General features: G+C 35.0%; 64 protein-coding genes, 3 rRNA genes and 1 pseudogene (1 of these 68 running past the window's edge). 6 read left to right on the top strand and 62 right to left on the bottom strand.

Annotation, left to right across the window (positions count from 1 at the left end; translation table 11 throughout):
- Together ACWG0P_RS10170 and ACWG0P_RS10165 are read left to right on the top strand one after the other, a co-directional pair.
- Nucleotides 1-328: the end of a putative ABC transporter permease subunit gene (locus ACWG0P_RS10170; RefSeq protein WP_455801628.1), read on the top strand. Its footprint begins 1,325 nt before the window's first position; only the last 328 of its 1,653 coding nucleotides appear in the window; its start codon lies beyond the left edge, outside the window; its stop codon occupies nucleotides 326-328.
- Nucleotides 329-336: 8 nt separating this feature from the next.
- The gene (locus ACWG0P_RS10165; RefSeq protein WP_455801627.1) at nucleotides 337-897 is read left to right on the top strand and encodes a DUF3783 domain-containing protein; all 561 of its coding nucleotides are present in this window, start codon (nucleotides 337-339) and stop codon (nucleotides 895-897) included.
- Between the two features lie 108 nt (nucleotides 898-1,005).
- Here the strand turns inward: ACWG0P_RS10165 and ACWG0P_RS10160 are convergent, their stop codons facing one another.
- The 5 genes from ACWG0P_RS10160 to ACWG0P_RS10140 all read right to left on the bottom strand — a co-directional run bounded on the left by ACWG0P_RS10160 (nucleotide 1,006) and on the right by ACWG0P_RS10140 (nucleotide 7,246).
- Nucleotides 1,006-3,441, bottom strand: coding sequence for a leucine-rich repeat domain-containing protein (locus ACWG0P_RS10160; protein ID WP_455801626.1), 2,436 nt, complete (start codon nucleotides 3,439-3,441; stop codon nucleotides 1,006-1,008).
- The gene (locus tag ACWG0P_RS10155) at nucleotides 3,422-5,122 is read right to left on the bottom strand and encodes an InlB B-repeat-containing protein (protein ID WP_455801625.1); all 1,701 of its coding nucleotides are present in this window, start codon (nucleotides 5,120-5,122) and stop codon (nucleotides 3,422-3,424) included. The genes ACWG0P_RS10160 and ACWG0P_RS10155 overlap by 20 nt, the downstream gene beginning before the upstream one ends.
- 105 nt (nucleotides 5,123-5,227) lie before the next feature.
- Nucleotides 5,228-5,359 (bottom strand): hypothetical protein, encoded by a 132-nt coding sequence (locus ACWG0P_RS10150; protein WP_455801624.1) that lies wholly within the window; start codon nucleotides 5,357-5,359, stop codon nucleotides 5,228-5,230.
- Nucleotides 5,360-5,646: 287 nt separating this feature from the next.
- On the bottom strand, nucleotides 5,647-6,444 hold the full coding sequence (locus ACWG0P_RS10145) for a response regulator (RefSeq protein ID WP_455801623.1): 798 nt from the start codon (nucleotides 6,442-6,444) through the stop codon (nucleotides 5,647-5,649).
- A complete protein-coding gene (locus tag ACWG0P_RS10140; RefSeq protein ID WP_455801622.1) occupies nucleotides 6,422-7,246 on the bottom strand; it encodes a sensor histidine kinase in 825 nt (274 codons plus the stop codon). The genes ACWG0P_RS10145 and ACWG0P_RS10140 overlap by 23 nt, the downstream gene beginning before the upstream one ends.
- A gap of 136 nt (nucleotides 7,247-7,382) precedes the next feature.
- On the opposite strand from ACWG0P_RS10140, the gene ACWG0P_RS10135 reads away from it, so the two are divergent.
- Nucleotides 7,383-7,652: a hypothetical protein gene (locus tag ACWG0P_RS10135; RefSeq protein ID WP_455801621.1), complete on the top strand. Its 270-nt coding sequence runs from the start codon at nucleotides 7,383-7,385 to the stop codon at nucleotides 7,650-7,652.
- 568 nt (nucleotides 7,653-8,220) lie between these two features.
- Here ACWG0P_RS10135 and ACWG0P_RS10130 read toward each other — a convergent pair.
- From ACWG0P_RS10130 to ACWG0P_RS10025, 22 genes and pseudogenes are all read right to left on the bottom strand, one after another.
- Nucleotides 8,221-8,898 (bottom strand): annotated as a pseudogene (locus ACWG0P_RS10130) (DUF2461 domain-containing protein).
- A gap of 2 nt (nucleotides 8,899-8,900) precedes the next feature.
- The gene (locus tag ACWG0P_RS10125; RefSeq protein WP_455801620.1) at nucleotides 8,901-9,635 is read right to left on the bottom strand and encodes an RNA polymerase sigma factor; all 735 of its coding nucleotides are present in this window, start codon (nucleotides 9,633-9,635) and stop codon (nucleotides 8,901-8,903) included.
- Nucleotides 9,636-9,926: 291 nt separating this feature from the next.
- On the bottom strand, nucleotides 9,927-10,349 hold the full coding sequence (locus tag ACWG0P_RS10120) for a cupin domain-containing protein (RefSeq protein ID WP_455801619.1): 423 nt from the start codon (nucleotides 10,347-10,349) through the stop codon (nucleotides 9,927-9,929).
- A 13-nt stretch (nucleotides 10,350-10,362) separates the two neighbouring features.
- On the bottom strand, nucleotides 10,363-10,860 hold the full coding sequence (locus ACWG0P_RS10115; protein ID WP_455801618.1) for a flavodoxin: 498 nt from the start codon (nucleotides 10,858-10,860) through the stop codon (nucleotides 10,363-10,365).
- Between the two features lie 100 nt (nucleotides 10,861-10,960).
- A complete protein-coding gene (locus ACWG0P_RS10110) occupies nucleotides 10,961-12,829 on the bottom strand; it encodes an ABC transporter ATP-binding protein (protein WP_455801617.1) in 1,869 nt (622 codons plus the stop codon).
- Nucleotides 12,822-15,092: an ABC transporter ATP-binding protein gene (locus ACWG0P_RS10105; RefSeq protein WP_455801616.1), complete on the bottom strand. Its 2,271-nt coding sequence runs from the start codon at nucleotides 15,090-15,092 to the stop codon at nucleotides 12,822-12,824. The genes ACWG0P_RS10110 and ACWG0P_RS10105 overlap by 8 nt, the downstream gene beginning before the upstream one ends.
- A complete protein-coding gene (locus ACWG0P_RS10100; protein WP_455801615.1) occupies nucleotides 15,086-15,556 on the bottom strand; it encodes a MarR family winged helix-turn-helix transcriptional regulator in 471 nt (156 codons plus the stop codon). Before ACWG0P_RS10100 ends, ACWG0P_RS10105 begins: the two co-directional genes overlap by 7 nt.
- Before the next feature lie 188 nt (nucleotides 15,557-15,744).
- Nucleotides 15,745-17,007 carry a hypothetical protein gene (locus tag ACWG0P_RS10095; RefSeq protein ID WP_455801614.1) on the bottom strand — a complete coding sequence of 421 codons (1,263 nt, stop codon included), beginning with the start codon at nucleotides 17,005-17,007 and terminating at the stop codon, nucleotides 15,745-15,747.
- A gap of 204 nt (nucleotides 17,008-17,211) precedes the next feature.
- A complete protein-coding gene (locus ACWG0P_RS10090) occupies nucleotides 17,212-18,774 on the bottom strand; it encodes a putative ABC exporter domain-containing protein (RefSeq protein ID WP_455801613.1) in 1,563 nt (520 codons plus the stop codon).
- Between the two features lie 2 nt (nucleotides 18,775-18,776).
- Nucleotides 18,777-19,475 carry an ABC transporter ATP-binding protein gene (locus ACWG0P_RS10085; protein ID WP_455801612.1) on the bottom strand — a complete coding sequence of 233 codons (699 nt, stop codon included), beginning with the start codon at nucleotides 19,473-19,475 and terminating at the stop codon, nucleotides 18,777-18,779.
- On the bottom strand, nucleotides 19,468-20,175 hold the full coding sequence (locus ACWG0P_RS10080; protein ID WP_455801611.1) for a DUF2812 domain-containing protein: 708 nt from the start codon (nucleotides 20,173-20,175) through the stop codon (nucleotides 19,468-19,470). The genes ACWG0P_RS10085 and ACWG0P_RS10080 overlap by 8 nt, the downstream gene beginning before the upstream one ends.
- Complete coding sequence (locus ACWG0P_RS10075; protein ID WP_455790119.1) at nucleotides 20,165-20,497, bottom strand: PadR family transcriptional regulator; 333 nt, start codon at nucleotides 20,495-20,497, stop codon at nucleotides 20,165-20,167. Before ACWG0P_RS10075 ends, ACWG0P_RS10080 begins: the two co-directional genes overlap by 11 nt.
- 152 nt (nucleotides 20,498-20,649) lie before the next feature.
- Nucleotides 20,650-21,204: a serine O-acetyltransferase EpsC gene (gene epsC, locus ACWG0P_RS10070; RefSeq protein ID WP_455801610.1), complete on the bottom strand. Its 555-nt coding sequence runs from the start codon at nucleotides 21,202-21,204 to the stop codon at nucleotides 20,650-20,652.
- 1 nt (nucleotide 21,205) lies between these two features.
- Complete coding sequence (locus ACWG0P_RS10065; protein ID WP_455801609.1) at nucleotides 21,206-22,090, bottom strand: PLP-dependent cysteine synthase family protein; 885 nt, start codon at nucleotides 22,088-22,090, stop codon at nucleotides 21,206-21,208.
- A gap of 368 nt (nucleotides 22,091-22,458) precedes the next feature.
- Entirely contained in the window at nucleotides 22,459-23,088 is a 630-nt protein-coding gene (locus ACWG0P_RS10060) for a CatB-related O-acetyltransferase (protein WP_455801608.1), read from the bottom strand.
- Nucleotides 23,089-23,197: 109 nt separating this feature from the next.
- On the bottom strand, nucleotides 23,198-23,545 hold the full coding sequence (locus ACWG0P_RS10055) for a hypothetical protein (RefSeq protein ID WP_455792947.1): 348 nt from the start codon (nucleotides 23,543-23,545) through the stop codon (nucleotides 23,198-23,200).
- 56 nt (nucleotides 23,546-23,601) lie between these two features.
- Entirely contained in the window at nucleotides 23,602-24,072 is a 471-nt protein-coding gene (locus tag ACWG0P_RS10050; protein WP_455801607.1) for an N-acetyltransferase family protein, read from the bottom strand.
- 27 nt (nucleotides 24,073-24,099) lie between these two features.
- Nucleotides 24,100-24,705, bottom strand: coding sequence for an alpha/beta hydrolase (locus ACWG0P_RS10045; RefSeq protein WP_455801606.1), 606 nt, complete (start codon nucleotides 24,703-24,705; stop codon nucleotides 24,100-24,102).
- Between the two features lie 178 nt (nucleotides 24,706-24,883).
- A complete protein-coding gene (locus tag ACWG0P_RS10040) occupies nucleotides 24,884-25,045 on the bottom strand; it encodes a hypothetical protein (RefSeq protein ID WP_455792952.1) in 162 nt (53 codons plus the stop codon).
- Nucleotides 25,046-25,163: 118 nt separating this feature from the next.
- Nucleotides 25,164-25,712: a DUF3795 domain-containing protein gene (locus ACWG0P_RS10035; RefSeq protein WP_455801605.1), complete on the bottom strand. Its 549-nt coding sequence runs from the start codon at nucleotides 25,710-25,712 to the stop codon at nucleotides 25,164-25,166.
- Nucleotides 25,713-25,734: 22 nt separating this feature from the next.
- Entirely contained in the window at nucleotides 25,735-26,196 is a 462-nt protein-coding gene (locus ACWG0P_RS10030) for a helix-turn-helix transcriptional regulator (RefSeq protein ID WP_455801604.1), read from the bottom strand.
- 201 nt (nucleotides 26,197-26,397) lie between these two features.
- Nucleotides 26,398-26,730, bottom strand: a complete 333-nt coding sequence (locus ACWG0P_RS10025; protein WP_455801603.1) for a winged helix-turn-helix transcriptional regulator — start codon at nucleotides 26,728-26,730, stop codon at nucleotides 26,398-26,400.
- Nucleotides 26,731-26,855: 125 nt separating this feature from the next.
- Between ACWG0P_RS10025 and ACWG0P_RS10020 the strand changes: the two genes are divergently transcribed.
- Nucleotides 26,856-27,425, top strand: a complete 570-nt coding sequence (locus ACWG0P_RS10020; protein ID WP_455801602.1) for a flavin reductase family protein — start codon at nucleotides 26,856-26,858, stop codon at nucleotides 27,423-27,425.
- Between the two features lie 233 nt (nucleotides 27,426-27,658).
- Here the strand turns inward: ACWG0P_RS10020 and ACWG0P_RS10015 are convergent, their stop codons facing one another.
- The 27 genes from ACWG0P_RS10015 to ACWG0P_RS09885 all read right to left on the bottom strand — a co-directional run bounded on the left by ACWG0P_RS10015 (nucleotide 27,659) and on the right by ACWG0P_RS09885 (nucleotide 46,888).
- Nucleotides 27,659-27,847 carry a hypothetical protein gene (locus ACWG0P_RS10015; RefSeq protein WP_455801601.1) on the bottom strand — a complete coding sequence of 63 codons (189 nt, stop codon included), beginning with the start codon at nucleotides 27,845-27,847 and terminating at the stop codon, nucleotides 27,659-27,661.
- Between the two features lie 5 nt (nucleotides 27,848-27,852).
- A complete protein-coding gene (locus ACWG0P_RS10010; RefSeq protein WP_455801600.1) occupies nucleotides 27,853-28,215 on the bottom strand; it encodes a GNAT family N-acetyltransferase in 363 nt (120 codons plus the stop codon).
- Nucleotides 28,216-28,276: 61 nt separating this feature from the next.
- A complete protein-coding gene (locus ACWG0P_RS10005) occupies nucleotides 28,277-28,639 on the bottom strand; it encodes a VOC family protein (protein ID WP_455801599.1) in 363 nt (120 codons plus the stop codon).
- 109 nt (nucleotides 28,640-28,748) lie between these two features.
- Nucleotides 28,749-29,126 (bottom strand): hypothetical protein, encoded by a 378-nt coding sequence (locus tag ACWG0P_RS10000; RefSeq protein ID WP_455801598.1) that lies wholly within the window; start codon nucleotides 29,124-29,126, stop codon nucleotides 28,749-28,751.
- 240 nt (nucleotides 29,127-29,366) lie between these two features.
- Entirely contained in the window at nucleotides 29,367-30,128 is a 762-nt protein-coding gene (locus ACWG0P_RS09995; RefSeq protein ID WP_455801597.1) for an MBL fold metallo-hydrolase, read from the bottom strand.
- Between the two features lie 76 nt (nucleotides 30,129-30,204).
- The gene (locus tag ACWG0P_RS09990) at nucleotides 30,205-31,116 is read right to left on the bottom strand and encodes an AraC family transcriptional regulator (RefSeq protein ID WP_455801596.1); all 912 of its coding nucleotides are present in this window, start codon (nucleotides 31,114-31,116) and stop codon (nucleotides 30,205-30,207) included.
- A 448-nt stretch (nucleotides 31,117-31,564) separates the two neighbouring features.
- On the bottom strand, nucleotides 31,565-31,843 hold the full coding sequence (locus ACWG0P_RS09985) for a hypothetical protein (RefSeq protein WP_455792970.1): 279 nt from the start codon (nucleotides 31,841-31,843) through the stop codon (nucleotides 31,565-31,567).
- Between the two features lie 22 nt (nucleotides 31,844-31,865).
- Nucleotides 31,866-32,732, bottom strand: a complete 867-nt coding sequence (locus tag ACWG0P_RS09980; RefSeq protein WP_455801595.1) for an alpha/beta fold hydrolase — start codon at nucleotides 32,730-32,732, stop codon at nucleotides 31,866-31,868.
- Between the two features lie 18 nt (nucleotides 32,733-32,750).
- Nucleotides 32,751-33,116 carry an ACT domain-containing protein gene (locus ACWG0P_RS09975; RefSeq protein WP_455801594.1) on the bottom strand — a complete coding sequence of 122 codons (366 nt, stop codon included), beginning with the start codon at nucleotides 33,114-33,116 and terminating at the stop codon, nucleotides 32,751-32,753.
- Between the two features lie 39 nt (nucleotides 33,117-33,155).
- Nucleotides 33,156-33,854, bottom strand: a complete 699-nt coding sequence (locus ACWG0P_RS09970) for an aspartate/glutamate racemase family protein (protein WP_455801593.1) — start codon at nucleotides 33,852-33,854, stop codon at nucleotides 33,156-33,158.
- A gap of 53 nt (nucleotides 33,855-33,907) precedes the next feature.
- On the bottom strand, nucleotides 33,908-34,564 hold the full coding sequence (locus ACWG0P_RS09965; RefSeq protein WP_455801592.1) for a phage head-tail adapter protein: 657 nt from the start codon (nucleotides 34,562-34,564) through the stop codon (nucleotides 33,908-33,910).
- Between the two features lie 51 nt (nucleotides 34,565-34,615).
- Nucleotides 34,616-34,975, bottom strand: a complete 360-nt coding sequence (locus tag ACWG0P_RS09960; RefSeq protein ID WP_455801591.1) for a hypothetical protein — start codon at nucleotides 34,973-34,975, stop codon at nucleotides 34,616-34,618.
- Nucleotides 34,960-35,745, bottom strand: coding sequence for a CPBP family intramembrane glutamic endopeptidase (locus ACWG0P_RS09955; RefSeq protein WP_455801590.1), 786 nt, complete (start codon nucleotides 35,743-35,745; stop codon nucleotides 34,960-34,962). Before ACWG0P_RS09955 ends, ACWG0P_RS09960 begins: the two co-directional genes overlap by 16 nt.
- Before the next feature lie 205 nt (nucleotides 35,746-35,950).
- Nucleotides 35,951-36,421, bottom strand: coding sequence for an ASCH domain-containing protein (locus ACWG0P_RS09950; RefSeq protein ID WP_455801589.1), 471 nt, complete (start codon nucleotides 36,419-36,421; stop codon nucleotides 35,951-35,953).
- Nucleotides 36,422-36,682: 261 nt separating this feature from the next.
- Nucleotides 36,683-37,342 carry a CatB-related O-acetyltransferase gene (locus ACWG0P_RS09945; protein ID WP_455801588.1) on the bottom strand — a complete coding sequence of 220 codons (660 nt, stop codon included), beginning with the start codon at nucleotides 37,340-37,342 and terminating at the stop codon, nucleotides 36,683-36,685.
- Between the two features lie 192 nt (nucleotides 37,343-37,534).
- Nucleotides 37,535-38,305, bottom strand: a complete 771-nt coding sequence (locus ACWG0P_RS09940; protein ID WP_455801587.1) for a prolipoprotein diacylglyceryl transferase — start codon at nucleotides 38,303-38,305, stop codon at nucleotides 37,535-37,537.
- A 46-nt stretch (nucleotides 38,306-38,351) separates the two neighbouring features.
- Nucleotides 38,352-38,789 (bottom strand): hypothetical protein, encoded by a 438-nt coding sequence (locus ACWG0P_RS09935; RefSeq protein WP_455801586.1) that lies wholly within the window; start codon nucleotides 38,787-38,789, stop codon nucleotides 38,352-38,354.
- A gap of 104 nt (nucleotides 38,790-38,893) precedes the next feature.
- Entirely contained in the window at nucleotides 38,894-39,271 is a 378-nt protein-coding gene (locus ACWG0P_RS09930) for a VOC family protein (RefSeq protein WP_455801585.1), read from the bottom strand.
- A 28-nt stretch (nucleotides 39,272-39,299) separates the two neighbouring features.
- Nucleotides 39,300-39,554, bottom strand: a complete 255-nt coding sequence (locus tag ACWG0P_RS09925; protein WP_455801584.1) for a TfoX/Sxy family DNA transformation protein — start codon at nucleotides 39,552-39,554, stop codon at nucleotides 39,300-39,302.
- A 160-nt stretch (nucleotides 39,555-39,714) separates the two neighbouring features.
- Entirely contained in the window at nucleotides 39,715-40,818 is a 1,104-nt protein-coding gene (locus ACWG0P_RS09920; protein ID WP_455801583.1) for a WD40/YVTN/BNR-like repeat-containing protein, read from the bottom strand.
- The gene (locus tag ACWG0P_RS09915) at nucleotides 40,811-41,629 is read right to left on the bottom strand and encodes a tetratricopeptide repeat protein (protein ID WP_455801582.1); all 819 of its coding nucleotides are present in this window, start codon (nucleotides 41,627-41,629) and stop codon (nucleotides 40,811-40,813) included. The genes ACWG0P_RS09920 and ACWG0P_RS09915 overlap by 8 nt, the downstream gene beginning before the upstream one ends.
- Nucleotides 41,630-41,718: 89 nt before the next feature.
- A complete protein-coding gene (locus ACWG0P_RS09910) occupies nucleotides 41,719-42,225 on the bottom strand; it encodes a gamma carbonic anhydrase family protein (RefSeq protein ID WP_455801581.1) in 507 nt (168 codons plus the stop codon).
- Between the two features lie 56 nt (nucleotides 42,226-42,281).
- On the bottom strand, nucleotides 42,282-42,482 hold the full coding sequence (locus ACWG0P_RS09905; protein ID WP_455801580.1) for a FeoB-associated Cys-rich membrane protein: 201 nt from the start codon (nucleotides 42,480-42,482) through the stop codon (nucleotides 42,282-42,284).
- A 46-nt stretch (nucleotides 42,483-42,528) separates the two neighbouring features.
- Complete coding sequence (feoB, locus tag ACWG0P_RS09900) at nucleotides 42,529-44,613, bottom strand: ferrous iron transport protein B (protein WP_455801579.1); 2,085 nt, start codon at nucleotides 44,611-44,613, stop codon at nucleotides 42,529-42,531.
- The gene (locus tag ACWG0P_RS09895) at nucleotides 44,606-44,845 is read right to left on the bottom strand and encodes a FeoA family protein (protein ID WP_455793000.1); all 240 of its coding nucleotides are present in this window, start codon (nucleotides 44,843-44,845) and stop codon (nucleotides 44,606-44,608) included. Before ACWG0P_RS09895 ends, feoB begins: the two co-directional genes overlap by 8 nt.
- A 195-nt stretch (nucleotides 44,846-45,040) precedes the next feature.
- On the bottom strand, nucleotides 45,041-45,364 hold the full coding sequence (locus ACWG0P_RS09890; protein ID WP_455793002.1) for a hypothetical protein: 324 nt from the start codon (nucleotides 45,362-45,364) through the stop codon (nucleotides 45,041-45,043).
- A 153-nt stretch (nucleotides 45,365-45,517) separates the two neighbouring features.
- Nucleotides 45,518-46,888 carry an aldehyde dehydrogenase gene (locus ACWG0P_RS09885; RefSeq protein ID WP_455801578.1) on the bottom strand — a complete coding sequence of 457 codons (1,371 nt, stop codon included), beginning with the start codon at nucleotides 46,886-46,888 and terminating at the stop codon, nucleotides 45,518-45,520.
- Nucleotides 46,889-47,012: 124 nt separating this feature from the next.
- Between ACWG0P_RS09885 and ACWG0P_RS09880 the strand changes: the two genes are divergently transcribed.
- A complete protein-coding gene (locus tag ACWG0P_RS09880) occupies nucleotides 47,013-48,527 on the top strand; it encodes a 4Fe-4S dicluster domain-containing protein (RefSeq protein WP_455801577.1) in 1,515 nt (504 codons plus the stop codon).
- Between the two features lie 89 nt (nucleotides 48,528-48,616).
- Nucleotides 48,617-49,018, top strand: a complete 402-nt coding sequence (locus tag ACWG0P_RS09875) for a C-GCAxxG-C-C family (seleno)protein (RefSeq protein ID WP_455801576.1) — start codon at nucleotides 48,617-48,619, stop codon at nucleotides 49,016-49,018.
- Between the two features lie 37 nt (nucleotides 49,019-49,055).
- Here the strand turns inward: ACWG0P_RS09875 and ACWG0P_RS09870 are convergent, their stop codons facing one another.
- The 8 genes from ACWG0P_RS09870 to ACWG0P_RS09835 form a co-directional block, all read right to left on the bottom strand.
- Nucleotides 49,056-50,168 (bottom strand): diguanylate cyclase, encoded by a 1,113-nt coding sequence (locus ACWG0P_RS09870; RefSeq protein ID WP_455801575.1) that lies wholly within the window; start codon nucleotides 50,166-50,168, stop codon nucleotides 49,056-49,058.
- 99 nt (nucleotides 50,169-50,267) lie between these two features.
- Complete coding sequence (locus ACWG0P_RS09865; RefSeq protein ID WP_455801574.1) at nucleotides 50,268-51,005, bottom strand: ABC transporter permease; 738 nt, start codon at nucleotides 51,003-51,005, stop codon at nucleotides 50,268-50,270.
- 1 nt (nucleotide 51,006) lies between these two features.
- A complete protein-coding gene (locus ACWG0P_RS09860) occupies nucleotides 51,007-51,609 on the bottom strand; it encodes an SOS response-associated peptidase (RefSeq protein WP_455801573.1) in 603 nt (200 codons plus the stop codon).
- A 15-nt stretch (nucleotides 51,610-51,624) separates the two neighbouring features.
- Nucleotides 51,625-53,124 (bottom strand): tetratricopeptide repeat protein, encoded by a 1,500-nt coding sequence (locus tag ACWG0P_RS09855; RefSeq protein ID WP_455801572.1) that lies wholly within the window; start codon nucleotides 53,122-53,124, stop codon nucleotides 51,625-51,627.
- An 88-nt stretch (nucleotides 53,125-53,212) separates the two neighbouring features.
- The gene (locus ACWG0P_RS09850; RefSeq protein WP_455793298.1) at nucleotides 53,213-54,058 is read right to left on the bottom strand and encodes a putative manganese transporter; all 846 of its coding nucleotides are present in this window, start codon (nucleotides 54,056-54,058) and stop codon (nucleotides 53,213-53,215) included.
- A gap of 149 nt (nucleotides 54,059-54,207) precedes the next feature.
- Nucleotides 54,208-54,321, bottom strand: a 5S ribosomal RNA gene (gene rrf, locus ACWG0P_RS09845).
- 54 nt (nucleotides 54,322-54,375) lie between these two features.
- Nucleotides 54,376-57,280: ribosomal RNA gene (locus ACWG0P_RS09840) — 23S ribosomal RNA — on the bottom strand.
- Between the two features lie 288 nt (nucleotides 57,281-57,568).
- Nucleotides 57,569-57,671 (bottom strand): 16S ribosomal RNA (locus ACWG0P_RS09835); the annotation flags it as partial.

The following is a 57,671-nucleotide window of genomic DNA, read 5'->3' as shown; positions in this document are numbered from 1 at the left end:
TCTTCCATTCTATTTTGTTTTATTAATCTTTCTAACAAGCATAGTAGGTATCATTCTTGGAAACTATATTGGAATCTACATTGATATCTTCCATCCAAAACTTGTTTGGGAACAAGAAGCAGCTGCAGTCAAACAAAACATGGCAGGCTTTATCTCCATGTTAGGTGGTATGGCGATTGCAGTTGGAATGGGTGTTGTCCTCTTCTTTATTCCACATGAGTTTATACTATATGCTTCCCTTGGCATATTGCTTCTCATGATCCTATTCACTGTGTTATTATACAGAGGAATTGGGAAATTTGCCCTAGCAGCATTTGCGAAATATTAGGAGATTATATGAACAAAAAAATAGTTATATACTTTGGAAACCAAGAACATAAACGTCCCTTTGTAGAACGTATCCTACAAGATATGAAGATACCCTATGCCATTATCTATGATGAGCAACTGTTAGATACTACAGGCTATCTTATGGAACTAGAAGGATTTCAACCACATGAAGAGGGAGTCATTCCCCATTATGATAGTGACCTCATGATTTTAAATTCCATCGATGATGAAGAAATCAAAACCTTCAACACCTTACTAAAAGCATTTGATTTACAAATGCCACGCAAAGCTATGTTAACCCAACATAACCAACATTGGAAAGTAGCTGATTTGTTACAAGAGATTGAAAAAGAACATCGCTACTTTCAACAAGTAGAACAAATCAAAACTATTCTATCGCATAGTAAGGATCTTATCATAGAAGAATATACCCCTACTTCTTGGAACGCCTATGAACAAGCATTCTACAAAGCATATGACTGCATTAGCAAGGAGTGTACTCCAGAAGAAATGCAAGAGGCATACCAACAATTAACAACTGCCTTACAACAACTTAAAAAAAAGTAACCCTAATACAAAACAGCAGCTCCTACCACAATGGTAAGAACTGCTGTTTTTTTCATTTCAAACTAAGATTTTATATGTATCTCTCTTCTAAGACAGTATCCCTATAAATTATTTTCCTAAAGCTTTTTTCTTCTTTAATCCCATAACAGCTAGACTACCAGAAACTACGATCCATCCAAAATATAACATTCCATTTGATGTATCTCCTGTTTGAGGAGAACTTGGTTTCGATGGTGTTTCTGGTTGTATTTGCCCAGTTGATTTTTCTTTTCCAATTACCCCATAGTAACTAAAGTGGTCTGTTACAAACACTAATTGCCCATTAACAAGTTGACTTGGAATAATGGTTACCTTCCCATTTTCATCAATGTAAACAACCTGTAATTCAGACATTGCTTTCATTGCATCCGTCAATGTTAAGCTAATCTTTAATTTACCATCTGGCTGAATTTCCACACCATTTTTTAGAAGTTTAATATCATAAACTCCTGCAATCGTTTTTCCAGGAACAACTTTATTTACATTATTTTGGAATCCTTTCATTTCTTCTTTAGATTTAGGCGTTACTACTAAGGTAATATCATCTTCAAAAGCAGAGCCATCTTCATATGCAATCTCTATACCTGTTGTTTTATCTACAATAGTAGTTTTAGATGAAAGCTTATCAATAACTTTATCCACAGCAATTTCTATCGATTTACTACCACTTGTTAATATAATAGTTCCAGTAATAGAACCTTCTTTATCTTTTGTTGCCTTTGTGATGATTGGTGAACTATCTTCCCATGATGCTGTTACATCATCTACAGAAGAAATTCTAGTTTTTACTTTGTCAAGGATGTTTCCTGCAGTTGTATCATTCGTAGCTGAAATATCAGTGATTGCTTTTTCAGCTAATGGTTTCGCCTTAGTTAATTTTTCATCATCAGTGACAGATAATTTGTTAATGACTTTATTAACGTCAATTTCTATTGTTTTGTCATCACTTGTTAATATAATTTTTCCTGTAATAGAACCATCTTTATAATTAGTTGCCTTTGTAATGATTGGTGAACCAGATTTCCATGATACTGTTACACCAGTTATAGAAGTGATACTATTCTTAACTCTATCAAGAAAATCTTTATCTGTAGTAGTATTTGACACTTTCATATCTTTAATCGCAGTTTCAACTAATGATTTTGCTTCCTCTAGTTTGCTAGTATCTGCTTTCTCAGTAAACGTTAATGTAACATCCATAAGCATTCCATTACTTCTCAAAGGCTCAAAATATCCAGTGTCATAATTGTATGTAATAGGTGTATCCGATGTAACTCCAGTTAGTGTTCCATCATCTTCCATTATAGCACCTACAAATTCAGTTGCTTTACTCTTATCAAATCCTGCATCGTAAGCACTTAATGAATACCCTTTACTTTCATCATATGCAATAGTTCTTGTCTGTGCAGAACAATCTAAATATGTTAAAGAATCATTCTTACTCAGATCTAAGCTTATGAGTTGATTAGAATAACATTCCAAGGATTCTAAATCACTATTATTACTCACATCTAGATTTTTGAGTTGATTATCTCCACAAATCAATTCACTTAAAGCTAGATTCTCACTCACATCTAGGTTAGTAAGATTATTCTCATAACATACCAAGGATTCTAAATCTTTATTTTGACTTACATCTAAGATTGTAAGTTGATTAGAATAACATTCCAAGGATTCTAAATCACTATTTTTACTCACATCTAGATTTTTGAGTTGATTATCTCCACAAGCCAAAGTTGTTAAATCTTTATTTTGACTTACATCTAATATTGTGAGTTGATTCCCTGTACAATCCAACAATGTTAAATCTTTATTCTGACTTACATCAAATCTTGTGAGTTGATTAGACCAACACTTCAAAGATTCTAACTTAATGTTCTTACTTACATCTATGCTTTCAACTTGACAATTTTCAAAATTCAAATATGTTAAAGCAGTATTCTTACTGATGTTCAAGTCCTTAAGATTTACATTCCAACCACAATCTAAATAAGTTAAAGCAGTATTTGCGCTTAAATCTAAACTTGTGATTGGATTAGTTTTATATATTAACTTTTTTAAATTTATATTCGCACTTAAATCTAAATCTGTGATTTTACTCTCGGAAATAGAAAGACTTGTTAAAGCAATATTTTGACTCAAGTCTATACTTTTTAAAAATGGGACTTTTTCAATCGACAACTCAGTTAAAGCAGTAAAATGTTCTATTCCTTTAAAGCTAGTAACATTTCTTATATTAGCTATTTCCTTTGGTGCATCTATTTTTGTTATATTATTTATTTCTTCTTGTGATAATGAATAATTCTTATCTGTATCAACAACCTTTTTTACATAATCTTGAAAAACTGAATCTGGAAAATTTGTGTAGTCGATCGAAATATTTCCCGCTCTAGTGTTATCTGCTATATTGCTTTCTTGCGCAAATACATTTGCCGGCATAACAGAAAATGCCATTGTTAATATCATCGTTGATGATAATAGTACTTTACCTACTTTCTTTTCCAATTACTCCATAGTAACTAAAGTGATCCGTGATAAATACTAATTTCCCATCAATAAGTTGACTTGGAATAATGGTTAGCTCTTCATTGTCATCAATATAAACAACCTGTAATTCAGACATTGCTTTCATTGCATCCGTCAATATTAAGCTAATCTTTAATTTACCATCTGGCTGAATTTCCACACCATTTTTTAGAAGTTTAATATCATAAACTCCTGCAATCGTTTTTCCAGTAACAACTTTATTTACATTATTTTGGAATTCTTTCATTTCTTCTTTAGATTTAGGAGTCACCACTAAGGTAATATCATCAGCGAAAACAGAACCATCTTCATATTCCACCTTTGTTCCAGTTGTGTTATCTACAATGATTTCTTTTGAAGGTAACTTAGGTACTAGTTCATAACCGCATACTATACATATTTGCGCATGTTCGATAGTTGCTGCAACACCAGGCGTGTGCGCTACCATATCGGATTTTTCACCGTCATTTGCAGTACATTCATGCCAGTGATTTGTTGCGTCAAATTTCCAATTCGTATCATATGTATGTGCATGCCATTGAGCTTTAAGTGTAGTGTTTTCTGTAATAATTGTTTTTTCAAAATCAAATGTTGTGATTCCGTTGTTCCATCCCCTGAATACGTATCCTTCTCTCGTTGGATTTTCTGGTTTAATCACCTGGTGTTTTGGATAAACTTCTTGGGTAAAATTATCTCCACTTCCACCATTTTTATCAAAGGTAACAGTATATGGGGAAAGTATTTTTACTTTGATTAGGTTGTTTATCGTATCTAGTTCAAATCCAATTTTCATTTCTTTACAGGAAAGTTGATCTAAGTCTTTTTGCGTTAGGGAATACCCACCGCTCCCCACCGCTACAACAGTGCCTTCGAGACCAGTTGTGTTTCGAACACCTTCAAATACAATCGGATTTTTTACAGCTGATGTTATTAACACATTAGCCATCTTATTCAGAAAGATGCCATCAGAAGTCTTCCAATCTCCTGAAAGTTTCCACAACTTATGTCCATTTGAATAGATATCATTTCCCCTACCTGTAGTAGGATCTGTCAATCCGTGCGCTGTATTTCCACTAATTGCACCTCCAGTAAAAACTACAGCTTTAGCAGATGTGTTAATAAATAAGCCTCCTCCATAAAAAGATGCAGTATTGTCAGCTATATTACCACCCAACAAATTCATCGAACCATTCATGTAAATCCCAGCACCTGTTTGAGCCGAATTGCCAGTAACTGATGCGCTGTCCTTAATTGTGACTGTTGAATTAGTTCCAGCAGCCATAATACCTCCCCCAACAGTTGTAGAACGAGTATTTCGTATGCTTGCGTTTCCTTGCATAATTAGGCTAGCATTATCAATCAAACGAATTCCAGCACCCTCATTGTTTGTATAATTATTCTCAACAATGCTTCCCATATCCATTATAAGTGTTCCTGAGTCTTGTACATTAATCAGAGCTGATAAAGACTTTCTGTTTGAATCAACTGAACCGTCCTCTTTTCTCAATGTTCCATCAAACACTATATTTTTAATCGTTAGTGAACCAGTTCCCATCACTGTTGCCAACATTTCATCTTTTCCTAATGCACTCTTTACCGTAACTCCTGGTTTGTTTGTCAAATCCCAGACTTGAGTATCATATATCATTGCTGTAGACATGCACCAAATCGTTCCTCCGCTAGCTACCAGTTCTTGTGCTCTGGCAAAGTTTACAACAGGCTCTTCTGTTGATGATCCACTGTTACTATCATCACCATTATACCATTAACTCCCATCTAAATAGACATCATTCAAGCCACCTTCTGCTATAATTGCAGGTGTTGAAAATATGGTGCAAATTATCATCGCTGCTAGTACACAGAACATTAACTTTACACTCGATTTTTTGTTCCTCATAGTTTTATCTCTCCTTTTCGCTTTCGCTCAATCAAATACATTTGTAACCCGATTTAAAACTGTTGCATTATATTATTCACTACACTTCCATCCTAATAATGCGAGTACACCCTGACCTTTTTACTTTTTGTTTTCATTCTAAATTTCACCTGCTACTACACCTCCCAGAAGAATGGATTGCTATTAAGTAGTTCATCCTAATATATCCCTCTTCTTATATTTACTATATAAGTATACAATACTGTGTGTCGACAAAAAAACCATTAAATGGATTTTCAATGGTTTTTTTATTTACTAGAAATTACTTCTAAGCCTCCGCGCGTAAATTCGCTCCAACTAAATTGGGACATATACTCTCCATGATACGCATTGATTCCAAGGTTATCTCCTTGTAACCAATCATAATAATCACAGGCAACATTGCTTGTTGCTATTGCCATGACACCACGACTTTTATAGATAATATTCTCTACACCAAACTTAGAAAGAGTTTTGATTAAATCAGAACGTAAATCGCGTAAATAAGAACTTTTTTTATAATTACTTGCATCATCCTCCCATAAATTTGCTATGATTTCGCCATTTGTACAAAACGATCCTTTTCGATCTACTAAAAATGCAAGTAATTCTTTAGTTTTTTTATACATAAATTTGACAGGTTGTCCTTCTATAAATATTTCAAAATTACCAAAACATTGAATCCAAACATCATGAGTCTTAAAAATTGATATAGAATATCGCAAATTATCTAATTCATTTTTTATCTTTTCTTTCGTAACTGGTTTCATAACATATCCGCTACTATGAATGTTAAGTGCCTGTATAGCATATTCTTTGTACGCAGTTACAAAAATAATATTTATTCTTGGATTTGTTATTTTTAATTGTTTAGCAAGCGAAATTCCATCAAGCTCTGCCATATCAATATCTAGAAAGGCTATTTCACATGCCTCTTTGGCATGGAAATCCAAGGCTTCCTCTCCTGTATTGAATCCGAACACCTTTTCTTTTGGTAATGATTCTTTTATGGAATTAACCAACAGATTTAAAGCTATTCTTTCATCATCTACTGCAATAATATTCATTGTGTGATTTCTCCTTTGGTATACGCATGGATACGATTGTACCTTTATGAACTGTACTTTCAATGTGAATGGTTCCTTTGCACATCGCAAATAATCTCTCTTGTACATTTTTCAAGCCTATATGTGTTCTATCATCTGTTGGCTGTGATTCTGTATCGAATCCAACACCATCATCAGAAATTACGATTTCAAAACATTCTATTTTTTCTCGTGATGAAATTGTAATTGTTCCTCCATTTCTTTTTTTGAGGATACCATGCTTTACTGCATTTTCTACGATTGGTTGTACTGTGAGAGAAGGTATTAAGAAATCCTGTGCTTGAATGTCAAATGAAGTTCTCAATTTTTCTTCAAAACGTACTTTCTCAATATTAAGATATAGTTTGATGTGTTGAAGTTCATCTTTAAAAGGGATAAGATTTGTTTTGGTTAAAGCGTCTAAATTATGTCGTAGATAATCTGCGAATTCTGCAGTAACCTTTTTTGCTTCCTTTGGATTTTCATCACACAAACCACAAATTGTGGTTAAAGTATTATATAAAAAATGGGGCTGTATCTGACTTAATAAAACAGCAATTTTGCTTTGGATAAGTTGATTTTCTTGTTTTTCCAACCGCGCTTGTTGGTCTCGTTGCAATACTACATAAATCCAAATTAACGCTAGGGATACAGAAAGGAAAATCTGTGGCCCATCCCAAAAAAAGCGTAAGATAAGTGCAATTAATGGGAAGATGCAATAACTAAGTAATGCCCATAATTCACTTATACTTAGTAATTTACGACAACGTAATAAAACAAACATCCAAAAGAGGCAACCCACCCCCCAAATGAGATGTCCAAGCCAATATACTTTATGAAAATTTAAAGACTCATGACTGGTTTGTAAATTTATTGCACTTGAAACCCCATTTGTACAAATAAGAATAGTCCATACCACAATGGCCAACAAAGTAAAAAAATATAAAATATATATATATTTTCGTGAGATGGTTTCTCTTTGGGAAAGAATTGAGAAGATAAAGAAACAAAAAACAGCATTTCCAATTAAGGATAAAATAGTGGGGATAACGGATAGAAAAATCAATAGCAGAGGAAAGTTTGTGTATTGGCAGAAGAACCAACGCATTGCATCTAAAACCAATACCAAAGCATGGCATATAATGATAAAGGTAAGCCTTTTTTCAAAAATAGACTTAGTGCTTGTTTGATGCATGCCCACATATAGTATTAGAATTATCATTGCTGCAAATATTTCAAGACATCCGTTTGCAAGTTCCAAAATCATCACCATTTCGGCAGTTGCCGCCCCTTCAATAGGTAGTATACTATATTTTGATAGTAAATTTTAAATTATCTAAATATTTAGTTACATTTTAAAAGGCTTTCTTATATTGTAATATTATATATGAATACACATTTTCTTTCAATGTTTCTAGAGTATAAAGAGCGCATTCTAGAGTTAGAATTTCTTTTTACATTTTCGCAGAGGACTGTTCAAGTATAAAACAAAAAGGAATGGACATCACCTATTGGTATTTCCATTCCTTTTTAAGGTTTCATATCTTTAAACTGCTCCATCCGTGTTGTTTCTAGTTCTTGTAATTCTGTAAACATATCTGTTAAACCTTTTGTATCATAATTCGACATTTATTAACAATCGGTCTGTTCTTCCTTTTCCATCTTCAAATGGATGGACATGCTCAAACATAATATCAAGTTATATTTTGTCAATGAACCGAGTTACATACAGAGTATATCAGTAGTTCTTTCCTGTTTCTATCTTGTTGGCATTTTAAATTCTACAAGTGCTTTGTTCAAAAAGTCATTAAACCCTTGCATCGCTTTGAACTTTTCCACTGCAAGATTTAAAAACGTTTCACTATCCATAAGTAAATTATCTTCCACATAGTACTCTAAGTAAAAACTCTTATACTTCAAATAGGAGGCCATAGGATGTTCCTTATCATATCCTCTTGGTACATTTTTAAGTGATGTCCCTTTCAATGTAAAATGTTCACAAAAGGATGGATTTGAAATAATCTTTAGAAACTCATCCCCATGATTACCTATATAATCTCGAATCATTGTTGTTGCATTTGTAAACATATCTGTAAATAAACCACCACCTAAAAAGCTCATATCTTCAGGACTGATAGAAATATAATACCCTACTGGAATTGGGTATTTACCCTTTGATGAAATATGTGCACGAAAGGTTGGATTATAGGGCGATTTATCATTGCTAAAACGAGTATCTCTTACCATTTTAAAAGTAAGGTCTTAAGGATTATGAAATAGTACACTTTCATCAAACTCACCGATTCTTATAATGAATTCTTGTAGAAAGGCTTCAAATTCCTTCTCTGCCATCTTACGCTCTTCTTTATGTGCCGCATACCATTCACGACAATTGTTTCTTCTTAGTTCTAACAAATAATCTAATATGATGTTCATGTTCATTGCATAGGTTCTCCATTCTCAAAATGAAGCATCTTCTCCATAGGCTTTGATTGTAATAGTTGTTTTAAAAGTTCTTTTGATTGTATCGTAGATTTATACTTTGGTAATTCATCAAATACAATTGTTAAATCATCAAGTAAATCCATTGTCTCTTTATATTCTGTTAATACGTTTAATTTTAAAAATTCTAAATTCGCAGGCTGTAAACGATGTTGTTTGATTGCATATTCAATTCGTTTCTCGCAACAACAATACCCACTCTCGCTTAACCCACAATGCTCACTTAGAAAATCTGCGACTTTCTTTCTCGCTCTAGATAATTTTTGACGATAGTTTTCTGGTGTTAAATCCAATACTTCTCCTGCAACTTTACTATCAATTTTAAACATCGTTCCCAATATAAAAATACATCGTGTTTTTGGGTCTAAACATTGAAGTAACACATTGGTACAAGAGAGCTTCAACTCTTCCGCTAACACTTCACGCTCTATCCCCAACAAAACCTCTTCACTATCTTCTATAAAGCCTGCTTTGATGTCATTCGCATAAAAATCAAAGTCTAGTGGATACTTTGAGAACATATGCTTTTTATAATCAATCAAATAATTTGTTGCGATGCGATACACCCATGTCTTAAACGAAGACTTTCCTTCAAAGGAAGACAAGTGCGTAAGCATACGTATCAAAATATCCTGTGTTGCATCTTGGGCGTCAGCGACGCCTCCTAACATCCTTAAAGAAAGATTGAATAAAAATCCTCCACCTCCAGAATTAACGCTTCTAATGCCTCGTTATCACCCTCTAATGCTTTTGCTAAACATTCTTCTAATTTTTCTTTTTCCATATGTAAACTTCTCCTTTTCACTTATTAGACATCTTTTTCATAAAGTTGTGACAGAATTTCATATATTATTTTATATTCCTATATAAAAAGTATAGCATATTAAGAAAACACAGAAAAAAAGAATAACACGGAATCACCTTACGTTTCCAAACGTGACCTGTGTTATTCTCTTATTAAATTAGTTATGGCAAGCAAAATACGCTTCATCCTCTACTGGTTCTAACCATTCAGTATTTCCACCCTCTGCAGGGATTTCAATCGCTACATGCGCAAACCAACGATCTTGTTGTGCTCCATGCCAATGTTTTACTTCGGGGGCAATATAAACGACATCCCCCATCTTTAACATTCTAGCATTGCTTCCTGCTTCCTGATAGATTCCTTTTCCACCAGTAACCAAAAGAATTTGTCCACCTTTATGATGAATATGCCAATTATTTCTACAGTTTGGTTCAAAGGTAACATTACCTACACTAACCCCTTCCATATTCAACATGTTCAAATAACTTTGTCCTGTAAAGTACTTCGCAAAGGCATCATTCTTATCCCCTGTCTCAAATACTTCTACACCCAAATCTTTCATCATTTCTTCTTTGTTCATAATCAATTTCCTTTCAAACATTACTCGTATTAACAAACCCTACCTTCTCTAACCATCCCATCACGCTTCCTCGTAACATTTTCCCACCATCTCCTTGTATTTGTAAGGCTTCTTTTACATGTGCACTTGGACAAAGTTCTTGAATTGTTTTATCCGCATGCCCCATTCCTCCTCCACCATGTGTAATAAATGGAAGAATAATTTTATCTGTAAAATCATATTTGGTTAAAAATGTTGAAACCACAGGTACAACCGTACCACACCAATTTGGCGATCCTACATAAATGGTATCATATGCATTGATATCAAACGGTATTATTTCTATTTCAGGTTTCATATCATTCTTTATTTCTTCACTCGCTTGTTTTACTAAACTTGAATATTGCGTAGTATATGGAACCACAGGTTTGATTTCACATAGATCACTTCCTGTAATTTCTGCGATATATTTTGAAACTGTCTCTGTATGTAAAGAGCTTGTGAAATACACAACGATTGCTTTTTTGCTCATACTATTAATCCTCCTTATGTTCATCATACTCCCTGGAGTGCACTCCATGTCAAGTACTTTGAATAAAATAGAAAGTGAGTGCATGGCACTCACTTGTCATTTATTCTTGTCCCTCATCAAATTGAGAGTTATATAACTGCGTATAGAAACCATCTTTTTTCATCAATTCATCATGATCACCGACTTCAACAATATCTCCATCTTTCATAACAAGAATTAAATCTGCGTCACGAATAGTAGATAGTCGATGGGCAATTACGAAACATGTACGATTCTTCATTAGGTTTTCCATACCCTTTTGAATTAATACTTCCGTACGAGTATCGACAGAAGAAGTAGCTTCATCTAGAATTAGAATCTTAGGATCTGCCAAGAATGCACGAGCAATTGTTAGTAACTGCTTTTGTCCTTGAGAGATATTGCTAGATTCTTCATTGATTTCTGTTTGGTATCCATGATCTAAAGTACGAATAAAGTGATCAACATACGCAGCATCTGCTGCAGCAATAACTTCTTCATCGCTTGCATCTAGACGACCATAACGTAGGTTGTCCATGATACTACCTTCAAACAACCATGCATCTTGTAAAACCATACCAAATAAAGAACGTAAATCAGCGCGTGTATATTCTTTAACATCTGTACCATCGATATAAATAGTACCGCTATTCAATTCATAGAAGCGCATCAATAGTTTTACGATGGTTGTCTTACCAGCACCAGTAGGTCCAACAATCGCAACGCGTTTTCCTGCATTGATATACATAGAGAAGTCGTTGATAATAATTTTATCTGGAGTATAACCAAAGTGTACATTTTCAAATGTTACAGTTCCTTGGATTAGAGATTCTCCTGTTTCATCTACGATTGCTTTTGGTGTCGTTGTTTCCGCAACTTCTTCCTCTTCTTCTAGGATTTCAAAGATACGTTCTGCACCAGCTGCGGCAGATTGTAAAGTGTTCATAACTTGTGCTAGTTGAGAAATTGGTTGGTTAAGTCCTCTTACATACGTAATGAAGGCTTGGATATCACCAACTGTGATTCCTCCTCCTGCAGCTAACCATCCACCTAATAAACATACACCAACGTATCCTAAGTTTCCAACAAATTGGGTAATAGGCATCATCATACCTGATAAGAACTGAGATTTCCATGCAGTTCCATATAGGTTATCGTTATGTTCATTGAATTCACGTACGGAACGTTCTTCTCCATTGAAGGCTTTCATAACGACGTGTCCACTATACATTTCTTCTACATGTCCATTTACATCAGATAAATATTGTTGTTGACGTTTAAAGTAAATCTGGGATTTCTTAACGATAATAGATACAAATACTAGAGACAATGGAATAACACAAATTGCCATTAAAGTCATTTGCCAACTGATTGTTAACATCATGATTGGATAACCAATCACCATAACAATTGATTGTAAACCTTGTGACATAGATTGGTTTAATGACATCTGTAAAGTATCAATATCATTGGTTACACGGGATAATACATCACCATGAGATCTTGTATCAAAGTATGAGAATGGAAGAGCATTGATTTTCTTTGCAATCTGTTCACGTAGTTGGTAAGATAGCTTTTGAACAACAGCAGCGATGGTAATACCAACAACGTATTGAATGAAGGAACTAATCAAATAGATTCCTACTAATAATACGATGATTTGAAGAATATAATCAAAATCGATACCACCAGTACCTCGGGCTAGTTTTTGAAAACCAGTAATCAATTCATCGGTAGCCTTCGCCAGTATTTTAGGTCCCAGTATTGTTAATACAACAGAAATGACAGTAAATATGATAGAAGTAATCATGCGTCCATAATATGGACGAAGTAACTTAATCAATTTCTTCATTGTCCCAGAGAAATCTTTGGCTTTTTGTACAGGTGCGCCTCCACCCATTGGTCCATGCCCTGGACGGCCCATAGGTTGAGCTTGCTTTTCTTTACTCATTTCCCAGTTCCTCCTTTGACAATTGACTATATGCAATTTCTTGATATACTTCACAGTTTTTCATAAGTTCATGATGCGTACCAATACCAGCTACACGTCCCTTATCTAAAACTACGATGCGTTCCGCATGCATAATAGATGAAATTCGTTGTGCAACTAATAATACGGTTGCGTTTGTTTTCTTTGTTAATTTATTCAATTCTCCACGTAATTTGGAATCTGTTTTAAAGTCCAATGCACTAAATGAGTCATCAAAGATATAGATTTCTGGTTTATTAACTAATGCACGAGCAATGGATAAACGTTGTTTTTGCCCACCAGATACATTGGTTCCACCTTGTGAAATTGCAGTTGCATATTTCTCAGGTTTTGCGTCAATGATTTCTGTTGCTTGTGCAATGCGTGCAGCATCATCCAATTCTTCTTGTGTTGCATTTTCTTTTGCATAACGAAGATTACTTTCAATATCACCAGAGAATAAGACACCTTTTTGAGGTACATACCCAATCTTTTCACGTAAGTCATGTTGTGAAACATCACGGATATCTACACCATCTACACATATCATTCCCTCTGTTACATCAAAGAAACGCGGTACTAAATTGATAATTGTAGATTTTCCACTACCAGTACTTCCAATGAACGCTGTAGTCTCTCCTGGTTTTGCGGTAAAGTTGATATCATGTAAGACATCTTCTTCAGCTCCTGGATAACGGAAGCTTACATTTTTGAAGTCGATAAAGCCTTTTTGATTTTGATTGAATGTTTTAGGTTGTTTAGGATCTTGAATACGAACTTTGCAGTTCAATATTTCTAAACAACGTTTTGCGGATACACTCGCACGAGGCAATATAACTGCGACCATAGCAATCATTAAGAACGCCATGATAATTTGCATAGAGTATTGAATAAAGGCAAGCATATCGCCAACCTGAATACTTCCACTCTCGATTTGATGTCCACCAAACCAAATAATAAGTAAAGAAGCTCCATTCATTACCATCATCATAGCTGGCATCATGAAAGACATCGTACGGTTAATGAATAATTGATTCTTCATGATTTTTCCATTTACATCATTGAATTTTTCTTCTTCATATTGTTGTGTGTTAAATGCACGAACAACTGGCATACCATCTAAGAATTCGCGTGTAACGCCATTTAATTTATCAAGTAATTTCTGTGACATTTTGAATTTAGGCATTGCAACTACCATCAATACACCAATTAAGCTTAGTAGTACTATGACACAAAGTGCAATGATCCAAGTCATTTCTGCACCAGAATTAACGACATGTAAGACTGCCCCAATCCCAATAATAGGTGCATAGATAACAATACGTAAGAACATGATAATTACCATTTGTATTTGTTGAATATCATTTGTTGTTCTTGTGATTAAAGAGGATGTTGAGAATTTATTGAATTCTTCATTGGAAAAGCTTTCTACTTTCTCAAATACATTTTTACGTAAGTTTCTAGATAATCCTGCACCTACACGAGATGCAAGCAATCCTACTAAGATAGCACATAGTGCACTACCTAATGCAATTCCAAGCATTTTTGCACCTGCAACTAGAATATATTGATTTTGCATAGTATCTGTATCAATTCCAATTGCTTTGTATTCTGCTTTTACAAAGGATGCACCTGCTGCACCAGCAACACTTGTACCCATAGATTCTAAATTCTTATCGATTTCTTTTTCTGCTTCATCGAAACCAGTCATTTTATCTGCTGGAATCATAGAGAAAACAAGGTATGGATCTGTAATGTTTTGGGCTTTCATCATTTGGTATACAGGAGATGTTTCATCATTGAACATCTTGTATACATCACTTTCCTTATCCTTCAACATTTGGTTGATGCCTGTTACCATAAGTTCGGACTTGATAAGGGAAGCATTCAATTTATCCCTTGTAGCCTCATCTATTTCTTTTAATTCATATACATTTTGTTTTTCTAAAACAGGATAGTCATCCTTTTGTTCTTGTGATGCTTGATTGCTTGTTAACAATGTATAATTGTCTTCAAACAACTTCTTATCCGCATCCTTCATAAACATCGCTAGATGTTGATACTCACTTTCTCGAATGACTTCTGGTACACCATCTTCAATTCCACTCTTGGAGATACCAGTATCCACGATATCTGACATATAATCTGGTAATGCCAGTTCACATTGTGCTTGTCCAAATAATAGCGCAATGATTACAATCAGTGAGAGTGTAAACGGCTTTAAGTATTTCACTAACTTTAACATGTATGATCTCCTTTCTTACAATGTTCCTTCTTCATTTGTTTGAAGTGTTCTCTACACTTTTCCAAAATACGAATCAGTGCTTGAGAATCTTCTTCTCCAAGGATTTCAATGAATTCAACGAGTTTCTCCGTAACATGTTCTTCATTCTTTCCAATAACCTCCATGCCTGTATCACTAACCTTGATATAGACACTTCTACGATCATTTTCTGGAATTACACGTTCAATCCACTGATTCTTTTCTAGACTACGCATCATTTGTGATACGGCAGCTGGTGTTACATTGAAATATGTGCTAATATCGCTCATCTTCATTAAGTTACCGCCTTGTACGATGTAATCCAGAATCATTAGATCACGATTTCTTATGCCATGATGTTCTTCAAAAGCAGAAAACCGGACGCTTTCTCTACGCATCATGTAGAACATGTGATAAAGTCTTCGGACAATCTCCATCTCATCCATTTCAACACTTCCTCTCCGATAGTTAAGTTACTTAACAATTAACTATGTTAACTATTATAGTAAGTTTTTTTTATATGTCAACACATTTACTTCACTTCACATTTTTTTCACATGGTTAGCATTCCCCGAATATAATTTTCCATAATTTCAATCGTCATAATACAAAAAAAGATGCGATTTCTCGCATCTTACTCTTCACTCTCTTCTTTTGGTTGTGCAGCTTCTATAGTTTTAAGAAACCCAACAGCTTTTTCTACAAAATACATTTTATTTCCATGATTATTTACATAACGGAAATGATTCTCTGCTTCTTCAAAATCACGATTTACAAAGGCAATCAATCCTAGATAGTAATGAGAATCCACTTTCTGGAATTCATATACAGAAGTCTTAAGTGCTTCTTCATAATGGGTTCTTGTTTTCCCAAAGTCTTGATTCATTAAATCCAATTTATTTTGTATTCCCTGCAAACATTGTGTACGCATAAGTCCCATAGGACCTTTTTGCATACGCGCACTGCTTTTTTCACATTCATCAAATTGGAACTTCACCATACTCTCATCACCTAATTGGTAATACGCATAGGACATAACGGAGTAATAAGGAAACATCATCGCGTTTTTATTACGTTCACATGTTACCATAACATCTGCCGCTAGATGAGGATCGTTTAAGTAAATCATACATTGTGCTAAGTATTGTGGTAAAGGAAAGCTTTTCTTCTTTCTGCTTTTCTTTGCTAATGCAAAGATTGCAGATGCACAAGCTTCTGGATCACACGCATCATACAATAAGGAAACAATTGGCTCTACCGCAAGTGCTTTTCTTCTAGATAATTGGAAGAACGTTAACGCATATATAACAAACGCCAACATCATCACAATCATATCATTGATCCACAAAATAACTACAAAGATTGCTAGGATACTAATGATATATAGTAAATTCATACGCAATGTATAATCCCATGCCTTCTTTGCCATTTCTTCATATTCTTCATGGTATGTATGATGCAATCGATACACACGTTCTACTTCTGCTACACTACTCACTGCATTCTTACGCAAATCATTTCTACGTCCACGATTAGGGATGGTTAACCATCCATACGCACAAACACCGATAGCTGGCAATAAGAGTACCATACCAACAACAACCATTACGGAGAACAGTGCAAAGATAATTAAATACATAAAGAAAAAAGATAAGTTGAATCGTTGAAGAGCATATGTCGTCAACAACAATCCATTAGCTGCGCTAGCACCTAGTAGTGCTCCAACAAAAAATGGTAAGAACTTCATTTCTAATATTTCTGGTTGTTTTGCCATTTCAGCTGCTTGTCGAATAACTTCATTTGCATAATCACCATACAACCATCCAAACATAATTGCCCCAAAAACTGTGGCACCTAATAACCATCCTAAATGTTTTTTACATTGATATTTCCACATAAGTATACCTCGTTTAACTGTAACATATGATACCACACTTCTAAAAAAAGAAAAAGGAAAACACTGTTATCCTGCTACATTTTGCAAAATTTTATGTATTCTTAACACAATTTCTCATATTTCTCAAAAACGAGTCCCTACTTTGTGAGCAAGAGATACAAGAAAATGCCAGATAGAACTTCATCTGACATTTTCATAGTATTCCTATTCGCTTTTTACTTCCCTTCCATTCATCATATTACGACATCCATAAATAATAAGCGCAGATATCACGAAATTCATCAATAAAGATAGCATTGATGTCATCAAGATCAAAGTCGTATTAAAGACTCCAAGATTGAACATAACCACAATCAAAACAATGCTAGGAATTGCGGCTAATCCACAAATCAACATGCGTATCATGTTTTCCATAAGGGCATTATTACGACTCTTTAATAGTCTTGTCGCAAGTACAGAAGCGGCAATAAACAAACATGCATATCCAGCTAACATAATATAGTATTGTATGGCATCCATAATACTTCCCTGTAATAAGACCATCCCAACAATCACTGGGAAGAGGATAACAATCATATTCTTTACAATATAAGGTAATACTAAATACATTAACTTGCGTAACGGTTTATCTGGAATCAAATAGATTTGATAGTTATTCATCTCTTTCATAAATTCTGAATTCTGTGTTGTTAAAAACAACCAGAAGATAATCATATACATAAAGAATCCAAACCCTAAATCCGCTATCATCGCAATAACTAGATAAACACCTAAGAAAATAAAATCTTGAAATTGAAGAAAAGAATTTGTCTTCTTCATGAGCAACATATTCTTAGAATAAATGGCAGCTGCACCTTCTTTAAAGTTCGATTTCACATCACGTACTTTTTTATCATTCATACTTGAACGATTTCCAGCTTTTACTTCCTTGTAGCGTTTTGTAAATTCGATGGCATCTTCCATCGCTTTCTCCACAAACTCCCCCTTATAGTTACACATAAGTACATAGATACCTATACAAGAACCAACCAATAGGAACAAACCTATAAACATGTACATCATATTTCCCATTATGCTATTTACCAATATCAGTTTAATCCAACCAAACAATGGTACGAAATAAAACAAATCAGAGTCTAAGAATTTCATGACTCCATCTTTTAGGATAAAATCATTTTGCGCAAGACTGTATATAAAGATAGCAGCTACAAGAACTGCATATAACACAAGGATATAAATGGATAAATGTTTATATTTCTTATCTTTCACACTTAATAAATACACATAATAATATAAGATTGTGAAGAAGAAATACACTAAAGAATGAGCAAGAAAGTTTAAGAATAAAAACCCTACGCTATATTCTAAAGAACTTCCCAACATCACCATCATAAATAAGGACACAGCTCCACAAAGAAGAGATCCTACAATGGATTGTGACATAATAAACTGCATCGCATGTTTACGTTTAAATGGCCCTGAAAACAAATAAAATGCATCGTTTTCCATAAAAAGTGATTTTCTTGTCTGCATTAACATCATCGTAACCATAAGTGCAGTAAATCCGATACCAACAAAAATTACACCATTGATTGCGTTAATATTCATAACGGATAATGCAATATCTGGTTTCATCAACAACCCTATAAACATCCCACCATACACAAGAATCAAGAAGATTGCGAATAATGCAGATCCTAATTTAGAGAATACATTACGAATATTTCCCTTCATCCGCAGAAAATAGAGATAGATCAGTGCCTTCATTTCTATTCACCATCACTATCTGTACAAGCAAAGAAGATTTCCTTTAGATTTTCTTCCCCTTTTTCATTTCGATTCAAATGACGTACAATTTTACCTTTGTTCATGATATAAGCTACATCCCAAAATTCATCAAAGATATCAATGATATGGGTAGATACAAAAATGGCAACCCCTTCTTCTTTTAACTTAATCAACAATTGCAAGGTATCTTCAATACTTGCCGGATCTAATCCCACCATTGGTTCATCAATCAATAATGTTTTAGGAGAAATAATAAGGGCAAGTAACATACTTACTTTTTGTTTCATCCCTTTGGATAGTTCTTTTACTACTTTTTTACGCTTTTCTTCTAGTTTGAACATGTGAATATAGGTATCTGCTTTTTCTTTATAATCTTTACTACGATATGCTTTACCAATGAATTCGACATGTTCATCAATGGTTAATAAATCATATAGTACAGGTGCTTCTGGAATATATCCAAAACTACGTTTTGCATCTAGGGTATCATTCTTATACCCATCAATGGTAATTTCTCCTTTAAACTCTAACAAATTGGTAATACTTTTGATGGTCGTAGACTTACCTGCCCCATTAGGACCTAATAAAACGGTAATCTCTCCATCCTTTGCACAAATATTTACGTCTTCCAATGCTTTAAATGAACCATAATGCTTATTTAAATGTTTTACCTCAATCATGATGAACCCTCTCTTTCATTTGTTTTTCTTTCCCTACACGATAGAACCCGTGAAGCGATCCTATGATAAACCATAGTGCAACAACTAGCACAAACAACATAAATATATCTTTATCCCACATGAGAACATAACAGATAAGAAATCCTATTCCAAACAACAATTGCACGGCATAATATCCATAAGAACGTACATTCATATTGCCTTGTTTCCCTTTCACTCGCAAATAGCAAGCGATTGCCATCGTGATTCCACCTGCCAATAAGCCACCTGCGCCTGCCGCAAACCATATGCTTCTAGTGGTTGTTGTTAAATACGCGCAAAGTAGACCAAGCGCAATACATACAATACTTACAAAAAAGGAAGTTCGATATTGTTCACTTCTAGTTGCGACTTCACTATGAAGTGGAATCGTACCAGTAGGAGCTACGAAGAAGTTGAGGCCATTTTGCCATTTACCAACCAAACTCCAACCACCTTCTTCAAAAAAAGCTAAATAATCTTCTTTCTCCTCTTTTTTTACTTTTTGAATATCATAACTAAAGATTAGATCTTGTGGTTCTTCTTTATGAAGCTCATAAAATACAAGGAATTTTAACTTTCGAAAAATCCAACCATCAAGTGCATATTCATGTAACATATTCATATCTTTGTTATCTGAAAATGCCAATCCGCTACAAAATATATACTTCCTATTCTTCATACCCTTCCTCCTCTAATATACGTCTACCATCTTCCACCATATGCCTTCTTCGTTTATATTCTTGTCTAAGAATAACAAACCCTTCTTCCGTAATCTTATAGGTTTTCGTACGATCATCTGAAGTCTGTGAAATCCAATTTGTCTTATGAAGTTTCTTTAATAACGTATACAAGGTGCCAGGCCCTATGACGACATTCTTATCTGTCATTTCTTCAACAAATTTCATAATTGCATACCCATGACGTTCTTTTACAAGGGCAAGCAAGATATAATACATGGAATCTGTTAGTTGTTCACTATCTACTACGTTATTTTTTGACATATAACCTCCTTGCACTATATATCCAATCACGATATATCCATTATAGATATAGTCTATCATTTCATATACTTCGTGTCAATAAAAGATACCCTATTTTTACTCATCTAAATATAAAAATCCTCCTATCTTACGAACAGGAGGATCTATTTGTTCTATTGTAGTTTTTCTTCCACATCTTGACAATGCTTTACGCGCTTATCTTTTGCGGCCAAACCAATAAATGTAGTTTCCGATGGTACATCTGTGATAACAACCGCATTCGCACCAATTTTTGCGTTGTCACCAATATAAATATTTCCAAGACATTTCGCACCCGCACCAATCATAACATGATCTCCTACGGTAGGATGTCTTTTCGCTTGTTGTTTTCCTGTTCCACCAAGAGTTACCCCATGATAGATTTGGCAATCATCACCGATAACTGCAGTTTCACCAATCACAACACCCATGCCATGATCAATTAACAAACCTCTTCCTATTTTCGCTCCTGGATGAATTTCAATTCCTGTCCAAAATCTAGCAATATTCGAATTGAATCGAGCTAAGAAGAATAAATGATGTTTATAATAGAAATGCGATACACGATGAAACGCCAATGCTTTGATATGAGGGTACAACAACAACACTTCTAATTTCGAGTGTGCCGCTGGATCATTTTCAAGCGAGCGATTTAAGTTATGATTGATATCTCTTAATACACGAAACATCTTAATCAAATTCCAGCATAGAGAGATATTTCTCTCCACCATCTGGTGCAATCGTTACAATGTTTTTACCTGGATTACGCCACGCTAAGCGTCTTGCTAAAGCAATGTTTGCTCCAGATGAAATACCTACTAGTATTCCTGTTTGTTTCGCAAACGCCACTGTTTCCTTAATCGCTTCTTCACTAGATATTAACATAATATCATCGCATAATTCGCGATCAAAATTCTTTGGTATAAAGTTTGCGCCAATCCCTTGAATCTTATGAGGTCCTGCTTTTTGACCACTCAAGATTGCGCTTGTTTCTGGTTCTCCAGCATAGCATAGAATATTGGGGTTGTGTTCTTTTAAGCGTTTCGCAACGCCACTAAAAGTTCCCCCAGTTCCAATACCAGCCACAAAGATATCTACACGATCCATTTGTTCTAAGATTTCTTTACCAGTAGACTCGTAATGCGCAAGCACATTATCTGAGTTTTCAAATTGACCTAAACTCTTTGCATTCGCATGCTCTTTCTTATATTCTTCCATAGCATCGATTGCCCCTTGCATTCCAAGTGTTGCAGGAGTTAACACCAACTGTGCTCCATAAGACTTCACAAGTTGACGACGTTCAACGCTCATACTTTCAGGCATAAAAATAATCACAGGAATTCCAAACACAGCACCTAACATTGATAAAGCAATTCCAGTATTTCCACTTGTTGCCTCAACAAGTACACTATTTGGTTCAATGCTTCCATTCTCCATTGCCTTTGTTAACATCCATAAGACAGCGCGATCTTTCACACTTCCTCCGGCATTAAATTTCTCAAGTTTTACATAAATATTTGTATTCTCTATATGGTATAGTGGGGTATTCCCAATCAACGTAACAGTTTGTTTCATAGTTTTCTTCCTCCTTGTCTGTTTGTTGTTTTTATTGCTTTAGCAACAACATCGACCGCGAATAAGAAAACTTCCACATTTGAAACCATTTTTATCAAACAAGTGCATCACCATAGTTTACCCTCCATTCGCTTTCTAACAGTATATTCAAAAGTGTGAAGAAAAGACATCACAAATCTTTTGTGTATTTATTATGCCATAAATTCAAATAAAAAGAAACTAATATGATTTTATTTTCTGAAAGAAAATGAAAACGCACATCCTATATATATAATTCCTAGTGAAAAGATGAGCTGATAACCCATCTTTCCTTTCTATGCTATGTACTTGTTTACTTTTGAACATCACTGTATCATACAAGATCATCCCTACATTAATTCTTCAAGCCTTCCTGTTTGTATCGCATTGATGTTTTGTTGGATTCTTTCCTTTGACCAATTCCACCATTGGATATTCAATAATGTAGTAATTGTTTCTTCTGAAAATCGTTTCTTTATTTCTTTCGCAGGTACACCGCCTACAATTGTATAAGGAGGTACATCCTTTGTCACAACTGCACGTGCTGCGATGATTGCCCCATCTGCAATGTTCACCCCTGCCATAATAACTGCTTCATATCCAATCCATACATCATTCCCAATCATGATATCCCCTTTATTATCCCAAGATTGAGTAACTTCTTTTTTATCCAAATCCCATTCTTCAAAAAATAACGGAAATGGATACGTAGATAATGAGTTGCGTGTATGGTTCGCACTGTTGAATAAAAATTTGACTCCACAAGCAATAGAACAAAACTTTCCAATGATTAACTTATCCTGATTGATTGAGTAGTGATACAGCACATTGTTTTTTTCGAATTGTGTTGGATCATGCACGAAATCATTATACATTGTATAATCATCAACCATTATATTGGGATTTGTGATCACACTTTTTAAATAAACTGTTTCCATATCTCCTGTTCGGGGATAGGTTTTATTATCCGAAATAGACATATACATCCTCCTAAAATATATTATATTTTTGTTTTATGCTATTTCGGTATTTACAATACACAACCTCATAGTACCACTCCCTTTTTAATTTAATTTTTAAAAGTGTATGCTACACTACATTTTCACCTAATATAATCTTCGGCATTGTAGTTAGACAGCGATTCCAACGTTTGTAAAACTTCTCTAAGCCTAATTTACCTACTCTCGCATGGGCTTCTTCATTTTCCAATACCCAATATAAAACATAGGTAACCTTACCTACATTTCTTGTAAGACGAATAGGCAACTCCCCTTCTTTTACTGCATTAAAATCCTTTTGTCTATGCGTACGTTTTATATAATGTACATCAATGACACCTTCTTGGCTTAGATAAAATTCCGCTACTTCTTTCATCAACGCCTCGATTTCTTCTAATTTCGTTAATTTTGCTTCATAAATACATATTTCATTGAACATAAAATACCTCCACAGTTTTCATCTACATACTTCATCAAAAATACATTAACTAAATATCACTCTTTGTTTACACAGCCGTTAAAATCATATACCATTATATACTCTTGTTCATTTTCATCCCCTATTTCAAAGCCAAGATTACGATACAACTTAAGCGCATAGTTATCTTTTTGAACTGAGAGTGATGCCTTTTGATAACCTTTTGATTGTAAATACTCTAACATTTTTTTCATTAAAGCTGTGCCAATTCCTTTTCCTCGATATTGTGGATAGATGGATATTGCGAATTCGGGAACTAAAGTGTCCATACAGCGTACCCAAACTGCCCCAACAATTTTATCATCTACTTCTGCGACAAAACAATGATCATCCTTTTCTTTACCAAAATTGTTAATGTACCTCCATAATGAAGGCTCTTGAATGATTGTTCTCGGTGCTAAATGATGTATATCTCTTTGAAAAATCGCTTCATATAAAAAATCTGTCAATAACATAACTTCATTGTTTTCTATCCTTCTAATATTCATCTTTATACCTCTACATTGTCTACTTAATCAAGATGTGCCGATTGCTTTTATCATCCAATCATCTAAGAAATCAAGTTGTTCCTTGGTATGAAACCAGTGCTCTCCATCTTTCATTATTGTGAGATTGACGCTATGACACTTCACAAAGCCCTCCACTGTCTTTTGTGAAACAAGATGATCCTTCTCTGCATAAAGAATTTCCGTAGGAATATTCCATACAATCGGATTTGCTCGTACAAATGTTAAATACTCCCATGATAACGTTTCACCAAAATCCGTTTGAATTTCACCTTTTTCACATAGCTCTTTTTCACTCATATTAGCCCATGAAAGCATATCCAGAATAAGGGTTTCCATATCCAATATAGGAGATATAAACAAAGCTTTCTGTATGTGTTTTCCTTGTAACGCTAACATGGAGAAAAAAGCACCTATGCTATTGGCAATAAGATAAACTTCATCGTACTTCTTAATCAAGTTCTCATATTCTAACAGAATCTTATCTTTAACTACCCAAGGCAAAGACTCCTTATAATCTACTCCGATTATATCATACCCTCTACAGTTTTTCTTATATTGTTCTGCTTCCAAACAACTCCCACCTTGACCATGAATATATAGAATCGCCTTCATTTAGTACCACTCCTATCAAATTATCTTCATAAATTTATTTTATTTCTCTCCTACTGAGAATTCTCATATGTATTCGATGAATCAAATAGAACGATGATTATATTCTCTCTTTTCCATATGGATCATAAATATCCGTATTCCACATAACGTGTTCTCCATCTATCATTTTAATCTACTCTTATTTAACCATATTTATAAATCCAGGTATACACCCTAATAACACTCCAACGATCAAACCAAGTGCTACCATATCTAATAATACCCCTCCCATAAAGCCGACAATCAATCCCCATACTAGTGTATCTGAAACATTACTGTTTTTCCTTTGCTTATCTTTCATATTTTATTTCCTCCATAAATAGCCTACAACGTTCCCCAAGGGAACAGTCAATAGTTATTTAATAGAAAATACTCATTTAGAACCTTTATGTTATAGAATAAGTTTTTTATCACCTATATCAAATGGCTTTCTTTTTCCTTAGTTTAAAATCAATATCGACTTCTTTTGACTTTTCCATAAATGCTTCGTACATAAATTTACATTTATCTGTATCACTCCAAGTTGCAAAGTCTTTATTTGTAGTCACATTGTTCATCAACAATTTCAATACAGAAAGTTCCAATAAATTCACCGCAACACAATAGAATGTCTTTTTCCGCCCATCATTATAGTTACTAAGTAAGATGTTTAGAATCTCGCGTTTCTCCATTTGCTCACTGTTGTATGTATCGATTCCAATCGTTTTTGCTTTTTCTAAATGTTCTTTTTGTTTTCGATGCGAAATAAAAGAATCAAATTCATCAACACCATCATATTTCTTACATGGATATTCCTTGCATTCATAGCAATATTCTATATTTTCATGTTCTAAACTACACTTTGCAATTTTACATGATTGATTATGATTTCCACATCCAAGACAATGTTTGCTCAAAAACATCGGACATAAATTACAATTCAAGCCGCAAAGTGAAAATAACTGATTTCCTCTTACAAAGTCTTTCATACACATACCTCTATGTTTTTGATTACATATCTCCAAAATATTTATAAGCTGACATGATTCCTAACAATATACAAAGTATACCACAAATACACCATGATTTTTCAAATCGATATGACCATCTCTTAAAACACATGCAGGCAAAGCCAAATAAAGAAATCGCAAGAAAAGCTCTCCAAGCACGATTTCCATTTATTAAAGACAACATCATAAAAACTTGAGAAATTGCTGAGATACCTTCCAACGCAAAGCTTTGTGCTTCCATTTTTTCTTTTTTATTTCTATATAAATCATCCTCTGAAATGAGTTCATCTAAACTCGTATGTAGTTCTATTGCTAATTTTTTTGCGATAAATATATCTGGAGTTCTCGTTCCTTTTTCCCAACGACAAACACTTTGTCTTGAAACAAACAATTTATCCGCGATATCTTGTTGTGTTAGATTTTCCTTTTCCCGTAGTTCTTTTATTTTATTGTTGAATGACATACTGTAATTCCTCCTTCATATGTACAAAGGATATAATATCTCTACCTATTATAAAAGTGATTATTTGGAATTGCATTGTTTCCATATTGGTAACAACGAATATACCTCTATTTTTAGTCTAACGCATAATTATAAAAACCATTATCTTTTACTTTCGAACTTCATAAATCAAATATCAAATTATGATACTACATGATAGTCCTATTCTCTGTTGTTTTCTCCCCAAACACACAATTGATCCAAAACACTCATTAAAGATTTTCCTCGATCACTTAGACTATATTCAACCTTTGGAGGAATTTGAGGGTATTCTTTTCTGATAATGAGTTTATCTGATTCAAGTTCCTTCAAATTTAAACTAAGTGTTTTGTCTGTCACTGTTTTAAGATATCGTTTTAATTCATTGAATCGTACAACTTCAAACTCCATTAAGCAATAAAGGATCACCATCTTGTGTTTTCCTGATATGATTGATAACGTATAGCTAAATCCTGAATCTTTGAAATTTGCATCCGCAATATAATTTTTTATCATTTTATACTTTCCTTTTAGATAGTACCTATCTAATAAGATGGTACTTGTACTCTTTCTATTACATGTTAAAATTATATATAAGAACAAGAACTCTGTCAATTTACAGAAGAAAAGAGGATAAGACAATGAGAAGAAAACTCGATATAACAGAAGGTATTTTTCCAATGCCAGTGTTAATGGTGGCGACTTACAATGAAGATGGTAGTGTGAATGTCATGAATGCTGCATGGGGTACTATGCAGGAAAGAGGTATTGTTGCGTTGAATTTAACAGAGTCTCATAAGACAGTAAAAAACATCAAAGCTAGAGAGGCGTTTACAGTGAGCATTGCGGATGCCGCTCATGTGGTTGAAGCAGATTATTTTGGCGTTGAGTCTGGAAACAGAGTTTCAAATAAATTCGAAAACAGTGGACTTACCGCAATGAAATCAGAGATACTAGACGCTCCTATTATCAATGAATTTCCACTTTGCTTAGAGTGTGAATTTATAGAATATCAAGATGGAAAATATGGGTGTGGTGTTATTGGTAAAGTGTTGAATGTAACAGCTTATGAAAGCGTAATGGATGGAGACAAGGTTAATATGACCTCAGTAAATGCAATTGCTTTTGATCCGTATACACATGGCTACTATAAAGTAAGCGAAAGAGTGGGTGAAGCCTTCAAAGATGGTTTGCAACTCAAAAAGAAATAAACCATGTACAAGGTCTCTTTGAAATGAGGGACCTTGTCGTTTCAAGGAAACACAGCAGTAGAGTTGGTGTGCTTTTTTTTACTCACAAAATAACAATGAGTAAAACTACAACAATCAACCTCTTCCGTATGTGTTTTTTTTCATCTTCTAGTATTTTATAATTATCCTTTTGTGGAAATAAAAACACTAGAGCAAACCTCTAGTGCATTACACTTAGATAAATCTAAATTTATTTAGTTCTTTTTATATGTGTATACATCAACAGATACAAGTTCTTGACCGCCCCAATTTTTTTCTTGTGCAGTATAGTCCTCTTTTACAAACCCATTATTTAATAATACTTTAGATGAATACAGATTTTCTGGCATTACAAACGCTTTAAGTGTTGTAATACCAATCTCATTTATTAAATATTCCACCATCAACTTTAAAGCATTTGATGCGATTTTTTATTCCAATAATCCTCGTTCAATCGATAACCTACTGTTATTTTGTTTATTCTCTTTTTGTAGTCAAACATTTCTGCTAAACCTACAAGATTATTAGGATCATCTTTCAAATATATTCCTGCAATTATTTGCTTTTTCTTCTCAAAATCTCTTCCGCCAATATTTCTGATTATGGTCTGTAATGTTTTATTGCTCTTCTTATATAAAAATAGTGGTACATACTTGTATATATTGTCATTATGACTAATCTTAAATAATGCTACAACATCACTTGCATCCATTTTTTTTATAATCACTTTTTCATTTTCTAAATATGGAAATACATCAAATAATTCTGCCATAATTACCTCCACAAATTATAATTTTTTGCCTATATCTATTTCACAAATTGAGAATAGTATATTAAACAAACTCAGCGATTACTATTTCGTTTCCATCGATATCATGTAAGCGAACTTCATAAGTTCCCCAATCATATCTGATGGCATCAGGCAACACAACACCTTTCTTCTTCAAACGCTCCATCGTTATATCAAGATTATCTGTTTGAAAAACAAATGATTGATATCCAGTTGGCTGTGCATCAAATACATTACAATCCCATATGCAAAGAGTAGGTGCATGTTCTGTAAAGCCTAGATAAACTCCATTGTATTCATCTACATCTGTCTTGATAAACGGTATTTCTAATACATCCCTATAGAACTGAATAAGTTCTTTTGCATGCTTGGAAAAAATATTTGTACAATAATACCCTGTTATCATCTTCTTACCTCCACAACATTTCATATGATCGTTAAATATTTTAAAACCTATCTCTACAAACTGAAGTTTTAAGAATTTGTGTTACGCATACGTTCTTTAGTCAGTACACTCATATTGCTCTTGTATCATCACATTCCACATTTTCATATTGAATATCAACCAGTTCAACATCTTCCATAGACTTTAGATTACAAGTTCCCTTGGCAGTAACAGTGATTCTCAATAATTGACTTTTTTTACACCATGCAGACAAAATAGAATTGATTGTAAAGGTCACGATGTTGTGAGTGTTTTCTTGTGTTATAGTTTGAATTTCAATTTCACTATCAAAATCTTCCACAAAATTAATACGGTTGATTAAAGAACCCAAGTCATCGATATAGTGTATTTCACTTAACATCCTAGGTAAATTTTCTATTCTTTCTAAATATTTTGATGCTAAGTTCCATACAGGTTCTTCAACATCATCTTTGGTTAATTGTTCCAAAATCTAGTTCCTCCCATTATATAAAAGTATATTCAATACAGCTTCAAACTTCTTCAGCCTTGTGGAATCATGTTCTTTAAAACTGTTTCTTCATCAGCATACCATTTACTCCAATCGTCTTGATGCTCTGTTAGCGAATTGGGAAGTAACTACCATAATCCTTACAAACTCATTGTAGATAAATCCTTGCCCTTAACGAACCTCCAGAAATGGAATTACGTAATCGTTTGTTTCTTTTCTTTATAATGATATACCCCAGTCACCAAAGTCATATATACCGCTACCATGATGGAGCTTTCCATCTATGTTCAGGGATTCTAATTCTTCTTTTATACGGTGTAAAATCTCAGGTTGTATATCTAATGAATGATGTCCTGGGAATACTCTTTTTGTAGGTAACGCTAAAATCCTCTTTAATGAAACAAGATATTCTTGTGGGTCGGTCGATGGATAATTGGCAAACAAAGTATCTTTATATACTAAATCACCAGTGAATAAGTAGCCTGTATTCCTCTCCCAAAAACATAAGTGTCCAGGAGCATGTCCTGGTGTATGCAGGACTTCAATTTGACGATTGCCCAGATTAATTATATCACAATCACTTATTATTTTAGTTGGAATACCTTGAAAAATTTCATAGCTATTTATATCAAAACCAGATGGTAAATCACAGCGATTAACAACCATTCCTTTTACTACTTCCTTTGGTAATGGAAACTTTCCATTTAACCAATCTACTTCATCTTTGTGAACATAAAAGTCAGGAAAATACTTCAATCCTCCTATATGATCCCAATGAATATGTGTGGCAACTGCTGTAATAGGTTTATCAGTAAGTTTGCGCACTTCCTCATATATGTTCGAGATTCCAAGCCCTGTATCAATCAGTAAACTACTCTCATTTCCTATTAACAAATAACAATGGGTTTCTTCCCAATGTCGATACTCACTAATGATATATGTGAACTCATCTACCTGATTTACTGTGAACCAATTATCCATTGTCCAATTCTCCCTTCAGTGCCTCATTTATAACCTCTTATCAAGATATTTCTAATTGTAAGTCATTTCCATTTCTTTACTCTACAGAAATTGGCATAACCCATATTTCCATTTTTGTAGTACTTTCTACACGACTTTCATATCGTTCCACAGAAAATGGTTTTGTTGTTAATGTATGCTTTGGTAACCATGTATTAAATAAGTAACCCTGTGCCTTATAGAGTGCATCCATAACCAAACTTTCAAAGTTCTCTGCCTCAAAGGTACAGACAATATATTCTCCCATTGGTAATTCCCAGTGGTCGTATTCACAAGTATCACCATTAGAAATTGCACCTCCACCAACAAAATAATGAAAGTATCCCTCTTCTTCACAAGGATATGCGACACCAATTTCATCCCCATCTACTGACAAACGATTCATAAAAGCTTTCTTTTCATGAAATGTTTCCCAAAGTGTATATAAAGGGTCTACTCCGGATTCAATTCCAAGTCCTGCTACAAATGAAACAGGTAATTTTGTCTTCAAGCCAACAAAATGCTCTGGTACAGTTAGTTGTTTTCGTGTGATTTCTAGAATAATCCCATCGCTCACAAGTGGTACATTTTCATCAACCAGTGTATAGTTCAAAGAGAGTTCTGGCTTATTCATTTTACTAAATGTGACAGGTGTCTTAGAGTATTCCTCTGGAGTTATACCAAATGTTTCTTTAAATGTGCGAGAAAAGTGTTCGTGTGAAGCGAATCCTAAATCCAATGCTACATCTAAAATTCGCTTATTCTTTTGTAGTAAGGCTTCTGTTGCTCTTGCCATTCGACGTAATTTGATATATTCAATTACTGGTTTTTTCACCAATCGTGTAAAGAGTCTTTGATAGTAAAAGGTCGATAATGCTGCTAATTTTGCTAAATCTTCAATTTTGATTTCTTCAGAAAGATGTTCCTCAATATAGTCTACTGTTTGTTGTATTTGTTCCCATGCGTGCATAATAAGCACCTCCTCTTCTATAGGATATCATGGGAGATACCACGCTCGCTTGTCTGACAATGCCCTTTTTTGCTAAAGATGTAATCGGACTTTGCCTCCAAATTGATTTACCACTAGAGTTGAATAATATTGCACAATGTCATTAACATGTTTTTATAAATTTATTGAAAAATAAATTTACGCTAGAAATACTGTAAATATGTAATATTTGTAGCGTTTGCTATTTTATTTCCAACACCCATATAAGCATCACCTAAATATTAGTTACATCAGTTTTATTTATGTTCTTATTTCCATTTACTAGCAGTTTCAAAATGTTACAGATAAATTGCATACCTTGTTACTTTCCTTTATTTTTCTCCAAAAAATAGTTCACAGTACCCTTATGAGTATTTTATCAAAGATTTATCTTCTCAAAGCATACTCCTACTTGTCTATAAGTAGGACTCTATCTTTCTTTTCGCTTCCATAGCGGTATACTATTTATCAAAATGGAAGCTATCGTACAAAACCATAAAACTCTATATACGGATGGAGTTACATCAGATAAAGCACCCCAATCCTCATTCATAACCCATTTTGCATCGGCAGTATAGAAATCACATAAAACCAATGAAGTAGTCGATAAACTAACGAAACTAAGCCATATTACAGCTTTCTTTCGAACATATAAAACAACATTTAACAACCCTGTCACAATTGAAACAATACCAAATACTATCCACATATAATTTCCTCCATTCTGAATTTCAATCGTTAATAAATTTCAGAACTTTTGTATTGATAACTTCTGATTTACTAACTCCAAGTAAGTGCGATACATCTTCTATAACACATATTTCTAAATTAGGTATTAGGCGTTTTGCACGTGCGGATGCCTTTTTAATTGAAAATGCAAATTCATTCTCTCCAAACATTACAAGAACTGGCATTGTGATATTTTGTAAATGCTCCTTCTTCAACCATTTTGGGAAGCTTGCATTTGCATTCATATTCATTACTGATAAAGTAAATTGCTGAATGATACTATCTGGAAGTGGCTCTTCTTTTCCACTGCCCCAACCAATATAGTTTTCTACGTTTTCTCTTGTTGGATGAAATCCCATCTTCATAATTTTAAAGAAGAAGGAAAGATGCATCTTAGCAAAGGTTTGTACTGGACTAAGAAGAATCAATTTATTCACCTTCTCTGGATAATATCCAGCATAATTCGCTGCATTCCAACCACCTATAGAAAGCCCACAAAGATATACTATATCTAGTCCTAAACCATGCAAAGTTTCATCAAGCCATTTTGCGTTATCATACGGCGTTTTCATTTTATTTGTTAAAATACTTTTTGAAGACTCTCCTATTAAATCGATTGCATATACACGAAAGTATGTACTCCAAAACGGAAGATTCTTATACCATATAGGAGAACCACAACTAGAGGCATGCAACAATACTAAGGGTGGAAGATTCTCATCCCCACAACATAGAACATGACTATCCCCATAAGTACTAGCTACATATAGTTCACTTACAGGGACACAAATTAACTTCATGGATTCCTCATAAGCACTAAAGTACTCTATTTGATTTTCTATTGTTTTAAAGTTTAACCCTTTTTTCATTTTCATCTCCCATTAGCATCATATAATTTGATATCCTGCATGCATTAGTACTTCTATCGCTTTTTCAAAATTTTCTTGTTTCGTCAAAATATAATCTGTACGGTATGTAGAAATTGCAAATATGCCTATATGATGATCTGCCAATAAAGTGGATAATTTGGATAACACACCAATCATCGAAAAATCCAAGGATCCTTGTATTCGAAATGCTTTCCATCCATCATCGCGTGCAATTGTATTTTCAGGTACCTTCTCGCTTATACAAACCAAAGAATTTTCTTCATCTGTTTTCGAAATAAAACAAAATTCTTCTTCCAAATTCACCTGTGAATAATCACAGACTTTACATACCGAAAAATCAAACTCTATTCGTTTTATTTCCATATATTATCCTCCATCTCAATACGAACCTATTTTATATCCTTAGGCATTATCATCCAGTGCAAGTTTAACAGCACTCTTAGCGTGAATCAAGGTTGTATCAAATACAGGAATGGGTACATCTGTTGGATGAATTAGAAGACCTATTTCAGTACATCCTAAAATGATACCTTCTGCACCCTCTTGTTTCAACTTATCAATTATTATCTTGAACTTCTCTCGTGAACCATCATTAACTTCACCTAAACAAAGCTCTTTGAAGATAGTATTGTTAATGCTTTCGATATCTTCTTCATTAGGTATTAGGACATTGATCCCTTTGTCAATAAGTTTTTGTTTATAAAACTCTTCTATCATTGTATATTTCGTTCCCAACAACCCAACTCTATGAATATTTTGTTGAATAAGTTCTTCTGCAGTAGCATCTGCAATATGAATTAGTGGAACTTGAATCATAGATGCAATTTGAGGAGCTACTTTATGCATTGTATTGGTACAAATTAAAATAAAATCTGCACCAACACCTTCCAAACTCTGTGCAGCATTGCCAAGAATTCGAGCGCTTTTCTCCCATTCTCCTTTTGCCTGACATTTTTCAATTTCATCAAATTCTACACTATAGAGTAAAATTTTTGCACTATGAAGTCCACCCAATCTCTTCTTTACTTCTTCATTTATAATTCGATAATAGGAAACCGTACTTTCCCAACTCATACCACCAATCAATCCAATTGTTTTCATATAAACTCCTCCATTCGCCTATCCTACATACTACATTCAAGCATTTAGATTTCTTAATGATGCAATTTATTCTTAATACGTAAACAAGCATCTACATGCATTATCCAATGTCTTGAAAAAGGCATTTGTATCAATCCCTTAATGTTCTTATTACACCAATAATCAATTAACCAAGCCGCATGTTCAGAAGTACTTACAACTCTCAAGGATGTTAAGTACGCTTTCTTTTCTTCTGCTATCTCTTTCTTTAAATCCTTATAAGATAAGCTCTTTAATATTTCTTCAGTGCTTGTTTTTACATCTAGCATATATGTATATAATTCTTCTATGTTTAATTGCTTAGTGAATTCTCTAATTTCTTCTTTTTTAAATTCATTCCCTGTTGTAATGATAGGTGAACCAATACGCTCTTGATACTTGTTTTTAAAGAAGATTTGTTCTTCATTTGCAATTAGCGAGTGAGCCACAATATCTTCTATACGAGCAATATGCCAAATGGAATAGGCAATATTCTTGGAATGATATCCATTCGCATGGATACATGGTAATGCATCAAAATCATCCCGACTCAAATCATCTTTCATCGCAAGTAAAACATCCATCATGTCCTTACGTAAAGCATTCAATGTAGCAATCCCTTCTTTATAAGTAGTCTCTTTCTTTAACTGTGTTTGCATATCTTTATTTGCTTGTGACCATTCCTTATTCATAGATTTCCCTCCATTATTTATCGTTATTTCCTAATACGAAATTCAATACAGCTATGCATTTGTCTTCATACTTTTTTGAAGTTTAACACTCAAGAAAATTGCGACAACACTAGAACAGATGATACCTATAATAAATAAAACTAGACTGCTAAATACATTAGATTGTACAACATATAGCAATAAGGAACCTTCTATAAACAGAAACAACAAGATTAGAAAAACTTTTACAACATTTGTATCCTTCTTCCAATATTGTTCTTTGTTGGCATCACTTAAAGATGAATAAAAGTCATATCCGTTATCCCATTCACGTACATTCTTATTCTTTGAATTTCTTACTTTTAAAAGAATGTAGCATACCATCAAGTATACAATGTTCACAACAACCGCAATCATCAATTTTTCTTGCATAAGTCTACCTCCGAGATTTTTAGTATACAATTTTTCTTTTTGATAAAATTAAACACGAGTACACATATAAATTCTATAAAAACCATTACTGCATAAGGAAGTAAACTTCCTTGATTATCAATAGGATTGATGAACCATATATGGATCCATAAATTCCATGAAAAATGGTACGTCATTGCGGATAGTATATTCCCTTTTGTAAAATACATCAAGTAGCTATAAATATAACTTTCTATAATACAACTCACTAGAAACAACAAGATAGGAATTTGTATTCCATCTTGTATATAATAATGATAATGCCACAAACACCAAATGATGCCTATCAAGAATGGCACGATTTTTTCTGGAATACCAATCTTCTTAAACAATGGTTCTAAATACCCTCTCCAACCTATTTCTTCCGCAACTAGCGCCCACAGTATAATTATGAATTGTACTGTGGAAATACTACCTATTACAAAGTCAACTTGTAACCAAACACAAGCTATATATTTCGCAAGTAACATCGTTATACACGCAAAAGCCATTGGAAACAAACAGGCAAACACCAAATGTTGTTTATGAAATATTTTCTTAAAAAAAGATGTGCTCTCTTTGTTCAAACAAAGTAAGAGCAATGCTGCAATAGTAGGAGAAGCTGCTTGAATTCCATACATAATAAAACGAAGGATTTCATTTCTTATCATGAATTGCATCAAAACAGATAAAAAAGGAAGAAGAAATGCAAGAATTAAAAATAAGACTATATTCTTATTATCTTTCTTCATTACATTCCTCCTCCCTTTTGCATTGTCTTTATTATACAACAAAATCAAAAAATCTCAGCGATTTCAAACGTATTTCCATCAGAATTTTTAATATTGAAGTACCAATTCGGTAGATGAACATTAACATATATAAGTAGTGATACTTCAACAATATGTAGTAACTTCACCCGTCTATATTCAGATTTTAAATCTTTAACTGCAAAATTCAAAATCCGTGATTGTTATCATGGACATATACAACCTTAAAATCTTCAAAGATGACTGGCATATCTTCACTAAACTCATATCCTAATTCTTTCCCCTCTGCGATGAAGAATCTTTTATGTCCTATTTGCCATGATTCTAAAGTCTCATCTTCTCCTTCGCGTTTGCAAGTCTCATACGTTATCTCATGAAATGGTATTACTGTAATATTGGTTGTTTCAATTACACAGTGAGGATTTCCATCCCAATCAGTTACAATACTGAAATCACCTATTTTCGGCATTTCACAGTCCGTTTTCTCATATACAAATAAACTACTGGCAGTTGCCTTCTTTTTTCCAGTTAGTACTAAATCTAGCAAGTGATTTGCGACTTCCTTTCGTAAATCAAAATGAAAGCTTTCTAAAAACCGTAAAGATTTATCGTGATTCGTATTCCTTAAAAATTCATTCCAGAACTCTTCTACGTTCATACATATTGTCCTTTCCCTCATTTTCTTATGTAGTACATACATTCTATTTTCATGATTATATATTCAACTTCCCAAACTACGCCAATACAAGAATATCTTCAATCAATTTTCATTGTCTACATAAAAAAAGATAGGAATGAATTTCATCGTGTTACCACTTGGTTGTATTATAGCATCTCGTAAACATTGTTGTGCTTCCTTGCTCATATAGGTTTCCCCTCATCAGTTTTTAATATGTTATCATTCTTCCTATCTCAAATACTATTCTTTATGTAATTCCTGCTTCAATAGTTGTTGCACTTTTACCAAGTCTGAATCACATAACAACGGTAGAAATTCAATGAGTTTTTCTGCATCAAAATCCCACCATTTTAAATCTAAAAGAATTTCAATCAATTCATCATGAAATCTTTTTCTTATAAATGTAGCTGGATTTCCACCGACAACACTATATGGTGGAACATCTTTTGTGACAACTGAATAGGCTCCTATAATGGCGCCACTTCCAATCTTGACTCCTGGCATAATTATGCTTTCTCGTCCAATCCATACATCGTTTCCAACTACTATATCTCCCTTAAATGGGAGCTGAGAAAGATGTTCCGGTGTACGCTCTCTCCATAATCCACCAAAAACATTAAAAGGATAAGTAGTAACACTGCTTATGCGATGATTCGCAGAACCCATAATAAATTTCGTACCAGATGCTATTGCACAAAACTTACCAATAATTAGCTTATCATTAAATTCTGGATAATTGAAAAGAACGTTATGTTGTTCAAATTTCGTTGGATCATTGTTATCATCATAATATGTATAGTCACCAACAATAATATTTGAAGCTTTAATTACATTTTTTATAAAACAAGTAGTTTTATATTCATTGGGAAAAATCTCATTTGGATTAGGTATTTTTTTCATTTTTTATTCCTCCGTTATAATTTGAATATCACTTCCTTTCTCTTGTTGAATACCGTAGCTAACGCCCTCTTTTTTCTGATTTCCTTCATTTTTTCACCATCCCTGATTTCTAACTTACTTAACTCGATTATTTCCTAAACCTTAAGCTGCTCTTTAGTTTTCAATAAAAGGAAATATTAAAATTATATTCCCTCAAAACTGATTGCCTTTATTTGATTTTTTCTTTGTTAATATAATAAAAAATCCAACTCCTATTAAGAAAACGAAAATAGAAATAAATTGTGAGGTGGAAAGGGCTCCTACATTACCACGAATCAAATCACCTCTAAATAATTCTATAATAAAACGTCCAATGCTATATAGCATTAAATATAGTGTAGCTACTTGTCCATCTTCTTTTTTACGTTTGTCATACATAATCAAAACAAAGAAGAGTACAAAATCAAAGACAGAGGATATCAACTGCGTTGGTATGAGTGCTACACCACTTGGTGCCAAAGAGTCCACTGGAAAAACTACTCCAATTCCACTTGTGGTTTCCATACCATAACAACATCCTGCCATAAAACATCCAATTCTACCAAACCCTTGTGCTAATGCTAACGATGGAATTGCTAAATCTAGAATTTGTAGAAAGGGCATTTTTTTCCTTTTACAATATGCATATCCACCCAATACTCCACCAATAATACCTCCATATACAACATAACCATCACTTAAATTAAAGATAATACTAGGATCTTTCACAACTTGGTTTATTTCAGTAATACAATATAATATTCTTGAACCTAAAAATCCACTTAATAATACAAAGAAAAATAGGTTATCCATAGTATCTATATTGATATTTCTTTTCTTTGTTCTTTTCATCATCACTACATAAGCAGCAATGATTCCTATTGCTATGAAAGCACCATAGGAATGTACAGTAATACTTCCAATCGAAAATAAATCGTTATACATAAGACCCCTCCAATTATTGATTTTCTATAGAACCTAAAACTATCCTCTATCTCTCTGACATATATTTCTTTATGTCATCAATGGATAACTTTCGTATTTGAGTATTATCAAATTCTTTGTATTCATTGACAGTAAAAACAGGTAGTAAAGATTCGCACTTTTTCCCTTTGTTTTTCTTAAGATATAATTCGAGTTCATCTTTATTTACGAAAATCTTATAGGATAATCTACCATTTTCACTTTGCACTTCATAAATACCACATGATGTTTTCATTGTATAATCAGCTGTTCGTAAATAGAACTTCGCAATTTCCAATGACTTAAAAGGAAAGTTCCATCGCTGTAATCCACGTTTAGGATCAAGTTCAATGCAAACACATCGTCCACATGTTCCACATATGTACTGGGTATGCTTTTCTAGACACTTTAAAGGATGAAGTAATGGAGTTATTCTATTTTCCTCTACATAACATTCTTCACACATATCTTGTGAACCTCCTTACATTTCAGTTAACTATAAATTGTTGATCAAAAGTTTCCTTTATACAAATATAGCCATTCTCTAATTCAAGAATCTCTTGAATATCGTCATGTGCTAAAATACCATGTATATCCAAACTTATCTAGTACTTCTGCACCTCCATCATTTTCATGGGGAGGTGGGTGTGGCATGAATCTTTGCATAAGTTTGCCACCCTTCGCAAGTTTTTCAGATATTTCCTCAATTGCTTCTCGTGAGGGTAATACAACACAGATTGCCATACCAGAGATTACAACCTTTTCACTTACATCCCTTCCCATAATACAACCATCATATTTGCTAAAGGTTACACTAGCATGCATAATTAGTTCTTTAGGATCATTGTTTAAGTGTACAAAGACCGTTTTACCTCCACCAAATGCATCTGCGTAAAAATGAAATGCTTCTTCACAATTTCCTTGAAATGTTACATATGGAGTTACCATAATAAAATCCTCCTTTTGTGTAAGATAGTCACTTTAAACTATCACTGAATTGTTTTAAATCTGACTTTACTTCCTCAGAAAGTTTATCATAGTCTATGTTATCAATTGCTCCCTGTAAAACATACAAATGAACTAAACATACATTTGGATATCGCTCTTTCAATTGCATAAACACTTCTTTACTTCCTAGTCTTATCAAATCTTTCGATGAACGTATGCCTATAGAAAGAAGTTTTATTTTCATTTCTTTTCCAATATTTCGCATATGATCTAGGGCTTCCATAAGATTCCTCCTTTCATTGCAATTCATCGTATTCAACAAACGAACCTTTTAATGATTATCACAAATATATATAGAAATATTATATCATTGAATTGTAATGAATAATATGCAAAGTTCTTTGATAATATTTGCTTGTATGTAGATGATTTCTTTAGGATTGTTAAGATTCACGTGTCCAAGTAAGTCCTTGATCACTCGATGTAAAGATGACTTCTTTTTCGTAGATATCTATACCTACCATTTGTAGGCTACCATCTTTCATTGTTGGGGCTTTTAATTGATGGATATTTTCTAAGTTATCTATCTTAATAGCTTCATAAGTACTTCCTTGATCAATACTTCGAAAGATATCACCATACTCATAATAAGTTACAAACAATAAAGAATCATCGATATAAGATGTATCATATATGAGGTTAATATCTTTTACAAGATTCGATGGTTTGCTTTGGAAGGTGTTTCCTCCATCTTCACTATGATAAAACATTACATCTTGATTGATTTTATCTGCCATGAAAAAATATGGTTGTTGGTTCTCTTTCATACCTGCTTTAAACCATACGGCATCAAATGCGGCAATCTTAGGATCAAAGGTTTGCCATGTATCTCCTGCATCTGTGGAATATTGATAATAGAGCCAGCCCTTATAGTTTACAGAGTAGAAATAGGAGAATTCATCCGATAAATAGTAGCTATCATCACTTAATCGTAAGTCTTTGTTGCGATAGGTTGCGGAAGATGTTTCAATTCCTGTATCTTTCCAATGTTTACCATAGTCGAATGTTACCGCAATCGTACTGTTCTTTTCAAGAGAGATACCCGTTTTAGTTTTGATGAGATCTTCTTTCTCTAAGAGCTTCTTTTCTGCTTCCTCTTGTTTCTTCAGAGATTCTTTTGCGGCATCTTGTAGAGAATTGGCATCTGCATATGCGTTATCTTTTGTGAAATCAAAGGATAAAGTAACTGTATGAAAGTCTTCACTTACATAAGAAATCATGAGAAAGTTATCGCCTACCCATGTCGCATCTTTCATCTTACGATAACCATCTTCTAAGGTTTGTGTTTTCATGACTTTTCCATTTTTCCATAGCTTCACACGATAGGAATCATCCTCTTCATAAATAACGAGTTTGTTTGTTTTATTGTTGGAAATGCTTTCGTATACTTGTTTATTCGAAAAGAAGAAATAATTGCATAGGAAACAAAGGAAAAGTTGTACTACAATGAAGATAATAAAAAGTACACGTGTTTTAAATTCATTCATGAACTTCACCCTCCCCAAGAATTACGTCGTTGTGTAAGAGTAGGAAATCTCCTGAAATATTTGAAATCATGTTACGATAAGGAAGCGCAATATCTGTGCGTCCTTCTTTCTCTAGTACGTTTATGATTCTACGATACTTCCATAATTTTGTAGCTGTATAGTCTTCTCTTGCGCTTTGTAAGATTGGTAATAGTTCTTGTACATCCATTTCGTTTTTCTTATATTTTATGGATGCTTCTAGGATTTGTAGTTCGATTGCGACAGATTTCATAACGGACATTTTAACATAACGTTCTTTTTTAGGAGAGGATAAAACTTGTTGAAGATATGCTTCGGCCTGTGTAAGATTTCCCTCCTCCATATACATCATACTTTCGTATATTTTCATTTGAAATTTATGTAACTCGGTTAGTTTTTGAACATAGAGTTTTTGATAGATTTCATGTGCCTTTTCAAAGTCACCATAATAACGATAAGCGTTCGCTATTAAGAATTCGATACTTTTTTCTTTATTTTTCCATAGGTTCTTAGATTGTGCAAGGAATGTTTGCATTTCTTCTATATAAGGGAGTGCCACACATTGATTTAGCATAGCTATCGTACGATCATTACATGCGTTACTAAAATACTTGTACATAAAAATATAACAAAAGATAATCCCCATCACTTCTAACAACAACATCACAAAAATACTAAAAAACAAGCTATTGTGCATGGTTCTCAAGGCAAAGAATACAAGAAATCCTCCTATATAAACAATTAGACAGCTACTCCAAAATAACCTCATTATTTTCTTGTTGACTTCTATCATACAATACCTCCCTTTTTTTCTTTATTATACAGGATGCATAGAAGAATAAATATTTGTTTATTGTGAATTTTTGTTAAGAAAAAGAAGGATTACTCCTCCTTGTACTCTTTTCCTAACTCGGCATAATGTTGTGCATTGTTAAGGATATCTTGAACTTGTTCTGGTGTAGTTTGTTTTACTACGTTTCCAGGACAGCCAACAACTACACTATTCTCTGGGATGATTTGATGTTCACGAATCAAAGCACCAGCTCCTATGATACTATGTTTGCCTATATGTGCACCATTCAATACAATGGCTCCCATACCAATCAAACATTCTTCTTCAATATATGCACCATGAATAATAGCATTATGTCCTATGGTGACACGATCTTCGATGATTAATTTATGTCCTGTATCAGTATGTAAGGTACAATTATCTTGTATGTTAGTATAAGCTCCGATTCTAATTTCATCACTATCCCCACGTATCACTGTGTGAAACCAAATGGAAGAATCCTCTTGTACTTGGACATCTCCAATGATACTTGCGTTTTCCGCAACAAAGCAGGAACTCGCAATCGTTGGATATTTCTTTTTATATTGTTTTATCATATGTAGCACCTCCTCTATAGTATACCATATATATAAATAAAGAGGCATGCGCCTCTTTAGGGTTTGTTGGAATCTGGATGGTCCTTCTTATATTCTTCAAATAAGTTTCCATACACGGAACAAGAAGAACAACTATCATGACATCCAGCACATCCAGCACATCCAGAGTTCTTACCATTTTTATTTCGCGTGAAATAAAAGATAAGAGCGAGAATTCCAATGAGTACTGCGATTACTACGATATCTATAAGATTCATACCATCACATCCTATCTATGTATATGCATCCATTTTGTTTGAGTGACTAAAGAAATAAAGAACCAATTTGATACACAAGCAATGCGACAACATAAGCAGTCCCTGTTTGATAAAGAACGGTAAACAATGCTTCTTTCATAGAACCTAGTTCCCGTTTTGTGGCTGCGAATGCCGCAATACATGGCATATATAATACGGTGAAGCATAGATATGCAAATGCGGATACTGGTGTAAAGATACTTTGTAGAGCTACATTTAATCCAGCATCACTGCTAGCATTTGTTAATACACTTAATGTGGACACAACGCTTTCCTTGGCAGTAATTCCAGTTACTAACGCTGTAGAAGCACGCCAATCTTCAAATCCTAATGGCTTGAAGATGTGTGATAGCCAAGTTCCTAACTGAGCAAGTATGGAATCTGATGAATTTGCGACCATTTGGAAAGAGAAATCAAAGCTTTGTAAGAACCATATAATAATAGAAGCTACAAAGATGATAGTAAAGGCACGTTTTAAGAAATCCTTTGCCTTTTCCCACATATGCATGATAACACTTGGTGTACTAGGAATACGATACGTTGGTAACTCCAATACAAATGGTACTGGGTCTCCTTTAAAGAGGGTACTCTTTAGTAGGAGTGCAGATATGATTGCGACTAAGATTCCAATGATATATACACTGATTAAGATCAGAGCTGTATGGTTTGGAAAAAAGGCTGCCGTTATCATACCATAAATAGGAAGTTTAGCACTGCATGACATAAATGGTGTTACGACAATTGTCATTTTACGATCTCTTTGGGAACTTAGCGTACGTGCAGACATGATTGCTGGAACACTACATCCAAAACCGATTAGCATAGGTACAAAGCTTTTTCCAGATAGACCAATCTTACGAAGGGCTTTATCCATAACAAACGCAACTCTTGCCATATATCCACTATCTTCCAATAGAGATAGAAAGAAAAACAATACAAGAATCACTGGTAAAAAAGACAAAACACTTCCAATTCCATTGCATATACCATCGATGATTAACGCATGAAGCCAAGAAGATACTTGGATGGAAGTTAAGAATGCAGATAATCCATCGGTTAGATTTGCGATTAGGGTTTCCATACCCCCTTGTAAAGTACCACCAAATGGTCCAAAGGTTAGATAGAAGATACATAACATAATGAGAATAAAGATTGGGATCCCTAAATATTTATGAGTCAGAAAATAATCAATTTTCTCACTTCGAATTCTTCCCTTTGTTTCTCCTTGTTTGAAGACACATTGTGAAATAAGTTCTTCGATATAGGAATAGCGCATGTCTGCTAATGCAGCTTCACGATCGGTATCTAAAGCATGTTCCATACTGGACACAATCTTTTCAATGATATCAATATCATCCTGATGTAAAGATAACGTCTTTAGCATGGGTTCATCACCCTCTACCAATTTTGTTGCGACAAAGCGTAGTGGATACCCAACGTTTTCCGCATGATCTTCTACAATATGGGCAATCGCATGAATCGCGCGATGGACTTCCCCTGTACAAAAATCAAGATCTGGCATACGTAAGCGTTCTTTATGTTCTTTTTTCAAAAGTGGGGCTTGTTCCTTTTGAAGACGTTGTGCTTTGCGTTCTTCACTGTTGCGAATTTGACGTTTCACAACGTTTACTAAATTTGTAATACCTTCGTTCTTGCTTGCTGATATAGGAACGACTGGGATATGTAGACGCTGTGATAACGCCTCTACATCAATACGATTCCCACTGGATTCAACTTCATCCATCATATTCAACGCAATGACCATAGGTGTTTCTAATTCCATTAACTGTAAGCTTAAATATAAATTACGTTCAATGTTTGTCGCATCGACTATATTGATTAAAAGATCTGGTTGATCTTTTAAGATAAAATCACGTGTGACTACTTCTTCACTTGTGTATGGAGATAAAGAATAGATACCTGGTAAATCTACTAGGGTTGCTTCTTTGTAGTTTTTTACTCTTCCCTCTTTTTTTTCTACGGTGACTCCAGGAAAATTACCGACGTGTTGATTACTTCCTGTCAAACGATTGAACAAGGTTGTTTTCCCACTGTTTTGATTTCCTGCTAATGCAATCAGTACCTTATCCATGTGCCACCTCTTCTTCTAATTCAATTTTAGCGGCATCTTCTAATCGAAGGGTTAGTAAATATCCTCTTAAATTCAATTCCATAGGATCTCCCATAGGTGCAATCTTATTTACTGTGATTCTTGTCTTTGGAGTAAGTCCCATATCTAAAAGTCGACGACGCAATGCGCCTTCTCCTCCAACACTTTTTATGTAACCGCTACTTCCTGGTTGTATTTTATCTAATGTGGTCATAGAAACCTCCCCATATGTTAACCTTATCTAATTTTTCAAATATATACTACCACACTTTACATGAAAGTCAATCATCTATTACTATTTATCCTATGTAATTCTTGAATTTTTATCAATTACTTTCTCAGAAATTGAAAAAGACCCATATAAAGGGATATGAGTCTTTTGCTTACCATAAGAAGAGATATTTAGATATTAGTCTTCGTCGTGGTGATTACATCCACATTCGTTTCTTCTATGACAACCACAATTGTTTTCTTCTTCACGACAGCGGCATTCTTTCATACAAGAACGATATTGCATACGGCAACGGTCTTCACATGTTGGGCATGGTTTTGGACATGGTCTTGGGCAAGGTCTTGGACATCCACAACGGTTTTCTTCTCTGTGACAACCGCAGCTTGGACGGAATGTGTTCGCACATGCGCAACGATTACGATTGCATCCACAACCTTCGTTATTTACCATGATTCTTTCACCATCACGCTGACATCCACAATTACATCTTCCATTGTTCATTATGAATCTTCCTCCTTTTAATTGAGATATTTTCCTCATCTCAATCCACTATATGCAGTGCCTAGAGAATCCTCATAGGCGTATTACAATGGTTCATGAAAATTCATCCGCTTTTGTACAAAAAAAGAGAAAAGATGTTTTCTTTCCTCTTTGCTATTTCATGAACCGTCGTACAAGTGTTTCTTTTATATTTGTATAAGGTTGGTAACGTATCGGTAAATCAAATTTTGTGGATTTTTTGACAATGCTTCGCATATGAGAGAACGTTGTAAAGGAGTCGTACCCATGATAACTTCCCATTCCACTTTGTCCCACTCCACCAAATCCCATATGACTCGTTGCCAAATGAATAATGGTATCGTTGATACATCCACCACCAAAACTACATTCTTTTAGAATACGTTGTTCCATGTGTTTACGTTGTGTAAACAGATAAAGTGCTAATGGTTTTTCATGTGCGTTGATGTAGTGTATCGCTTCCTCAATATTCTTATATGTGATTACTGGTAAGATAGGACCAAAGATTTCTTCTTGCATAATTGGCGCATGGTATGATACATGTTCCAAGACTGTAGGTTCTATGCGTTTTTCTAGTTGAATGCTTCTTCCTCCCATACATACATCACCGCTACTCATAAGCTTCATAAGGCGTAAGAAGTGTTTATCGTTAATGATGCTAGGATAACGTTCACAAGCAAGAGGATCATCACCAAAGAATTGATGTATATAATAATGTAAATATACTAAGAATTCATGCTTAATACTTTCATCAATGAATACATAATCTGGGGCTACGCAAGTTTGTCCAGCATTTAGAAATTTTCCAAAGGCAATGCGTTTTGCGGCCAATTTGATATTTGCACTCTTTTCTACGATGCAAGGACTCTTTCCACCGAGTTCTAAAGTAACTGGCGTTACATAGCGACTTGCTTTTTCTAATACCAATTTTCCAACTTCAACTCCGCCTGTAAAGAAGATATAATCAAAGCGTTGATTTAGGAGTTCTTCATTTTCTTTGCGACCTCCTTCAATGACTGCGACATAACGTTCATCAAAGCATTCTTGGATGAGTTGAGCAATGATTCTTGAGGTATGAGGCGCATACGCAGATGGTTTGATAATCACCGTATTTCCAGCTGCGATGGCACCAATAGCAGGTTCTAGTGCCAATTGGAAAGGATAATTCCATGGGGACATAATCAATACAACACCATAAGGTTGAGCAATCTTAAAACTCTTGGCGAGTTGTTGCGCAAGGGGTGTTGGTACTCTTTGTGGTTTTGCCCATGTGTCGATATGACGTAATTGATATGTCAATTCACTTAATACCATTCCAATTTCACTCATGTATGATTCCATACTAGCTTTATGCAAATCTTGATAAAGTGCTTCTTGTATAGCATGCTCATTTTTCATAATAACACTGCGTAATTTCTTTAGGGCATGTTTTCGATATGTGATATCTTTACTTTGATGTGTATTATAAAATTTTCTTTGTGTTTGTACTAGTTCTTGTATACTCATATTGTACACCTTACTTTCTATAAGAATATGATAAATCACTCCTACACTAAGTACAAGAGAATGTTGTGTATTTTTAATTACAAATCGATAAAATTCAAGTATAATAGAAGACGAGGTGAGCCGTATGAGAGGAATTTATAACTCTGTAACAGATATTCGTAGAAAGGTATTTACTGAAATTGCTAGATTAGCATATGAAGGTGGAGATTATGCAACTAACATTGAAGAGTTGCCATTTAAAATCTTACCAGGTGAACAAGCAAAATATCGTGAAAGTATTTTTCTAGAAAGAGCAATCATTGGAGAACGTTTACGCTTAGGGATTGGTCTTCCCCTTCGTCGTATTGATGAACATGCTCCACTAAGTGAAGGCATTGAGGAGAGCGCTATCGCGGAGAAATATTATGATGATCCTTTGATTAATATTATTAAATTCGCATGTAACGCATGTCCTGAAAAGGAAATCTTTGTGACCAATACATGCCAAGGGTGTTTAGCACATCCTTGTAAAGAAGTATGTCCAAAAGATGCGGTACGTATAGAAAATGGAAAGTCTATCATTGATCAAGAAAAATGTATCAAATGTGGTCGTTGTATGGATGTTTGTCCTTATGGCGCTATCAATAAATTAGAGAGGCCATGTAGTAGAAGTTGTGGTATGGATGCCATTACTAGTGATGAATTTGGTCGTGCTGAAATTGATTATGAAAAATGTGTATCTTGTGGAATGTGTCTTGTGAACTGTCCCTTTGGGGCAATCGTTGATAAAGGACAAATCTTTCAAACCATACATGCAATCAAAGAAGGAAAAGAAGTCATAGCGGCAGTTGCACCAGCTTTTGTAGGACAATTTGGTCCAACAGTGACGCCTGAAAAAGTAAAGGGTGCTTTGAAGGCATTGGGTTTTGCGGATGTGGTAGAAGTGGCGATTGGCGCAGACTTATGTACCGTTGAAGAAGCCGAAGACTTCTTGAAAAAAGTGCCTAACGAACAGCCTTTTATGGCAACTTCTTGTTGTCCAGCTTGGTCTGTGATGGCAAAAAAACTTTTTCCAGATTTTAAACCATACATATCTATGGCATTAACACCAATGGTATTGACTGGACGATTGATCAAAAAAAGCAAACCAGATGCAAAGGTTGTATTCATTGGACCTTGTGCTGCGAAGAAGCTTGAAGCAAGTAGAAAAAGTGTACGAAGCGATATTGATTTTGTCTTGACCTTTGAAGAAGTAATGGGAATGTTTGAGGCAAAAGGTGTAGACTTACAACAAGCAATACTAGATACTCCATTTGAAGAAGGAACTGCAAATGGTCGTGGTTTTGCGGTAAGTGGAGGCGTTGCAAATGCAGTGAAACAATGCATCCAAAAAGAACATCCAGATAAAGAAGTCTTAATTGATTCTGCAGAAGGATTGAAAAACTGTAAGACCATGTTGATGATGGCAAAAGCAGGTAAACGCGATGGGTATCTTCTAGAAGGTATGGCATGTCCTGGAGGATGTGTTGCTGGAGCGGGTACGTTACAACCTGTCATTAAATCAAGTGCTTTAGTTAAAAAATATACAAGTGAAGCTGAAAAGAAATTAGCCTTTGAAAGTGAGTATCTAGATAATTTAGAACTTATTACAAAAGAGTAAATTTGAAAAGTTGAGGTTTTTTAAAAACTTCAGCTTTTTATTATGTTTAAGCTTGTGCTATAATACAGAAAAAGAAAGAGGAATAAAAGATGTTAAAAGAAGTCGCAATTAAATATTACAAACAAGGATATAATTGTTCAGAAAGTATTCTTCGTGCAGGTAATGAAGTTTATGATTTAGGATTGCATGATAAAGATATGGTTATGTGTGCAGCCTTTGGGGCAGGTTTTCAAATTGGGGATGTTTGTGGAGCCTTATGTGGTGCCGCTTGTGTCATCAGTTCTAGATATGTAGAGATGAAGGCACATGATTGTGAGGATCTTCGCCCACTTACACAAAAGCTAGTCATTGCTTTTCAAAAGAAACTTGGTTCTAGAGTATGTACACAAATCAAACCCAACTTCTTTACTCCAGAAATGCGTTGTGAGCGAACAGTCGCAACAGGAGCTGAAGTTTTAGAAAGCGTCATTCAAGAATGGGATGAGAAATAAAAAATAAGCAGCGTACCTTTGTGGATATGCTGCTTTGTTATTCTCGATATGTAATAGCACCTCTTGCTTGTTTTTTTGATTCATATAATGCTTCATCAGCACTTTTCATAAGTTCTATACAAGACATATTATCATGGTAAAGTGCCACTCCGATACTAATTGTTATATTTGCATTAATACTACGCTTTGAATCTTTCAAACAATCCAAAAAGTCGCTTTGCAAATATTTTAAGTCTCTCATAACTTTATGCTTTTGTTGGTCCATGAGAATGATACTAAATTCATCTCCTCCGTAACGAAACACTTGTACATCCCCTCGCATCTTATGCAAAGCAAGTCCTAAACATTTGAGAACTTCATCTCCAAATAAATGGCCATTTTCATCATTAATATGTTTGAAGTCATCCAAATCCAACATTGCAAGATGAAAATTATCACCAGCTTCTTCTAGAAAATTAAGGCGTTTAAAGAGTGCTTGTTTATTTCCAACAGTTGTTAGCTCATCTAATAAAATACGCTCTTTTAACTGTTGACGTTCCATATCACGTTGAATGATGATTTCTTTTTTTGATAGTGAGAAACGAATCATAAAATAAGAAACCATCCAAGTAACAATCGTTAAAATTATCAAGATGATCGTATTTATGATATAGCCATGTGTAATCTCTTTATAGGAATCCCAAATTGTAGTAAATGCAGTAAAGAGCTCAAGAGGAATCGTACACAATGCAATAAAACTAGTGAGTCTTTGATTTTCATATATAATCGTCATAATAATTGGCAATAAAAAACTGAATAAAATAGCTTGATATCCACTATGCATAAATGCTAAGTTAAACGCAACAAGCATAAAAAGAACTGAAATTGCATAAATTTTAACACGATTTTTTAGTTGTTTTAGACGAATGATAATACTTGCTAGTACGAAAATAGCAAGTCCTATTCCAATTGGTGTTATGATGTATTTTAACCAATACACCCAATTGGTGTCATACATTGTTCCCGTGAAACGAATGAAGAAGTAAATGATGATTTCAAAGATTGCGCTTATCAATACACATAGCAACAATAAATGATAATGGAACTTTAACCATCGATGATTAATCTTACGATATGCTAAATCCGCAACTGATCGTAAACTATTTGCCATATTCAATCATCCTTTCTTGTTTACCGGTATTGAATTATATCATAAATCACTGTATAAGCGAAATATTTATACATAATTTGTGATATTTTTATGACTTTCTTAACTTTCTTTGAACCGAGAAGAATTGTATAGGAAATGTAAAATTGCCTCCATCAAAAGGAGAATCAATATAATCCAACCAGTCCATGCGAAGATTCCAGTAATATCAGAGGTGATTCTCGCAAGATTCAACTGACGGCCAATCCCTACTTGTACTTGTCCTAATATCTCTGCCATCACACCCACCTTAAAGGTAAGTGATATTCCAGCAGATATAGATGCTTTCATAGGGGCTTTTAATAAGGGAATATAAATCTTACGTAAACAATATCCTTCTTTCGATGGATATAAGCTCATAACTTTTTTTAAGTTTTCATCCATATTCTCTAATCCAGTATAAATATTACTATAGATGGTTGGAAAAATGATTAAGAAACTTACGATGGCTGCGCTATTTTCCGCTCCAAACCAAACTAAGATAATGATAATATAGGCAATATTAGGTACACTCCTCGTTAACAACAATATAGGATAAAAGATATCTTTAAACACGGTATAACGATACGCATAATACGCACATAGAAATGCGACTACAAAGGCGATCGTTAAGCCTAGAAATGAACGTAATAATGTCGCAAATACAATTTCATAAAAAGATGCACTCATGAGTTGTTGTCCCATCATCTTTATTACTTCTAGTGGATAAGGGATGAGAAAATCATTATCTATTTGGATAGAAATGACTTGCCATAACAAAAATAAAACAAAAAGAGATGTAATGGTACGATATTTCTTCATATTACTCTTCCTCTTCTTTCTCTTTGAATAAGTCTAATTGCTCATATGCATCATTGATCACTTCCTTATGAAACGATAAATGTTCATTATCCACTTGAAATGGTAGTTGTTCTTCTAAATACAATGGAATTTGCTCTTCCGTTAGAATAATAGGGGTACGATTATGTAGATTTAACATATCCGCTTCTGACTCCCCCGTCACAATGACAAATTCTTTTTGTTCATTATAAATCCCAGCTAAATAAAACAAAGGTGTATCATCTCTTCGTATATATACCTTCTGTTTTCTTTTTCCAACTCTTTTCCATTCAAAGAATCCATTGCATGGAATTAAACAACGATTATGTAACATTGTTTGAAAGGTTTTTTTATCTTCTATTGATTCACTTCGAGCATTGATTAACAAATTAGAAGTATACCCTTGTAGTCCCCATTTCATTACTTCCAAGGTGTAATCTTTTGTTGCGGATAATAATACCAAGGCATCATTGCTAGGAAATACTTCTTCTTGAGCATATTCAAACAATGCAAGTTGATCTATTTTATGACGTAGTTTTTGAAAAGCTGGGTTATCTTCTAACATAAAAAAATATCGACCACACATGCCTTATTCCTCCTTTTACTTTTTTGATTCTTTTATTTTATTCTTTATCTCTTTGATTTCTTTATGAATCCAAGTTTCATCATAATCATGATCCAGGGCATATTGAAATTCTTTCAATGCCATTTCATAGTCTTGTTTACCTTCATAGATTTCAGCACGTATGGAATGTAACCATCCATCATCGCGTCCTAATGCGAATGCTTTTTCCACTTGTTGTTGTGCATCATCTAATTGATTCATACGTAGATAACACCAACCTAACATTCCTGTATGTTGAGGATTATCTTCACTTAGTGAAAGAGCCTTCAAGAAACAATCTCTTGCTTTTTCATATTCTTTAATTTGGGCGTAATTCCAACCAAGTTCTCCATAATTCCAATCATCGCCTTCATATTTTTCCATACATTCCTTTAGGACACGAATCGCTTCTTCCTCCTGATCACTACGACCTAGATTCCAAGCAAACAAATCATAGAATTCTTTAGAGTTTTCACCTCTATCTTTACAATATCGGCAAGCGTCTACTGCTTTTTTATATTCTCCTAAATCACTATAACAACGAGCATAGTGATACATCAACCAAATGGTCATTTCATGTTTTTCACTTGCACGATTTAAATACTCTAATTTCTTTTTACTATCTCTTTGTTTATGAGCTATCCAAATCATTTCTTGATAAATCCAATAGGTCTCTTCTTCTTTTGACAATGCTTTTTCATAATAACCAAGCGCAAGATTATATTGTTGATCTGCTTCTGTTTTCATATGCAATCCAACATAGATATCTCCTAGTAATGCTCGTAAACCTGTATCGTCTTTTCCTAGAGCCATGGAGCTCTCTAATTTTTCTAATGCAAGCTTATACTCACCAAGTTCATAATACGCAACAGCGACCTCAAAAAGCAACATTGGATTAGATTCTATATCTTCCATTTGTTCTAAATATTCAATTTCCTTTTTGTAATCCTTACGCTTATGATAAAAATTTGCTAAATCATAAAGACCATCATTATCTCTTTGATATAGATAGCTCTTCTTAAAATATTCTTCTGCAGTATCATATTTCCCTAATTCCATATAGGCAATCGCTGCTTGCGAAAGAATAAACACATTATGCTCTTCTTCCATCAATCCATTCTCAAAAAACTCAACTGCTTTTTTGAAGTCATTGAGTTCTTTATAACACCAACCAATTTCTCCATGAATCCATGGTTCATCAAAGCCCAATTGAATCGCCTGCAACAAAATTTCTAGACCATCTTCTATCTTTCCTTGACGATCCAAACAAAACCCTAATTGACTATACATCCAACCATCTTGACTATATAGGGCAATCCCTCTTCTAAGGATGATTTCAGCTTCTTGATAGCGTTCCATATGATTTAATATCCATCCCATATTGGCATAATAAAAGGGATCTTCACTCGCATCATATTTTAATTTATCTAATATGTGCCTAGCTTCTTCTAGGCGATTTTGTTCCACAAGTTTTGCGAACTCTTCTTTGTAATCCATTACGACACCCCTTTTACTGTATTATACAATAGTTCCTCTATGAAAAAAAGCATCGCTGCTTTTTGTTATTCTTACAACTGATCTATTCTTAACCAAAAAACTGAAGAATAATTCCACTTACAATAGCCGTAACCATAAGGATACTTAAAATCCGTAGAATATCTTTTTTATTGTCGTACATTTTGAACAACACAAGAAGACCCAAACCTGCACTTGTAATCAATCCTGCAGTTAATGAACCAAAAGAAATTACACCATCCATTGCGAGTTGCGCTAACATCACACTCGCAGCGCAATTAGGAATAAACCCAACAATGGCCGCTAGTACTGGTTGTAAATAACTTCCGCTTGCCAAAAGTGTACCTAACGTATCTTCACCTATATAGTAAATACCTACAGATAATACTACATTTACAATAAAAATAAAGAGAAAAATCTTCATTGTATGTACAAAAGCGATATAGGCAATGGAAGAATGTCCTTCATTTTCCTTTTCACACTCTGCATGAATATCATGAAGAGGATGATTTTGACGCAGTTTGTTGTTTCGAATAAGGGCATCTACAAAGTAGCCCACTATAATTGCAATCACTAATTTGATAAAAACGACTTGAAAAAGTACGTTGATTTGTTCTGGATGAGCCACTAAAATAGGGATTGCTTCATCACTTGTTGATATGAATACAGCGATTAGAGTCCCTAATGAAATCGTACGGTTCATATACAATCCAGAAGCAAGTACAGAGAAGCCACATTGTGGTACAATTCCAAGAATAGCACCAATCAGTGGTCCTAGTTTCTTAGCACTTTGTAAATGCTTTTGAAATGTATCACTACTTTTATGTTCAAGATATTCCATCAACACATAAGTGAAAAATAAAAAAGGTAGCATAGGCAGTGAATCGTGTAAAATTTCCATAATCATTTCATTCATATATGCTCACACCTTTCTTACATAACCATGATTTTATCATGTTTGTTTAAAATATTCCAGTAAAGACACCTACCATTATAGTATGTATACTGCTTAGAATTTGTCGAATCTTATAGAAAAAGAAAAAGACATCCTTGCGGATGTCGATCACCTGGCAGCGTGCTATCTTCACTGAGGCAGGCCCAGCTATTGTCGCCGCTGAAGTGCTTAACTTCTGTGTTCGGGATGAGAACAGGTGTGTCCACTTCGCCATCGCCACCAGATCACTTCTTTTTTTGAAGGGTTCTTTCCTTCAAAACTGAATGACATCATTTTTTGTGATTAAGTCCTCGACCTATTAGTATCAGTCAACTCCACATATCGCTACGCTTCCATCTCTGACCTATCAACCTCGTCGTCTTCAAGGGGTCTTACTACATCATGTGTATGGGAGATCTCATCTTGGAGTAGGCTTCGCGCTTAGATGCTTTCAGCGCTTATCCTTTCCCTACTTAGCTACCCAGCTATGCCATTGGCATGACAACTGGTGCACCAGCGGTAGGTCCATCCCGGTCCTCTCGTACTAAGGACAGCTCTCCTCAAATCTCCAACGCCCACAACAGATAGGGACCGAACTGTCTCACGACGTTCTGAACCCAGCTCGCGTACCGCTTTAATGGGCGGACAGCCCAACCCTTGGAACCGAATTCAGCTCCAGGATGCGATGAGCCGACATCGAGGTGCCAAACCTCGCCGTCGATGTGAACTCTTGGGCGAGATCAGCCTGTTATCCCCAGGGTAGCTTTTATCCGTTGAGCGACGGCCCTTCCATACGGCACCGCCGGATCACTAATCCCGACTTTCGTCCCTGTTCGACTTGTTGGTCTCACAGTCAAGCACGCTTCTGCATTTGCACTCGTCGATTGATTTCCAGCCAATCTGAGCGTACCTTTGGGCGCCTCCGTTACATTTTAGGAGGCGACCGCCCCAGTCAAACTGCCTACCTGACACGGTCCCTCACCCCGTCTAGGGGCGTAGGTTAGAACTTCAATCAGACAAGAGTGGTATCCCAACGGCGACTCCTCGTACACTGGCGTGCACGTCTCATAGTCTCCCACCTATCCTGTACATCTCTGATCGAAGCTCAATATCAAGCTACAGTAAAGCTCCATGGGGTCTTTCCGTCTAGTTGCGGGTAACCTGCATTTTCACAGGTACTAAGATTTCACCGAGTCTGCTGCCGAGACAGCGCCCAAATCGTTACGCCTTTCGTGCGGGTCAGAACTTACCTGACAAGGAATTTCGCTACCTTAGGACCGTTATAGTTACGGCCGCCGTTCACTGGGGCTTCAATTCAATGCTTCATCTTACGATTGACACATCCTCTTAACCTTCCAGCACCGGGCAGGCGTCACCCCCTATACTTCGTCTTGCGACTTCGCAGAGAGCTGTGTTTTAGTTAAACAGTCGCTTGGGCCTCTTCACTGCGGCTCTCTTTTACAAGAGCACTCCTTATCGCTAACTTACGGAGTCATTTTGCCGAGTTCCTTGGCAACAGTTCTCTCGCTCACCTCAGGATTCTCTCCTTGCCCACCTGTGTCGGTTTTGGTACGGGCCGCTATATGATTACTAGAAACTTTTCTTGGAAGCTGGCATTATGTGCTTCAGTACTTGTCCGAGGACTTTCCCTTACCTATCACGCTTTACATTATGTGCACGCATTTTACTATGCACCTGCTATACGCTTCGCCCACAATCCATTAAGTGGGTCACACTAGCCTTCTCCGTCATTCCTTCGCTCATATCGCGGGTACAGGAATATCTACCTGTTTTCCATCCACTACGCCTTTCGGCCTCGCGTTAGGTCCCGACTTACCCAGGGCGGACGAACCTTCCCCTGGAATCCTTGGGCTATCGGTGTGTAGGATTCTCACCTACATCTCGCTACTCACACCGGCATTCTCACTTCCATACACTCCACCACTCCTTACGGTATGGCTTCTACGCAGTATGGAACGCTCCCCTACCACTCAATTTACATTGAATCCGCAGCTTCGGTAGTATGCTTAGCCCCGGTACATTTTCGGCGCAGGGTCACTCGACTAGTGAGCTGTTACGCACTCTTTAAAGGGTGGCTGCTTCTGAGCCAACCTCCTAGTTGTCTGTGCATCCCCACATCCTTTTCCACTTAGCATACATTTTGGGACCTTAACTGGCGGTCTGGGCTGTTTCCCTTTTGACCATGGACCTTATCACCCACAGTCTGACTGCCGAGCATTCCAATATGGCATTCGGAGTTTGATTATACTCAGTACCCCGGGATGGGGCCATCGTACATTCAGTGCTCTACCTCCACATTGTTCTCTCTCGACGCTAGCCCTAAAGCTATTTCGGGGAGAACCAGCTATATCCGTGTTCGATTGGAATTTCTCCCCTAGCCACAACTCATCCGCCAACTTTTCAACGGGGGTCGGTTCGGTCCTCCATTCAGTTTCACCTGAACTTCAACCTGGTCATGGCTAGATCACACGGTTTCGGGTCTACATCAACGTACTTTCGCCCTATTAAGACTCGCTTTCGCTTCGGCTCCGTCTCTTCGACTTAACCTCGCACGTTAACGTAACTCGCCGGTTCATTCTACAAAAGGCACGCCATCACCCTTTAACGGGCTCTGACTTCTTGTAAGCATACGGTTTCAGGTTCTATTTCACTCCGCTCCCGCGGTTCTTTTCACCTTTCCCTCACGGTACTGGTTCACTATCGGTCACTTGTTTATATTTAGCCTTGACGGATGGTCCCGCCTGCTTCCGACAAGATTTCTCGTGTCTCGCCGTACTCAGGATTCCACTCAGCTTCCATTCACTTTCGAATACGGGACTTGCACCCTCTTCGGTCGATCTTTCAATATCGTTCTCCTAGCAAATTTCTTGCCTTTCTTGTGGTCCTACAACCCCAGACCTAAGTCTGGTTTGGGCTTTTCCCCTTTCGCTCGCCGCTACTTAGGGAATCATTGTTTATTTTCTTTTCCTCCGGATACTTAGATGTTTCAGTTCTCCGGGTACCTCTCTCATGAGCTATGTATTCACTCATGGATGACACACTATTACGCATGCCGGGTTTCCCCATTCGGATATCGACGGATCTTCGTGTACGTACCACTCCCCGTCGCGTTTCGCCGTTTGTCGCGTCCTTCTTCAGTTTCAAGTGCCAAGGCATCCACCGTACGCCCTTATTCGCTTAATCACTAAGCATTTTTTATTTATTTATACTCTCTTTCAAGAGTTGGTTTTCGCTTGAGTTTTTTTACTGTTTGTTTAACTGTTTTTTTTGCTTTCTCATGTGAATATCTTAGTCTTCAACTTACGTTTTAGACCTCAATATCTTTTTTTGATGTCATTCAGTTTTCAAAGATCGATTCCCCTCCTCCTTCTTTAGAAGAAAAAGGTTCCTTAGGAAGATTTTTCGGTCTTCCAAAACCGAACAGGAAATTCATTGCTTTTCGTTTGTGCTTCTTTTGTACTTTCTCCTTAGAAAGGAGGTGATCCATCCCCACGTTCCCGTAGGGATACCTTGTTACGACTTAACCCCAGTCATCGGTCCTACCTTCGACGGCTCACTCCCTTACGGGTTATGC

Source organism: Amedibacillus sp. YH-ame6, from assembly GCF_053848845.1.
This window is presented reverse-complemented; position numbering and strand designations above follow the sequence as displayed.

Bases quoted from the DNA above. Each gene is read 5' to 3' on its own strand.
- ACWG0P_RS10140 (WP_455801622.1), bottom strand. From the start codon at position 7,246: ATGTTTGTTTTATTACGTTGTCGTAAATTACTAAGTATAAGTGAATTA.
- ACWG0P_RS10015 (WP_455801601.1), bottom strand. From the start codon at position 27,847: ATGGTGGAATATTTAATAAATGAGATTGGTATTACAACACTTAAAGCG.
- ACWG0P_RS09890 (WP_455793002.1), bottom strand. From the start codon at position 45,364: ATGAACAATGGAAGATGTAATTGTGGATGTCAGCGTGATGGTGAAAGA.
- ACWG0P_RS10040 (WP_455792952.1), bottom strand. From the start codon at position 25,045: ATGAAAGATAAGCAAAGGAAAAACAGTAATGTTTCAGATACACTAGTA.
- ACWG0P_RS09860 (WP_455801573.1), bottom strand. From the start codon at position 51,609: ATGTGTGGTCGATATTTTTTTATGTTAGAAGATAACCCAGCTTTTCAA.
- ACWG0P_RS09995 (WP_455801597.1), bottom strand. From the start codon at position 30,128: ATGGATAATTGGTTCACAGTAAATCAGGTAGATGAGTTCACATATATC.
- ACWG0P_RS10110 (WP_455801617.1), bottom strand. From the start codon at position 12,829: ATGAGTAAAGAAAAGCAAGCTCAACCTATGGGCCGTCCAGGGCATGGA.
- ACWG0P_RS10045 (WP_455801606.1), bottom strand. From the start codon at position 24,705: ATGAAGGCGATTCTATATATTCATGGTCAAGGTGGGAGTTGTTTGGAA.
- ACWG0P_RS10085 (WP_455801612.1), bottom strand. From the start codon at position 19,475: ATGATTGAGGTAAAACATTTAAATAAGCATTATGGTTCATTTAAAGCA.
- ACWG0P_RS10095 (WP_455801614.1), bottom strand. From the start codon at position 17,007: ATGTGGAAATATCAATGTAAAAAACATTTAGGATGGTTATTAGGTGCC.
- ACWG0P_RS10060 (WP_455801608.1), bottom strand. From the start codon at position 23,088: ATGTCTATTTCGGATAATAAAACCTATCCCCGAACAGGAGATATGGAA.
- ACWG0P_RS10125 (WP_455801620.1), bottom strand. From the start codon at position 9,635: ATGTTAGGAGGCGTCGCTGACGCCCAAGATGCAACACAGGATATTTTG.
- ACWG0P_RS09940 (WP_455801587.1), bottom strand. From the start codon at position 38,305: ATGTATAACGATTTATTTTCGATTGGAAGTATTACTGTACATTCCTAT.
- ACWG0P_RS09855 (WP_455801572.1), bottom strand. From the start codon at position 53,124: ATGGATTACAAAGAAGAGTTCGCAAAACTTGTGGAACAAAATCGCCTA.
- ACWG0P_RS09880 (WP_455801577.1), top strand. From the start codon at position 47,013: ATGAGAGGAATTTATAACTCTGTAACAGATATTCGTAGAAAGGTATTT.
- ACWG0P_RS10075 (WP_455790119.1), bottom strand. From the start codon at position 20,497: ATGTCAAAAAATAACGTAGTAGATAGTGAACAACTAACAGATTCCATG.
- ACWG0P_RS10165 (WP_455801627.1), top strand. From the start codon at position 337: ATGAACAAAAAAATAGTTATATACTTTGGAAACCAAGAACATAAACGT.
- ACWG0P_RS09850 (WP_455793298.1), bottom strand. From the start codon at position 54,058: ATGAATGAAATGATTATGGAAATTTTACACGATTCACTGCCTATGCTA.
- ACWG0P_RS10080 (WP_455801611.1), bottom strand. From the start codon at position 20,175: ATGAAGAATAGGAAGTATATATTTTGTAGCGGATTGGCATTTTCAGAT.
- ACWG0P_RS09985 (WP_455792970.1), bottom strand. From the start codon at position 31,843: ATGTGGATAGTATTTGGTATTGTTTCAATTGTGACAGGGTTGTTAAAT.
- ACWG0P_RS10010 (WP_455801600.1), bottom strand. From the start codon at position 28,215: ATGGCAGAATTATTTGATGTATTTCCATATTTAGAAAATGAAAAAGTG.
- ACWG0P_RS09955 (WP_455801590.1), bottom strand. From the start codon at position 35,745: ATGAAGAAAGATAATAAGAATATAGTCTTATTTTTAATTCTTGCATTT.
- ACWG0P_RS10020 (WP_455801602.1), top strand. From the start codon at position 26,856: ATGAGAAGAAAACTCGATATAACAGAAGGTATTTTTCCAATGCCAGTG.
- ACWG0P_RS09965 (WP_455801592.1), bottom strand. From the start codon at position 34,564: ATGAATAAGGAATGGTCACAAGCAAATAAAGATATGCAAACACAGTTA.
- ACWG0P_RS09945 (WP_455801588.1), bottom strand. From the start codon at position 37,342: ATGAAAAAAATACCTAATCCAAATGAGATTTTTCCCAATGAATATAAA.
- ACWG0P_RS09935 (WP_455801586.1), bottom strand. From the start codon at position 38,789: ATGTGTGAAGAATGTTATGTAGAGGAAAATAGAATAACTCCATTACTT.
- ACWG0P_RS10035 (WP_455801605.1), bottom strand. From the start codon at position 25,712: ATGAAAGACTTTGTAAGAGGAAATCAGTTATTTTCACTTTGCGGCTTG.
- ACWG0P_RS10120 (WP_455801619.1), bottom strand. From the start codon at position 10,349: ATGAACAAAGAAGAAATGATGAAAGATTTGGGTGTAGAAGTATTTGAG.
- ACWG0P_RS09950 (WP_455801589.1), bottom strand. From the start codon at position 36,421: ATGAACGTAGAAGAGTTCTGGAATGAATTTTTAAGGAATACGAATCAC.
- ACWG0P_RS10150 (WP_455801624.1), bottom strand. From the start codon at position 5,359: ATGAGGAACAAAAAATCGAGTGTAAAGTTAATGTTCTGTGTACTAGCA.
- ACWG0P_RS09920 (WP_455801583.1), bottom strand. From the start codon at position 40,818: ATGAATGAATTTAAAACACGTGTACTTTTTATTATCTTCATTGTAGTA.
- ACWG0P_RS09870 (WP_455801575.1), bottom strand. From the start codon at position 50,168: ATGGCAAATAGTTTACGATCAGTTGCGGATTTAGCATATCGTAAGATT.
- ACWG0P_RS09905 (WP_455801580.1), bottom strand. From the start codon at position 42,482: ATGAATCTTATAGATATCGTAGTAATCGCAGTACTCATTGGAATTCTC.
- ACWG0P_RS10115 (WP_455801618.1), bottom strand. From the start codon at position 10,860: ATGAGCAAAAAAGCAATCGTTGTGTATTTCACAAGCTCTTTACATACA.
- ACWG0P_RS10090 (WP_455801613.1), bottom strand. From the start codon at position 18,774: ATGAAGGCACTGATCTATCTCTATTTTCTGCGGATGAAGGGAAATATT.
- ACWG0P_RS10055 (WP_455792947.1), bottom strand. From the start codon at position 23,545: ATGTTCAATGAAATATGTATTTATGAAGCAAAATTAACGAAATTAGAA.
- ACWG0P_RS09990 (WP_455801596.1), bottom strand. From the start codon at position 31,116: ATGCACGCATGGGAACAAATACAACAAACAGTAGACTATATTGAGGAA.
- ACWG0P_RS10100 (WP_455801615.1), bottom strand. From the start codon at position 15,556: ATGGATGAGATGGAGATTGTCCGAAGACTTTATCACATGTTCTACATG.
- ACWG0P_RS09975 (WP_455801594.1), bottom strand. From the start codon at position 33,116: ATGGAAATAAAACGAATAGAGTTTGATTTTTCGGTATGTAAAGTCTGT.
- ACWG0P_RS09865 (WP_455801574.1), bottom strand. From the start codon at position 51,005: ATGAAGAAATATCGTACCATTACATCTCTTTTTGTTTTATTTTTGTTA.
- ACWG0P_RS09885 (WP_455801578.1), bottom strand. From the start codon at position 46,888: ATGAGTATACAAGAACTAGTACAAACACAAAGAAAATTTTATAATACA.
- ACWG0P_RS10050 (WP_455801607.1), bottom strand. From the start codon at position 24,072: ATGAATATTAGAAGGATAGAAAACAATGAAGTTATGTTATTGACAGAT.
- ACWG0P_RS09930 (WP_455801585.1), bottom strand. From the start codon at position 39,271: ATGGTAACTCCATATGTAACATTTCAAGGAAATTGTGAAGAAGCATTT.
- ACWG0P_RS10030 (WP_455801604.1), bottom strand. From the start codon at position 26,196: ATGTCATTCAACAATAAAATAAAAGAACTACGGGAAAAGGAAAATCTA.
- ACWG0P_RS09960 (WP_455801591.1), bottom strand. From the start codon at position 34,975: ATGCAAGAAAAATTGATGATTGCGGTTGTTGTGAACATTGTATACTTG.
- ACWG0P_RS09875 (WP_455801576.1), top strand. From the start codon at position 48,617: ATGTTAAAAGAAGTCGCAATTAAATATTACAAACAAGGATATAATTGT.
- ACWG0P_RS10005 (WP_455801599.1), bottom strand. From the start codon at position 28,639: ATGATAACAGGGTATTATTGTACAAATATTTTTTCCAAGCATGCAAAA.
- ACWG0P_RS10105 (WP_455801616.1), bottom strand. From the start codon at position 15,092: ATGTTAAAGTTAGTGAAATACTTAAAGCCGTTTACACTCTCACTGATT.
- ACWG0P_RS10025 (WP_455801603.1), bottom strand. From the start codon at position 26,730: ATGATAAAAAATTATATTGCGGATGCAAATTTCAAAGATTCAGGATTT.
- ACWG0P_RS10155 (WP_455801625.1), bottom strand. From the start codon at position 5,122: ATGTCTACAGCAATGATATATGATACTCAAGTCTGGGATTTGACAAAC.
- ACWG0P_RS10135 (WP_455801621.1), top strand. From the start codon at position 7,383: ATGGCCAACAAAGTAAAAAAATATAAAATATATATATATTTTCGTGAG.
- feoB (WP_455801579.1), bottom strand. From the start codon at position 44,613: ATGGATAAGGTACTGATTGCATTAGCAGGAAATCAAAACAGTGGGAAA.
- ACWG0P_RS10145 (WP_455801623.1), bottom strand. From the start codon at position 6,444: ATGAATATTATTGCAGTAGATGATGAAAGAATAGCTTTAAATCTGTTG.
- ACWG0P_RS09895 (WP_455793000.1), bottom strand. From the start codon at position 44,845: ATGACCACATTAGATAAAATACAACCAGGAAGTAGCGGTTACATAAAA.
- ACWG0P_RS09970 (WP_455801593.1), bottom strand. From the start codon at position 33,854: ATGAAAACAATTGGATTGATTGGTGGTATGAGTTGGGAAAGTACGGTT.
- ACWG0P_RS09915 (WP_455801582.1), bottom strand. From the start codon at position 41,629: ATGATAGAAGTCAACAAGAAAATAATGAGGTTATTTTGGAGTAGCTGT.
- ACWG0P_RS09925 (WP_455801584.1), bottom strand. From the start codon at position 39,554: ATGGAAGCCCTAGATCATATGCGAAATATTGGAAAAGAAATGAAAATA.
- ACWG0P_RS09980 (WP_455801595.1), bottom strand. From the start codon at position 32,732: ATGAAAAAAGGGTTAAACTTTAAAACAATAGAAAATCAAATAGAGTAC.
- epsC (WP_455801610.1), bottom strand. From the start codon at position 21,204: ATGTTTCGTGTATTAAGAGATATCAATCATAACTTAAATCGCTCGCTT.
- ACWG0P_RS10065 (WP_455801609.1), bottom strand. From the start codon at position 22,090: ATGAAACAAACTGTTACGTTGATTGGGAATACCCCACTATACCATATA.
- ACWG0P_RS09910 (WP_455801581.1), bottom strand. From the start codon at position 42,225: ATGATAAAACAATATAAAAAGAAATATCCAACGATTGCGAGTTCCTGC.